This window comes from Chryseobacterium candidae (genome assembly GCF_004916905.1).
GTDB classification, from domain to species: domain Bacteria; phylum Bacteroidota; class Bacteroidia; order Flavobacteriales; family Weeksellaceae; genus Chryseobacterium; species Chryseobacterium candidae.
This window is the reverse complement of the sequence record NZ_SDLV01000011.1, coordinates 1-57671: the sequence shown is the minus strand read 5'-3', so window position 1 is coordinate 57671 and position 57671 is coordinate 1. Positions and strand designations below refer to the sequence as shown.

The window sequence follows — 57671 nt, the reverse complement described above, 5'->3', positions numbered from 1 at the left end:
TGATGATGTACGATTAGTTGGATGAATAGAGGAATTGTTACACATAACAAATTAATGATGAATTAAATCCATTGGAAAATCAGGTTTCAGGAAATGATAAAACAATCTTTTCAGCCTTTTAACCAAAATATTAACCTTATATTGGCAAAGAATTAAGCTAAATATATGGAAAATCTGAAAATCTGGCTAAAGAAAAATGGCTTCACTGCAATACTGACTGTATTGTTTATTGTTATCCTGATAAATAAAGATGCAAAAGCATGGCTGATGAGACAGGTAGCTTCCACAGGGTTTCTCAATTCAAGCATATCAGAACCAAAAGAAACGCAAAATAATTCAACCAAGATTTCCTATGCCGGATTTATGCTGAGAAATGAGGATGGAAAGATAACGGATACTTCTGCCTTTCAGAATAAAGTGGTTTTCATTAACTTTTGGGCATCATGGTGCCCTCCGTGCCGTGCCGAATTTCCGTCTGTCCAAAAAATGTATGACCATTACAAAAATAATCCGGATGTGGTATTTCTTACCGTAAACCTGGATGATAATACCGCTCTTGGAAAATCTTACTTAAAGGAGAAAGGCTTTACAGTTCCTTTTCTTACACCGGCAGGAAATATTCCTGATGTATTGTATAGTGGATCTTTGCCAACAACGGTTGTACTGGATAGAAAAGGAGAAATACGCCTGCATCATAAAGGACTTGCGGATTACAGTAAAGATTCATTTTATAAACAGATTGATGAGCTTCTGCAACAAAAACTTTAGTTGCTTAAAGCGTATTTTTATCTTGTAATAATATTAAATATATTACATTTAACAAATAATTCAAGATAATGGAAAAGAAGAACAGTTAATCCATGGAAATGGCAGGATGATAAAAGCTATTTACTGACTGTAGAAGTTAAAAATATGGAAAGTACTTTATAATGCTCGGGGTAGGCAGCTATTGACCCTGATAGAAAATCCTGTAAAAAGATATTTTTTGATATAAATAGGTTTATAATTGATATTTAAAATATTCAATAAAAACATATTATTTAAATACAATCCACTATTTAACTCATATTTATATTTATTTTTCATTTAAAGGGTTCACTTATTTGTGAGATTTGCTATATTTGATTTAGCGAAAAATAGATTATCATTATTGAATTTTAATGAAATAATCACTTTCATATTTCAGAAAGGCATTTAAATATTAACTAAACAAAATTTATTATGAAACGTAAGCTCGTCTATCTTTTACTTCTTTTGACAAGTAATTTTACTTTTTTTAATGCACAGGTAGGTATAAACACATCGAATCCACAAGGAGTATTTAATATTGATGGTGCAAAGGATAATCCAACTACAGGAGTACCATCTGTAGCACAACAAGCCAATGATGTAGCAGTTACTGTTGGAGGAAATATGGGGATAGGAACTACAGCTCCTACCAATAAACTTCATGTAAATGGTTCAAACCCATTGCGTCTTCAGGGAGTTGGAGCCGGAAATAGCAGCACAGATCCATTGTTGGTAGTTGATGCTAATGGAGTTGTAAAGAACATTGGTACGCTGGGAGCTTTATCTATTCCTAGCCCTGCAGTTTTCCGATTAGAAACTTTACAGTCCAACTTTTTGCAGTCACAGGGAGCAGGAGGATCACAGGTAGTACCTATGACTGTTATAAAGAATTCTATTCCGGGGCTTACCTATAATGCAGGCACAAGTACAATAACTTTTCCGGCAGGAACTTATCAGATCACATTTGTGTATGAAGCAATACATAATGCTACAGGATGTACCGTCAGTTCTTATTTTGTAGATTTTCCCCTGAATGCTACAACTTCAAGAATCCACAGTACAGGTTCCCATTCGGAGGGTGCCCTTTCCAATCATGGAGGAACAATCACTTATGCCACTACAGTTCCGGCCAACAGAAACTGGACGATCGCATTGGGAAGAGGGCAGTCAGGTAATTGTTCAGGTGCAGGAATGAGCCTTTCTGCAACCTCCACGCAGGTACTGGTATTCAGAATCGGAGATTAATCTTTTTAATATTCTCTAAAAATGATTATCCAAGAAAGATTCTAATAACACAAATACTAAAGCACTGGTTGATACCGGTGCTTTAGTATATTCAGAAAGCTATTGGTATATTCATTAATCAGTTTTTTTAAAACTAAAGCTTTTCATAACTTTATAGAGATCAATCCGTAATCATTATCAAGATGAATATTCAGCTTTTTTCAAAACATGCTTTAATAGGAGGGGCTACACAGGGAATAGGAGCCGGAATTGCCATTGAATTGGCTAAATGCGGAGCTAATGTGACCGTTATGGCCCGTAGTGAAGCAAAGCTTAAAGATTTCGTTTCTGCACTGCCGGTTATCAGTCCTGATCAGAAACATGGATACCTGGTAGCAGATTTTTCAGATTTTGAAAGTTATAGAAAAATTATAGCTGGATATTTTAATCATCATTCCATAGATATTCTGGTGAATAATACCAATGGTCCCGAACCTGGTTTAGCACTGGATAAAAATAGTGATGATTATCAGACCGCATTTGATCTTCTGTTCAAAACCGTTTGTGAAACAACATTACTGGCTTTGCCCCATATGATTCAACAGAAAAACGGGCGTATCATTAATGTTTCTTCTTTATCCGTAAAAGAACCGATTGGAAATCTGGCCTTGTCCAATTCTATCCGTTCTGCAGTGATTGCCTGGGCCAAAACACTTTCCAATGAAATTGCACAACATAATATCACGGTAAATAATGTGTTAACAGGGTATTTCGATACTGAAAGAATTCAAAAACTTGTGGCTCATGAAGCTCAGCAAAGTGGTGCAGGAGCAGAGGAAATAAAAAAGGCGAGGGAAAATAAAATTCCGATGAAAAGATTCGGACAGCCTGAGGAATATGGTCATCTGGTGGCGTTTCTGGCTTCAGAATATTCAAATTATCTTACCGGAACAAGTATTCCTCTGGATGGAGGATTGAATAATACCTATTAATCTCACTGAAGAGAATGTGATATGAAAGTGTTAATTAAATATGGAACTGTAATTTTACTTTTCTTACTTCTTATTCATTATACTCATACTTATTATGATTTTACGGTGTCAAATTCTAACATCATTATTCTTCCTTTAGTAGCAGGACTCATATTTGTCAATTTTATTCTGATTTATATTTATGAATCAAAAAATAAAGAGAAGCATAAAGTCACAAATTTATTATTGATTTTTTTAGTTGCTCTTTTTGGAATAAACCTTTATTTTAATAGTGTTCAATCCGAAAAGGAAGTAAAATATTCATGTTATATTTCTCCCGACCATCAATTGAAATCTAATGGATATGAAATTAAGTTATATAAAGATAAAACCTACAGGATCAATGAATACTGGTATGGTGAAAGCCGGCATTATTTTGGAAAATATGAGTTTGAAAATAACCTCCTGACTTTACATGATGAAAGGATTTCAGAAAAAACTGAAGAACTACTGACTTCAAAATACGAATATAATAGCATTAAAAAGTATTTTGAGCCTATAGAAAAAGGTTTTCCAAAGTTGAAATTGAAAATAAAGAATAAACTCCCCAATTAATGTAATAAACCCTTTTCCCCAGTTGTCATATACATATTGGAAAATTTGATATGAAAAACTGGTCTTTTAAAAAATGGAACACCGTACTGGGATGGTTCCTTTTCGCTGTTGCGCTTATTGCTTATCTTTCAACAATAGAACATTCCCTGAGTTTCTGGGACTGCGGAGAATATATTTCTTCAGCCGTGAAACTGGAGGTAACCCATGCTCCGGGGGCTGCTTTATTTCAGATTATGGGAGCTGTAGCAAGTATTTTCGCATTAGGGAATGCTGAAAATTATTCTATTGTAATCAATGCTATGTCAGCATTGTTCAGTGCATTTACGATCCTCTTTCTGTTCTGGACGATTACCCATTTTGTAAGAAGGCTTTTACATAAAGATGTTGCAGAAATTACAAAACATCAGGAAATCTCAATCCTGTTTGCCGGAGTGATTGGCGCTTTATGCTTTACATTTTCAGATACATTCTGGTTTTCAGCAGTAGAAGGAGAAGTGTATGCGATGGCTTCTATGTTTATTGCATTACTGGTCTGGCTCATCACCAAATGGGAAAATGAATATAAAGCAGCAGACAGCGAGAGATGGATCATTCTTATTTTCTTTATTATTGGGCTTTCCGTAGGAGTGCATATGATGTGCATGCTGGCTATTCCGGCCATATGTCTGGTTTATTATACCCGAAATTATACTTTTTCGTGGAAGAGTTTTATACTGGCCAATCTGATTACGCTGGGAATTCTTGCCTTCGTATTCAAGATCATTTTCCCTTTGATAATGACAATGTTCGGAAAGCTTGAAATTTTCTTTGTAAATGGTTTGGGACTTCCTTTTCATTCAGGAACAATTGCAGCTTTTGTTCTTATGTCAGCAATCAGTTATCTCCTGATTAAATATGCACGAAAAACCAAAAGAAACGCATACCAGACTATCGTTTTATCTATTGTCTATATGATCATTGGTTTTTCATGCTGGCTGGTAATTCCGATAAGAGCCAATGCCAATCCTCCGATGAATCTTAATGATCCGGATACAGCCATTGGGATGCGAGATTATTATAACAGAGTGCAATACGGTGACTGGCCTACTATTTACGGACAGAATTACACTGCATTTCTAGATAAAAACGGACTGGAAAAAGACGAAGACGGAAGTTATAAAAGAGACATCACCGGAGATATTTACGAAAAAGACGAAAAATCCGGAACTTACAGAAAAACCGGGGAAAGATTCAACTATGTGTTTAATAAATCTCATATAAGCTTCATGCCTAGGATGTTCAATGAAGATAAAGAGGTGACCGCCAATTACATTTCTTTATATGGAGCTCCTGATTTTACTTTTAATTATGATAATGAAGACATTGCGGACAATCCGGAAGCGAAAAGGATTTTTGAAGAACTGAGAGCAAAATATGAAGGAGATTCTATCACGGCAGAAGATTATCTGAAAGTGAAGCCGTATGATCTTATCAAGGTGCAGCGTCCATCCTTCGCTCAGAATATGGAGTATTTTATATCATTTCAGAACGGATATTATTTTGTAAGATATCTGATGTGGAATTTCGCAGGAAGGCAGAATGACTTTCAGGGGCATATGGAGAATACCAATGGAAACTGGATCTCGGGATTTTCTTTTATTGATAATGCTTTGCTTGGTAATCAGGATCATATGCCTGCCCAATTTAAAAATGAAAGTACCGTCAGGTTTTTCTTTTTGCCATTGATTCTTGGGCTGATTGGTTTCTTTTTCCAGCTCAACAGAGATTTCGGAAGATTTTATGCCATGCTTTCGCTGTTTGTTCTTACAAGTATGGGAATTGTTTTCTACACCGGAGTAAAACCATTTGAAGTAAGGGAAAGAGATTATGCCATGGTAGGTTCGTTCTATGCCTTTGCCGTCTGGATAGGTCTTGGAGCGGGAGCATTACTTTGGCTGATTCAGTCTAAGGTTAAATCTAATGCTGCTAATATTGTTCTGGGAGTCATTTTATTAGGAATTCCTTTGATGATGGGATTCCAGAATTATACTTCGCATGACAGAAGTAAGAAGACAGCAGCCCGTGATTACGCCTATTCATTTTTAAGATCGCTGCCGAAAGATGATATTATTTTCATTTATGGTGATAATGATACCTTTCCGGTATGGGCAATTCAGGAAACGGAAAGATTCAGGGATGATGTGAAAACGGTCAACTTTACCCTCCTGGCTACTTCATGGAGTATTGATCAGGTGAAAAGAAGAACTTACAATGCAAAAGGAATTCCGGGTGAGTTAACACATGAAGAATATAGAGATGGGGTAAATGATCAGGTGTATCTGATGAAAAAAGAAGACTGGGAAGGACTTTTCCAAATGCTGAAAGAACAGGGAGCGCCGGAAACTGCTTTTCAGGAATTCGGAAAGTATCTGAATCAGGATTCAATGACTCTTAAGGATGCGTTGAAATTCCTGAAATTACAATCATCCGCAAAAGATGAACTGCTGAAGATGTACTTTGGAGAAAAGCAATATGAAAAATACAATATCCTTCCGGTGAGTAAATTTATCCTTCCCGTCAACAAAGAAAATGCAGTAAAAGCAGGAATTATTAATCAGTCCGATCTTCCGTATACTGTGGATCAGATTATGATCAATTATGAAGCGAATACCCTTTACAAAAGCAATCTGATGATGCTGGATATGCTGGCCAATTTTGATTGGAAAAGGCCTGTCAATTTCTCTACAGGCGGGATGTACGACAGTGAAAATATCTTTTATCTGGATGAATATCTTCAGTTTGATGGTTTCAGTTACAGACTGGTTCCTATTCATACCCCTCAGAGTCCGGATGGAGACAAAGGAAGAGTAGATGCCAATTCTCTTTATCAGGTGGTGAAAAACTTCAGATGGGGAAATTTTAAAGATCTGAGTATTTATTATGATGAAACAGCTACGTCAAATATTTTGGGTTACAGAATGTCTGTAAGCAGAGCAGTATCCGCATTGGTTGCAGGCGGGCAGAAAGCTAAAGCATTGGAATTGCTGGATCTTGCCGCAAAAGAAATTCCTGTGGAAAAATACAATGATCCACGTTCACTAAGTGCGATGGTTACCGGGTATATTGTCGCCGGACAGGAGCAAAAAGGACTTCAGCTGGCAGAAGAGCTCAAAAAAACAATATTTGAAGAATATGATTATTATCAGAATCTTTCTCCCTCATTTAAAGCAGCAGCCAAAAGACAGATGAGGTCTAAACCGATGGAATATGCACTCGTTGTCGCAGCCGTTACAGAAGCTTACAAAACTTTAGGACAAAATGAAAAAGCCCATGCTTACGTATTAAAATCAATGGAGCCTGTTGATAAGAAATTCAGTATTTTTATAAAAGGACTTGAGCAGATGGGTAAAGAAAAAGCGGGTAAGGAAGCTGAAAATGTACGCCAGATTGCTCCTTTTTATCAGTACTTATTCAATGTCATGGAACCTTTTGATTCCACCTATTCCGGGAAAAAAGAAATTGAAATCACGAATGCGATGATGAAAGTGACACAGTAAAACTTAAATAAAAGAGGCAGTCTCAAAAGTGTCATTCTGAACGAAATGAAATGTAGTGAAGAATCTCATATATTTGTTTATCAAGGAGATTCTTCCTTCGTCAGAATGACAAAAGTCAGATTGTTTGACTTTTGAGACAGCCTCTTTTTAATGTAAATCAGAATTAATTAATAGAATCTCATTTTATCAACGCAAAGAATTAAATACTTGATTCTATATATTGAGGGAGCAAAAGGGTTTGATCAATTTCATTGATCATTTTTAAGCGAATGTATTACCAGAAAGCTTAATCTGCGAGAAGTTCGCTCATCTTTGATCTCTTAAAATTATAAGAATTGCAGATGAAACTTTACGTTTATTAAAATAAGTTTAATCAGATTTGAATCATTCATCCTAACGTTTTTCTTTCAGCGACCAGCCGAATTTCAATCCAATGATAAAAATAACCAAAAGCAATTCACCAACGGCCAGTAAAATATCTCCGGGCACACGCATCCATCTCAGAAAATGCATGATATCTGTTTGCATAAATTCTGCAGAGCGTGCATACCAGTAACCTTCTTTTATAGAGGCTACAGACTGCATAATTCCTATGGGAAGAAGACTTATGCTTACCATCACCAGCAATCCTAAGTTGATCATCCAGAACGCCCAGCCTATTAATTTATCATTCCACTGTCGGTCAGGATAAAGCCCACGCAAAACAAACATCATCAATCCGATTCCCAGAATTCCATAAACTCCGAATAAAGCTGCATGCCCGTGTACAGCTGTAGTATTCAGCCCCTGGATATAATACAATGCAATAGGAGGATTGATGGCAAATCCGAAGATTCCGGCACCAAGGAAATTCCAGAAACACATGGCAATAAAGCAGTAGATAGGCCATTTGTACGCCTGAATCCATAGGGTAGATTTACTCAGTTGGTAATTCTGATACGCTTCATAGCCTATTAAAACAAGCGGAACAATTTCTAATGCACTGAAAGTTGCTCCTAAAGCAAGTACAGCGGTAGGCGTAGCACTGAAATACAGATGGTGGAATGTCCCCAGAATGCCTCCGCCAAGAAAAATAATGGTAGAAAATAACACTGCATTCGTAGCAGATTTCAATCTTAACAATCCCAGCCTTGTAAATAAAAAGGCTGCCACTACCGTTGCAAAAACTTCAAAAAATCCTTCTACCCAAAGATGAACTACCCACCATCTCCAATATTCTGCAATGGCCATATGGGTTTGTCTTCCATACATTAGTCCAGCTCCGTAAAATAACGCAATAGCTACAGATGAAAGGGTAAACAGGATCAGCAAATGACGGTCTCCATCTTTACGTTTCAAAGCCGGAAGCAATGCTCTGACCATTAAAATCAACCAAAGAATAAGCCCGATGAGCAGTAAGATCTGCCACACTCTTCCCAGCTCCACATATTCATATCCCTGATGCCCCCAAAGAAAATTATCAACCAGACCAAGCTTCTGCATCACACCAAGCCATTGTCCGGTTAATGATCCCAGGACAACAATCAGTAAGGCTCCGAATAATATATTTACTCCCAGTTTCTGATATTTCGGTTCATGCCCTGAAACTGCGGGAGCTATATAAAGTCCTGTGGCCAGCCATGAGGTGGCAATCCAGAATATTGCAAGTTGTACGTGCCAGCTTCTGGAAACCGACTGTGGTAAAAACTGGTCCAGAGGGATTCCATAAAATCCGCTTCCTTCCACACCATAATGGGCAGTTACTACTCCGGCAAGCATTTGAACAAGGATCAGCAGTGCAACGACCCAAATATATTTCAAAGTGGCTTTCATAGAAGGAGTAGGCTTCATATTTCGTAAAGGATCTTCGTGTGGAAATGCCCCGCTGATCTCTTCCTCTTTGTTTCGGGCATGGTAAAATACCAGGAGACCTACACAACCCAGTAAAAGCAATATACTGAATCCCGACCATAAATGCAGAGAAGGAGGAGGAACGTTTCCCACCGATTCATCATGCGGCCAGTTATTGGTATAGGTCACATCATCTCCAGGTCTTTCCGTAATGCATACCCATGTACTCCATGCAAAGAAGGCATTCATTTTAGCCATTCTTCCGGTGTCTTTGATGGTATTCTCAGGAATGGCGTACTGATCCCGGAGTTTTGCCATGGATGCATCATTCATGAATAATTTTGAATAATACTGTGAAAGCTGTTTCTGCACTTCAGCCCGTTCCGGGGAGAAAACAATTTCATTTTTACTTTCGTTAAAAGTATTGGTACGAAGTTCTTTTTTCAGCAGTACCTGATATTTAGCCTGTTCATCATCAGGAAGGTCTTTGTAAACTTTACCTTCCTTTTTAGCCAGCTCATCAAGCAGCAGAAGAGATTCCCTGTGAAGATAATCAGCTGTCCAGTCCGGTGCAATATAGGCACCATGTCCCCATATACTTCCTACTGTTTGTCCGCCAATAGACTGCCAGACATTCTGTCCGTCTTTAATATCCTGTGCGGTTGCAATCACCGTTCCGTCTGTGCTGACTACTTTCTCCGGAATGGGTGGGATTTTCCTGTAAATTTCAGTCCCATAGAAGATAAGAACAGCAAACGAGGCAGCCATTACTACAGCAAGCCATATCCAAAGTTTTTTAGGTGTCATTTTGTATTCTTTTTAAGATTCTACGGCAGATTCTTTCTCCAGTCGGATCGCTTTTGGGAAAAGAATGTTATTCTCAAGATGAATGTGTTGATGCAAATCATTTTCAAAATCCTGAAGCATGGCAAAAGCTACTTTGTAAGTATTGCAGGCATCTGCAGGGGGAAGGTATTCATTTGTAATTTCTGCGATCCTTCTGAAACGGTCACCTTCTACGGTATGTTCATGTTCCATCATATGAACAGGATTTTCTACGGTTTCAAAATGAGGCTTTGGAAGAGGACTTCCGGATATTTTAGCCTTCACCATATTTTTTACAAACGGGAACAGAATAAGTTCTTCTTTTTTCATGTGAGCAGCCAGATCATATGCTGATTCATTAAATAAAGAATTGATTTCAAACAGTTCAGGATGTCTTCCTCCGTGCACTTTACACAGTTTATCAAGGAATGCCTGCAAAACAAGAGTTTTTTCTTCTACATAACGGTGATGGGTTTTCTCAATATAATCTGTCAGAAGATCCAGAGGCCAGCTGTTGAAGTCGATTGAAAAACTTTCATTTTTTGGAAGCGCATCCAGTTCTTCATAAATTTTTTCAGGAGCAAGTTTCTTATGGCTGCATGCTTCTTCAATGGTTCTTCCGCCTTTACAGCAGAAATCAATACCGTGTCTTTTAAAAATTGCGGCTGTTCTGAAATCTTCAGCAACCATATTGCCTATAAAGTCTGTTCTTGTATTCATAATATAATACTTTTTTGTCTTTTATTGTTTTAAATTTTTTTTTTACTTTTTAAGGGATAAAATATATTTTACCATCTGCCGGGCATTCTCCTTACTCAATCCTGTATGAGGAGTCATAGGGATTTCGCCCCAATTGCCTTTGCCACCGTCCATGATTTTCTGTGCCAGCATATCAAGATCAGCATCCGAATATTTTGCTGCAACTTCCTGGTAAGAGGGACCTATTAATTTTGAATTTATTGTATGACAGGTAAGACAATCTGTTCCTTCAATTAATTTCAATCCTTCATGTTTCGATGTATTTGAGGAGGAGGAAATTTCAGGAGGTGTTTCTACTGTCTGTGGTTGGATAACCTGTTGTTCAGAATAAGGTTCAGCCTGTGGAATGGGAGTCGTTTCCGGTTTGGAACAGGAAAATAATAATGTAGTTAAAGTCAATGCAATAATGGTATTTTGAACAAGTGTTTTCATAATGAATAATGTTATTATTGAACTGTATTTCTTTTGAATTGTAAAATGATGGCTGTTATGAACATTAGTGCTTTTGCTGTTTCGGAATAAATAAAATAGTCATGTAATGGAGTAGGAGTTAATGCTTTTCCTGATGAAAGTAAGTCCACACGAGAATCCAATACAGGCAGCATCCAGAACTGTTCTAAGGCAAGTAATAAAAATATAACAGCCAGAATGATAAAATCAGTTTTCGTATAGTTTTTCCAACTGACGGACATCAATATCAGTATTACAATAAGAAATCCCCATTGTATTTTTGAAGAAAGTCCAAACATGAGTTTTCCTAATCCTAATGCCGCCGGAAGGGTAATTCCAGGAACCTGAAACTTTAATGGTGTCTCCAGAAAGCTGATGGTGATAAACATTCCGGTCATGAGGCAGAATAACATCAGTACAAGAGGATTTTTAAGTTCTGATTTCATTATATATAATTTAATATTAAAAGATCTTTTTATCTTTTATTTGTTTAAATTTTTTTAAGTCTTCAAATGAGTAAGCTGTAAGTCCAGATTATCGACAAACATCTGAATTTTTGAGGTTTCAAGCATGATTCGAAGATCCTGTCGGATACTTTTGAACTGATCATGAAGCGGGCACGGATGCGTTTCTGAACACTGATCAAGTCCAAGTCCGCAACCCGTAAAAAGCTTATCTCCATCAATTTCTCTGACAATATCAGCAATGGAAGTGTTCAGGTTTTTATGATCCATATAGAAACCTCCGTTCGGACCTTTGGCAGATTGTACAAATCCTTTTCTGCTCAGATCCTGCAAAATTTTAGCAATAAAATGCTCCGGCGAATGGATACTTTTTGAAATGTCCTTAATACCAACTCTGCTGTCATTTTTAGACTGCTGGGCTATATAGATTAAGGCTCTTAAAGCATATTCGCACGTTTTTGAAAACATTTTACTGAGTTTTATGGGACAAATATAGAAAGATATTTTTAATAAAAGATAAAATAGTCTTTTATTTTTTTCCTAAATCTGATGAAGATCATCTGTAAGCCAATTATCCCATCATATTTTGGGTCGCTTTATTACTCTTTCTAAGATCTGAAGGTCTCGACTGGGTAAATTCATGAAAGGTATCGCTGAAGGCGCTGATAGAGCTGTAGCCCACATCATCGGCAATTTCATTGATGGGTTTGTCTGTATTTAAAAGCAGTTCAATGGCTTTGATGATTCTTAATGTTTTTAAATACTGGAGGAATGAAATATCCATATCCGCCTTGAAAAGGCGTGACAGGGAACGTTCACTCAAACCAAATCTGCTGCTGACATTGGACAGTGTCAGTTTTTCCCCGATATTCCGTTCCAGATAAGATACAATTTTCATCATCTGTTTGTTGTGGGTGGCAGGAAGAATAATAGGCAAGGGCTGTTGATGGGTTTTAGGAAGGATTTTTTTTAGAGCCACTAAAAATTCGAAGTTTTCATCTTTTACTGTTACGTGTTTTTCATCCCAGATTTCAGAATATTTGATCATCTGGATCAGAAGTTCTGATGCCGGATAAATCCCCAGTCTGCTGTAGAAAGGATCTGAGACATCATCATGAGCATAGAAATAAAGAGAACGCAGAACCGTTGCTGTATGTCCGATCTCTAAAATATGTTCCATACCCTGCGGAATCCAGAAGAAATGTCTTGCAGGCACTACATAGGTTCTGTTATCAATTGTAATATAGGCGATACCTCCTTCTACGTAACTCAGCTGTCCTTTGGTATGTTTGTGAAAAGGAATCAGTTTTTCTGATTTTTCATGCATGACAAATACACTTTTATCGTCTTTATCAATGTCCGGAAGTGCAGCGATTAATCCCATAAAAAAGTTTAAAATCCCAAAGAATATACAAATATAATCATTTGGCCGGAATCATGTAAAAGTTGACTATTTTAGATAAATAAAATTTCCGGATTGCCAATAAATTTGCAATGCAATAATTCAAAAATTCAAATGAAAATTTATGTCGCCGGATTGCTGATGTTGGGGATTTCCTCCACTATATCAGCTCAGACCGGCAGTCCAGCAAAGGACACCATACGAATCTCCTTAAAAGATGCATGGCAGAGAGCGGAAGAAAACAGCCGTCATATCAGAATCAATACCATCAACGCAGACATTGCCGAAGCCGAAGTAAAAGATGCCAAAAGAGAGCGCCTTCCGGAAATAGAAGTTAAAGGCTCTGCAGAAAAGGCTTCCAACATTCCCATCTATGAGAACGGAATTTTTTCCAAGCCAACACAGCATGAAGTAATTCATACGCTTTACAGAGCCGGAGCAGATTTTTACCTGAACATTTATAACGGAAATAAGCTGAATCTTAAGATTAAGGAAAATCAGACGCTTCAGAAAATTAAGGATATTCAGAAAGAAAAATCAGTTTCTGATATTCATTACAAAACTGCAGCGCTTTATCTTGAACTCCAGAAAACTTTGATTTTCAGAGATCTTATCAAACAGGATATCACTGATCAGAAGACACAGCTTAAAGAGATACAGGCTCTTTATAAAAACGGAGTGGTATTAAAAAGTGATGTTTTAAGGATTGAACTGGAACTTTCCAAAAGAAAAATGGCGCTGGTGACCATAGAAAATGATATTCTTATCGCGATGCAGAAACTGAATATTATTTTGGGTATTCCCGATGAGCAGATTGTTATTCCTGAAACCCCGTTTAATCAGTGGAATGAGAGTACAACTTATAATGAGTTTCTGAAACTGGCATTGGATCATTCTTTTGATTATCATGTTTCTGAACAGCAGACAGCGCTGAGTATGATCAGACTGAAACAGGTAAAAGCGAATATAAGACCTAAAATCGGGATGTATGGTGAATTTTATTACGCCAATCCACAGATTTTTCTGTATCCCTATAATCCTTATTGGTATTCATTGGGAATCGTTGGAATTAAAGCTTCATTTTCGATCTCTTCTCTTTACCATAATACTCATAAAGTAAAAGCTGCTCAGCTGGAGTTTGAAAAGGAAGAGGAAGTACACAAGGATACGGAAGATAAGGTAAGACAACAGGTGAAAGAAGCTTATCTGCGTTACCAGGAAGCTTTAGAACAGATAAAAGTTGCAGAAGCCAATGTCGCTCAGGCAAAGGAAAATGCACGTATTATCAAAAATACATACTTCAGTCAGACTTCTCTTATTACAGAACTGCTGGATGCAGATATACAGTTGCTTCAGACAAAATTTGAACTGGAAGCCGCCAAAATTATGGCACAAAACAATTATTATTTACTACAAAACATTACAGGCGTTTTATAATATCATGAAAAAAAAATATACTCCCACCGATAGAATGATCACGAAGATCACAGGATGGATTTCAGTTGTAATTGTTGCTGCACTTGCTGTCTGGGGCGGTTTTACCTTAAAAAATTATTATGCGTATGAGCAAACCAATGATGCACAGGTTCAGGAATATGTTAACCCCGTTATTTCAAGAGCCGGAGGATTTATTGTTGCTGTAAAGTTTGAGGAGAATCAGGAAGTTAAAAAAGGAGATACTCTTTTAATCATTGATAACCGTGAATATGTACTTCAGGAAAAACAGACTCAGGCAGCCATTCAGAAAGCCCGTGCTCAACTGAGAGTATTGGAAAGTACTACTGGCACTACAGAAAAGGAAGCAGCAGCAGCAATGGCTCAGGTAGATGCCAATAAAGCAAAGGTGTGGAAACAACAGCTTGATTATAAACGGTATAAAAAGCTGTATGATGAAGAATCTGCCACGAAACAGCGGCTTGAAGATGTGAAAGCAACACTGGATGTCAATGAAAGCGATTATAAATCTTCACAGGATAATTACGCGGCTTCAATATCTAAGATTAATGATATACGGGCAGAAAAAACAGTTGTTTTAGCAGAAATTGCAAGACTGGAAGCGTTGCTGGACCGTCACAAGCTGGATGTAAGTTATACAGCTGTCACCGCGTCTTATGACGGAAGAATGGGAAGAAGAACTGTAGAAGTTGGGCAGATGATTGATGCCGGAGAGACACTGGCATTTATAGTCAATAATGAAACTGATAAATGGGTAGTAGCTAATTATAAAGAAACGCAGATCAGGGATATGCATATCGGAGATCATGTGAAAATTGTTGCGGATTCTTATCCTGACAGGGAATTTAAAGGAACAATCATCTCGCTTTCCCCGGCAACAGGTTCAAGTTTTTCATTGCTTCCACCGGATAACTCCACTGGAAATTACGTAAAAATTGTACAGCGTATTCCTGTAAGAATCAGAGTGGATGGGCAAAGAAGTCAGATTGATGTTCTGAAAGTGGGAATGAATGTGAATGTATACGCCAATAAAAAGCATTCCAATGGTTAAAAGAAAAATGCCCTATTTCAAAAAATGGGCTCCGGAATGGCTGGTGAAGATTATTCTTTTTTCAATGACGCTTCCGGGAATCATTATCTTTTTTCTGCCATTGTCTAATGTAAATGCCGCCGCCGGATATTATGGATGTGAACCGGCAGATATCCAGTTTTCAGTAGCGTTGTTTTATGCTGGTTATGTAGGGTTTTACAGCCTGGAAAGAAGATTTTTCAGTTTTCTCGCCGCAAAAGAATATTTTCTTCTTTTTACTACCCTGCAGATTCTGGCCTGTCTCATTTGTTATTTCACGCGGGAGGTCTATATTTTATTTCCGGTTCGTTTCATACAGGGAATGTTATTCGCAGGAAATGTAAACCTTTCACTAACCCTTATTTTTACACGACTGAGCAGCGAAAGAGGCCGGGAAATCAGTTTTTCAGTATTTTTTGGAATCTTAATTTGTGCTTTGCCGTTTAATAATCTTATAACCGCAGATCTCATTGATTCCTATAATTTTAATATCGTTTATAAAACAGCCATCTTCTCCTATCTTCCGGGACTTATTTTTCTGACTTTAGCCATGAGCCATTACAGAACCCATGCAAGATTTCATCTGTATAAACTGGACTGGCAGAGTTTTGGGCTATTCAGTGCTTTATTGGTATTAATCGGGTATATAACTATTTTTGGACAGGAATATTATTGGCTGGAAGATAACCGGATTCTGGGAAGTGTGGTCGGAATTATGGTTTTGGCGGCGATATCAATAGTTCGCCAGCAGGCGATTAAAAGGCCTTATATTGATCTGCAGGTTTTCAGATACAGGAACTTCAAAGTAGGTCTGCTTATCCTTTTTGTGATGTATATCTGCCGGTTTGCTTCAGGAATTGTCAACACTTATTTTGCATCAGAACTGCATCTGGATCCGTTTCATATTTCTTATATTAATATTTTTAACCTTGCAGGATTGGTGGTTGGGGTCATTATCGCCTGCTGTATGGTTTTACAAAAGAAAAATATTCGGTATATCTGGGGACCTGGATTTTTAATGCTGTTGATCTTTCATGGCTTAATGTACTATTCTTTTGATGTTCAGGCTGATGAGTTTAATTACTACATTCCGTTATTTATTCAGGGATTGGGTGTGGGGTTGATTATGGTTCCGACGATTATTTATATTATTTCTTCCGTTCCTGCTGTTATTGGGCCTTCCGCTGCTGCAACAGCATTAGCAATACGATATCTCGGGTTTTGTATCAGCATTGCCCTGATCAATTTTTTTGAACTCTTTGAAAAAAGCCGTCATTACAATGCTTTTCAGGATCATTTAAGTGCTGCAGATCCGGAAGTTAAAAGTTTTCTCCGTCTGCAGACGGCTAAGCTTATTGCAGGAGGAATGCCTGAAGAAAAGGCTGTAAAAGCTGCCAATAAGTTATTGGTAACAAGAATGAATGTTCAGGATCATGTGCGTTTTGCGATGGATTATTATGAAATGATGGTGTGGCTTCTTGCTGCTTCACTGTTATTGATTTTTCTTTTTCCCTATCTCAACCGTACCGCTCTTTATCTGAAATCCCGCAGACTGTCACCTGCATAAGTGAGACAATCATAGTTTAAAAGTATAGCTTGTCAGCTAATTTTATAGTAGAGTGCTGAGACTGTCTGATAGGGCAGTCTCTTTTATTTTGTTCGAAAATGGATGTGCACTTCTGGCCGGAATTGTATGTTTTTTGTCATTGCAGACAAGATACTTTCTCTCTACATTTGTACTCATACAGAACGAGATATGAAGAAAGAAGGACAACACACAGGAATGAAAAATATAGTACTTCTGGCCTTGCCACAGGTACAGCTGCTTGATATCGCCGGGCCATGGGACGTTTTTACAGCAGCCAACCGTTTTCTGAATATTGATCAAAAAGATATAGGCTATCATGTGTATCTCGTTTCCGGAACTTCAGAGAAGGTTATCTATTCCGGTTCAGGAATGCCATTATCATGCAGCCATACTATTTATGATGTCGATTTCCCTGTAGACACTTTACTTGTAGCAGGGACAACGTTGAGTGTACTGGAGGAAATCAGCCACGATCTCTATTATTATCTTCAGAACATAAAATCAGACGTAAGACGGCTGGGATCTTTTTGCGTAGGCGCATTTGTTCTGGCCAAAGCAGGGCTGTTGGATGGTAAGCAGGTGACTACCCACTGGAAATTTGCAGATACACTGCAGAAATTTTATCCCAGGCTGGAAGTGAATGTCAATCCTTTTTTTATTCGGGATAAGCCTATCTATACTTCGGGAGGTGTTTCTTCCGGGATGGATCTTGCGTTGGCTCTTTTGGAAGGGGATTTTGGAAAGCCATTGGCCATAGAAGTTGCCCGTCATCTTGTTCTGCCTTTAAAAAGAGCCGGAATGCAGTCGCAGTTTGGAGGTGCGCTGCCGGAATATGAAATAATGTCTCCTTTTACAAAAGAAGTGCGTGACTTTTTGAAAGATAAGCTGAATGAAGCTGTAACAGTAGAATATATTGCTGAGTCACTGAACATGAGCCCCCGTAATTTTTCCAGAGTATTTCGAAAAGAATCAGGAATGACTCCCGGCCGGTTTCTGGAAAAAATGAGGCTGGATCAGGCTAAAAATATGCTGGAATATACTGACATGAGTGTTGATATGATTGCCGTTAAATGTGGATTTAGCAATGCCGTTTCGCTTCGCCGGGTATTCCTTAAAAATATTTCCCTTTCTCCGGCGCAATACCGGAAAGGATTTAAAACTACAGAATAATATTTTTCTCTTAAGGATTTAAAATGAAACCAATCATCTTCAAAGGTCGGTAGGGAAGGACAATGCCTTTATCCAAAAAATAATCATCTTAAAAATATAAGAATTATGAAACAAGACACTAAAACAATGAATGTAGCATTTTTAATTTATGATCAGGTAGAAGCTCTTGACTTAAATGCTCCTTTGGATGTTTTCGTTAAGGCGGATGCTATACATCCCAACTCTTATCATTGCTTTACAGTTGGAAAAATAAAAGAACCGATATATATGGAAGCCAATACGATGGCTGTTATTCCTACCTACGATATCCATACATGTCCTAAGCCGGATATGATTGTGGTTCCCGGAGCAAATCCTGAACACATTACGAAGTATCTTGAGGATAAGGATTTTCAGGAAACCGTTTTACAATGGATTAAAACGCATTATGATAGCGGAACTGTTGTGTTCACAATATGTACAGGAAGTATGCTGCTTTCCGGGACAGGAATCCTTGAAAACCACGATGTTACAACCCATAGAATGCTTTTAGATACTTTAGAACAGTATAATCCGGAAGCAAATGTGATCAGAAATGTTCGTTATGTGGATCAGGAACAGTTGATAACTACTGCTGGAATTACCGCTGGAATTGACGCTGCTCTTTACATGGTTGGAAAACATCATGGTCAGGAAATAATGGATAAGGTTATTCATATTTTTGAATATCAGAATAAGAAATCTGAAAGTTAAGTTTAAAAGAAAAATAGAGAGATTTTAAAATTTTCGTGAATTGTAAAAATCGGTTAAAATTTTATTTTTAATTAAAGAACTGCAGATTCTGAAATTGTCATTAAAAAAATAATAAACGTAATTAATTTATAAACAGGTGTTTGACTTTTTTGATGTGAATTTTATTGTAAAAAAGCTTAGAAAAATTTGGATTTAAGAAGTGTTTTCCTATCTTTGCAGTCCCTTAAACAAAGGGATTTACTTAAAAAAGTAAGTGGCCGACTCGGTAGCTCAGCTGGTAGAGCAATACACTTTTAATGTATGGGTCCTGGGTTCGAATCCCAGCCGGGTCACAATTCAAAAGATGTGAAAATGAAAATTTTCAAAAACATCAGAAAAGAATAAAAAACCTGCAAATTATTTTTGCAGGTTTTTTATTTATAGGATAACTATAATGTTTCAAAATGGCTGATAATTACAAATTTTCATTACAGACCAGTTTAATTGTACTTGTTCTATTGCAGTTGAAATTTAGCAATATCTTTACTCTTCATTTTTCGGTTTAAAGTTTCTTCCGACTCCCTGACGGAGAAATGTAATTTTTCCCTGTACTTTTTTCGCTTTTTCAAGGACCTCCAATGCTTTTGTTCGCTCGTTAATTTTGCCAGCATGTGTTATATTATCCTGACGCTCATTTTTTTTCATATGTTAATATAGTAAATTTATTTGAAAAAAACAAATTATTGATTTTAAGATTGTTTTAAATTTAAGAAAATAAGATTGTTGTAGTAATAGAGCAGGAGAAACAAGAGATTCGTGAACTGCTCATTTTTTCATTGGAAGCTTTTTTGTTCATTGTTGAAGTTTAATTAACAGACCTGCTCCGGAGCACGAAATTTTTGTCTCTGATTTTGTAAATGTTAGCAGAATTCAGTACGTAAAATGTTGCGGAAGTATTGTAAATAAAGAAAAAGTTTCTATCTTTGCAGTCCCTTAAACAAAGGGATTTACTTAAAAAAGTAAGTGGCCGACTCGGTAGCTCAGCTGGTAGAGCAATACACTTTTAATGTATGGGTCCTGGGTTCGAATCCCAGCCGGGTCACTAGTAGCAAATTATAATGCTGTCTGTACAAATTCATACAATTTAGCCACATCATATTTCCATATCTCTTGCACTGGAAGTTCGGATGGTGTTTTTAATCTTCCTTCAGTAATAGGTGGGATTAAAATAATACAAACTTTAACATTACCATAAATTCCACAGCTCCTGAAAATTTATACAAGAGGTTCTAAAAAATGATAGTAAATATCTTTATGATGGATACCTTATGAAAATATAAATAACGAAAACAACCTTAGCTGTATTCCAAATCTTTTATCTTCTTTTTCCATATAGTAAAAAGATTCATGCTCTTGATAATTTTGAAAGCTAATATAAATGTACAAAATGAAATAAGTGAAGAATAAATAGGATAACTTTTAAAAAAAATATATTGAATAACAAATGTTAGAATATTAATTAAAATAAAAGTGACACTTATTTTTTTATGGGAAAAGCCCAATAAAAGCAGATGGTGATGAATATGTGTCTTATCCGCTTTAAATGGTGATTTCCCTCTTGATACTCTATCAATGTATACTCGTATAGAATCAATTACAGGAATAGCAAATACAAAAAGTATAAAAAATACACCATAAGGAAATGTTGTTGTATTGTTATCAAACTTTGTGATATAAATTCCCAGACATATCAGCAGATATCCTAAAAATAAAGAACCTGAATTCCCTAAGAAAATTTTATTTTTCTGAGAAAGATTATATTTCAGGAAAGCTATAATACTTCCGACAAAAAGTATGGCTATTCTTGCCAGTCCTAAGTTGCCTTCTATTAACATGATAATAAAAAACAGAAAGAATCCTACTCCTGCTACACTGCCTGCCAGTCCATCCACACCGTCTATAAGATTAAAAGCATTAACTGCTGTTACAATAACCAGAATGGTAAGCAGATATTGGAAGTATGTGCTGATTTCGTAGATCCCAAAGAGTCCGTACAAAGATGAAATTCTTATTCCGGAAATTGCTATAATAATGCTTACACAAATTTGAATGATTAGTTTGTGAACTGCTTTAATATCAGTTTTGTCATCTAAGACTCCTACAATAAGTAATATATAAGATGTTACAATAATGGGAAGTATTGTTTTCCATCCATTGTCTCCGGAAATTTCAATTAATGGTAAAATAATCATTCCAATAGCCAAACCTCCAATTAATGGAATAGGAGTATAATGTACTTTTCTTGTATTGGGAACATCTACCAATCTGAATTTTTGCGCCATGATTCTCATTATGGGAATTATACAAATTGATAAAACGAATGCAAGAACTCCCGATATTAATAATTCAATAAAATTTTTCATAGTATTTTGTTTTAAGCTGTTTCACTGGAATTATTGAATAACTGGATGTTTTTCAGATGTTCTAAGTTGTACTTCTCAAGGATTTTTTTCTCCAGGTTACCAATTGCGGGATATACTTTTGTCTTGTTTTTTGCAGCAAATGCTTCTTCAATAAGATTGTGGTATTTCCTTGCGATCTTTTTCCAGGTATATCTCCGTTCTGCTATTCTTTTCATACTGATGGCACAGTTTTGAAGGTCTTCTTTCTTCAGTTGTGCTACAATTTTTTTCAGCTCTTCTGCATTTGAAAAATAGTAAGCCTGATTTTCTGTAGTGGTTCTGTTATAGGAAACACCGTTGCTGATAATAGGCAGTCCTAAAAACATGGCTTCTACTAAAGAAGGATTGGTACCACCAGCAGAATGGCCGTGAACATAAAGGGAAGCATTTCCTCGAATAAGATCTATGATTTCCTGTTCATAAATTGGGTCTAAGAGATAAATATTCTCAAAATCTGAATATTGCCGTTTCAATTCTATCCCATACTGACTGTTGTTCCAGTTACCCACCATTACCAGTTTACGTTCAGGAAATTCGCTGAACACCTCTAGAATAGTATGAACGTGATTCTCAGGCTCTATCCTGCATACTTTTACGGCATATTCATCCTGTAAAAAGGGATATTCTTCAATATTTTCGGGGGTAGGCATCAGGTTTATTTTTGTGTGGTCTGCACCGTATTCTATGACCCGGCTTATGGTATTGTATCTTAAAGAAGTGTAATCCTGAATAGACTCGTTATCAGAAATATCAATATCAGAAAATTTTACAGCAAGTTTTTCTGCCCACCATAAATATAATTTTGCAGGTAAGGACCACTTATCTCTTTTCCATTCAATTCCATCTATAGAAATAATGACTTTTTTATTGGTAAACAGCTTTACAAAGGGCAGCAGCCATGCTCCTGCTACTCCCAAAATCAATAAAACATCACTAAAAAATAAAGAATGAATAATAGACCATGTATCATAAAGAATACTTTGAATTCCATTGGCATCTAAAGGGATATATTTCAGATGTGCTCCTTTCCAGCTTTTATACCTTTCTTTTCCAGAATATTTTTTTGACGAACAGTATACTGTAAAATCATACGTATTCGAAAGTTCTTCAACAAGATGAGCCGCCAAAGTTTCAAAGCCTCCATACTTTGCGGGTAAACCCACAGTTCCGATTATTGCTACTTTTGTTTTCATAATTATTTATATTTAAAAATAGTATAACTATTCATGTTCCAAAAGTAAATCGGTATTTAATTGTCTGATAATTAAATTTTTATAATTTTAAATAGGTTATGCGTAATTCCAGAAAATGGAAAATTTATTATAAACTGGAAATAATATTGATTGACTCTTTCTCAAAATATTCCTCTGAGAACATTAGACTTTTAGCATAAGATGCATTACTGAAAGATTGATAGACCATTTTATTTTCCAATATATAGTTTATTTTTTCAGATAGTTCATCTATATTTTTAGAATTAATCCAAAAACCATTTTCACCATTGGTCACAAGCTCTGTAACTCCCCCAATGGGCGGAACAATAGCAGGAAGTCTATATCGCATTCCTTCCAGAATAGTCAGCCCAAAAGTTTCAACCCACAGATCAGTATGAGACAGATTAACAATGAGACTGGCTTCACGGTAAAAAGGGTGTGTATTGGTTTGGGTAGAGTAGATTTTTAAATTTTCCGGTATTTTTCTCATTCCGAAATAATCCTTAATTTCCTTGTCAGAAGCATTGACAACCAGTTTGAAAATATAATGGGCATTTTTCTGAGCCAGCTGCAAAAATTCATTTACTCCTTTATAAATTTTCAAAGAACATATCATTAAAACTATAGGAACTGTCTTCTCCTGGTTTTGAAATTGATTTGCTTTTTCAACAAAATCTTTTTCCAATACATTGTAAAGAAGAACCTGATTTTTGATAAGGGATTCCTGTTTCATAAGAAATTCTGAAACATAAACAACTTTATGAGCGGTAAATTTTGCTATTCCAAAAAGTAAATTCTTAAAGATAGCAGGCTTGATTGAAGTTTCGTGGATATGATAGATTACTTTGCAGCCTTTTATTTTTCCGGCAACAGCCGCTCCAAAAGGCAGAACAGTATTGATATAGAGAATATCCTTTCTATTCAGAAAAAACAATAGCTTTATCATTAATAGGAACTGACAGACAAAGAAATTATATATTCTTATGATAGGATTGGACGAAAAACGATACCAAAAAGAATGATTTTTCACTTGAGAAATATCAGAAAGAAAGCCTTTTCTTCCGCCTGAAGTAAACAGGTGGGTTTCAATACCGTGTTGGGTCCAGGTTTTTAATAACTGCATCAATACCTTTGGACTTCCGCTGTAGTCATTTAATAAATGGATGGCAACAATTCTCTTCATTTCAGATCTGATTATAAATTGTATTAAGATGTTCACCTCTTTTTTCCCAGGAAAATTTTTCCAGATAATGATTTCTGGCTCCAATACTCATTTCTTTCTGCAGCTTTTCGTCCAGAAACAATCTGAGTAATGCGTTACTTAATCCGTCTATAGTTTGGTTATATTCCTGCTGGGGAATGGTAAAACCACAGGTATGATGAATAAACTCTCCCGGACCTTCATTTTCGAGGCATATCACAGGTAACCCGAAAGAAAGTGCTTCCGGAACTACCATCCCTGCTCCTTCATGTGATGGAAATAAAAATACGGATGACTGTTCATAGATTTTCATAAGTTCTTTTCTGTCAATCCATTCCCTGATTTCAATGAATTTATTCATTTCAAGACTGCTGATAAGGGTCTGGTAAAATTTTTTCTGTTCACCTGTTCCAATAAGAGTAAGCTTGCATAATGCTTTATCCTTTTCGGAAATCTGATCAATGAATTGGGCAAAAGATCTTATTGTTAAGTCAAATCCTTTTAACGGAACAAACCTTCCTGCACTGATCACCTTAAATTCTGATTTTGGAAGTAGTTCTTTTTTTGGGAAAAAGTCTTCTGATGCAACTGAAGGATAGATTGAATATTTCTTTTTATTAATCTTTAGTTTTTCGGGAACTTTACTATTCATACACCATATATGATCTGAATGCTCAACTGTATTTTTCAACGATACTGAAAACTTCCAGAAACAATTTTTAATCAGCCAGATAAGACGGTCTTTACTAAAGTATTTTATTGAATAGTCTTTGAGATATTGTTTTGGAATCAGGGGATGATGTCCTACCGGTCCCCAAACCATAGGTTTATGAAGTTTCCATAAAAAGCTAGGAGTCCAGTCATTATGAAAATTGACATTATGAGCAATATCAAAATCCAGTTTTTGTTTTTTGATGAAAGAAACAACGTTCTTCTGCCACAGATAATAATAAAGCATAGCTCCGAAGTTTCCTTTTTTCCAGAAACGCATCCAGTAGGGAAGATCAAAATATAGGAATTGGATATTCATATATACAGGATCAGGATTTTCTGCCATATATTTTTCAATATGGATTTTATTATTTTCCCTTGTAATGGCGATCACTTTTCGGAATCTGGCAATCTGATATACAAAATTCCAGCCCATGGCATCTTCCGAACCTTTAAATGGATTTACGGCATAGCAGGTCGCCAGTATAGTCTGATTGATAGTCATCATAAGTTCTCATTTTTATTAGTTTTGCAGGTACACCTCCTATAATACTGTTGTCTGGAAATGATTTTGTAATAACACTTCCTGCGGCTAAAATACAGCCGGAGCCAATTTCTACGCTGTCCAAAATTGTAACTTTACTTCCAATCCAACAGTTTTTGCCTATTTTAATGCCTTTTCGGTTTACTCCCTGATGGCGTATGGAAATATCAGGATCTTGATAATTGTGATTTTCCGGATGGCAGCTGAGGTATTGTCCTATAATACAGTCATCACCAATTTCAAGACCTCCGGAACCGCCCAGATAAGCAAATTCTCCAATACCCACATTATTTCCTATCTTTATTTTTTCTCCGATATTATTCAATGAGGTAGAAACTATAATTCTGCTGAAAGCCCCTATAGAAACATTATTTCCGAATTCTATTCCTTGTTTGGCCAGTGCAGAAATGTAAACATCATTTCCCAGCCTCAGAAATTTTCCCCATTGTATTTTTGAAATATTGAAGAGTCCTACACGTTTTCCCAAAAGCATTCCTTTCGGATTTCTTAAAAAGAATATCATCTTTAGTCCTCTGAACAGGCTCCAGAACTGAACCCAAATCAGCTGGAATACAGCTCCGGAGTTTAATGCTTTATCTAAAGTAAAATCCGGATTTCTGAGTTTAATGATTTTTTCAACAATTGTTTTCATTTTGCAGCAGTTATAGTGTTCATTATAGTGCTTAAAGTGGTGTCCAAATCATTATTTTCAATGGAAAGATATTTGATCTTAGGATCTTTTTTTTCCAGTTTTGAAAATAATCTGCCATATGATGCCGTCAGATCACATATTGAGTGATAGGAGAGTTCTTTTTTTCTGTCAAGAATTTTTTCCGGGTCAGCATAAAGGAAAAAATTGAATTTGGGCTTTAACAGCAGGTGGTATCCGTTTTCTGTGATACCTTCCGGAAGTTTGATATTGCTTCTTTTGCTATCTGCAATAAAATCAAAATAATATCTATCATACAATACAATTTTTCCTCTTAATACATATTTCAGATAAATAATAAATTGCCCGATGATATAATCTGTATAGTAATATGTAAATCTTAGCAATGAGGAGAAAAAATGATCATTTTTGCCCTGTCTTGGCAGAGAATTTACAATGTCCTGATGCGCTTTTTCTTTTCCTTTCGTAAATACACTCAATATCGGAAGGAGAGAAGGTCTGTGTCTGAGAACTTTTACAGGTCTTCGGTAACGTTTTTCAATAAGCTCTGAAACTTCAGAAATAACTGTTGATTTTCCAACACCATCTACACCGCTGAAAGTAATAATGAATCCTTTTTCTGAAAAAAAATCTTTAAAGTAGCAGCAGAGATTCTTAAGGAATAAAAATCCTCTGTTAGATCTTTTCCTTTTCATCATTGTAATACATTCTGTTTTACTTTTTCTCATTTTTTCTGAGGTATTCTCATATACGAAATTTTTATATGCATCAGGAATTTCACTATTATTAAGAGTATAAAAATAATAGATGTATTTTGCAGTATCCTGGGGGGATGATATTTTAACTCCATACCTGTTCATTTCTGCATGGTTTATCATTCCATTTGTTTCCATATACTCAAGACTTTTCCATTTTAGCTGGTAAATAAGGTCCAGATTAAGAATCTGAAGATCATGAGTTATAAGTCTTATTTTGTACATGAATGATTTTTTTACTATTTTCATTCTGTTGACCAGGCTGTTCTGTTTTAGAAATAAAGCCATTTTTGAAGCATCATTGCAGGAGATAACGATATCAATATCAGAGTTCAGAGGGAGATTTTCAGGTTCTTTATCATGAAATTTGAGAGTTGCATATTTCTCATGATACAGATAATCAAAAATATCCATAATAAGAAGCTCTCTTTTAGTTTTGATTTCAGTAAGATACATATTCAAAGCTTCTGACCATACTTTTAAAAGCCAATGAACCTGAAGATGCCATTGCTCTTGTTCAGAATACAGTTTCAGGTAATAAAGTACATTGGTAAGCAGATAGAATTTAAGATACTTTTTAAGATCATTGTCATCAAAATTAAATGCAATTTTATTATGTTTCCTGATCTGGACCAAGATTTCTTTCCAGGGAATATGCTGTACCAGTATACCGTTCTGTATAATAAAGTGAAAGAAATCAAACCCTTTGGGCTTTTCAAATGAAGCTAGTTCCCAATCATATATTCCAAGTATATCGTCTTTTACAAAGCAGTTCCAGGGAGTAAAATCGCCATGAGAAAAGGATAAGTGTATCATTTCATCTTTATCAATATTTTCCAGAATTATTTTCAATTTTCGTGTCAGATTGGGAGGAATCCGGTTATCATCAATGGTGCTAAAGTTTTCTATCAATGTGTCAAAATGCTTCCAATTGGAAATTTTAATCATAGTCTGATGTTTTTCTTTGATTCCATGAAGAGCTTTAGCATGAACTTCACTGAATTTTTTTTGCCTCTTTCCATTATTTGAAATATCAGAAAGTTTTAGTACACAATCATTAATTAAATATGCAGAAGGTGCTGAATAAAATGTGTTGATTCCGGAGTAGGTAATGATTTTATATTCTTTGTTGATGAGATTTTTTGCATTTTTTGTTGAAGCAATTTTGAAGAAGCAATTGTCTGCAAATAAAACGGCTTTGTTGTTAGGCCCTTGAGTTCCGGTAAATATGGCCCAGTCATTCATGATGTCAAATAAAGGGTTTTCTTCTGAAGTATAATATAAAGTCTCTTTTTTGAATAATAGTCTCTGCAGACGCAGAAAGAATATCATACGTACAACGAAAGCAAATAATTTTCCTTTAATTGTTGTTATATTATAAAACTTTAGGAATAGAGGCTTTTTTGATCCGGAATTCCAAAACCATCGTACACTTCCATCCTGGTTGGGAATATAAGAAAACGAGATTCTTTTACTTCCTGACTGCTGTTTTAAATACAGCTTGTATCCTGTGTTTTTAAATAAGTTTCTCATGATGTACCATTTTATATTAACAAAGGATATAAACATCTTGCCATTTATACAAATGATTGATAATGAGTTGTTTGTGGTGTTTTAGATAAATTGGGCTTTCCAGAAAATGGAAAAAAAACTAGAGAATGGAATTTTCTTCTATGAGATCCGGCCTTTTTCTCTTAAGAACAATTTTTTGCAGCCGGGTAAGATAGCTACTGTTTTTGAGGGTCACTGAAAAGATAATAATTTGGTAAAATAAAATTCCGTAGTTGCTTTCTCCAAATATTCCAAACTCAGTAAAAGAGTTGATTATGATGGGAATTAGAATTCCAATGAGCATAAGCTTCGTTTCTTTTGGTTGCGACAGTATTGATTTCAGGGTAAAAAATACCTGAAAAAGAACAATGGTGAGCCCGATAAAACCAAGGTTCATAAGAACCTGCATAAATGTGTTATGGGTCATTTTTCCCGGATAGGTGTGGGCACTCTGAAAAAACTCTTTATAGTCTATTCTCATAAATCCAAAGCCTAAAAGGGGTTCTCTTGGCAATCCTTCATTAATCAGAGCTTTCCAGAAAGGAAGTCTCCCTGTAAGGCTCATCACTTCCTCCAGACGAGATTGGTCTCCGCCTTTTAAGATTATGCTGTAAACAGCAAAAGGTGTAATTGCAGCCACCACCCCAATGATAGCAAATTTTAATGTCTTTTTTTTAGTCTGATTAATATGAAAAAAGATAATGAGTAGGATTCCGATCAGAGAAGATCTTGAGCCGGTCATATAAAGGGCATACATAATGACCAGTATTTTTATAATTGTCCAGGCTTTATTTTTGAAGCGGTAAAGGTCAAAGATAAGACATGCACAGCCAACACCGGCGAGCATTCCTAGTTCATTGGGGTTCATTAATGTACCGCCAAGTCTGGCTTCTTCACCTCCGTCGGTGAGACGGAAAAAAACATCTGGTGCAATCCACATTCCGATAACAAAGACAAGCTGCAGCACAAAAACCGTGTTTCCTAAAAGATGATAAAGACGAATACTATGACCTTCAAAATACACATCCAGTATTTTTAAACTTTTTACAAAGAAGTAGGCAAAGACAAAACTCTGAAACGTCATAAACCACTGCAGGGCACTGAATCCCGGATTGGTACTCCATGAAAATGATATAAAGCCTAATGTAAGATAGGCCATGTATAGAATAGGAGAGAAGATATTTTTATAGGCTAAAGAATTGACACTTCCATAATTAATAATTTTCTGGTAGATGAGAATAGAAGAGATCATTACGCCCATTCTTCCCACTACTTTTATTCCCCGGGTGATGGCAACATTTTCACTCCAGGTAAAAAAACAAGCTACCATCAGCAGCAGGATAATAAAAAGCTGATTATTCGTTTTTTTGAGAAAGTGCTGATGTTTATGCGCTAAGGATTCCATATCATCTGTTGTAGAGTTGGGTATTCATGTCTTCAAGAATTCTGTTCCAGTCAAAAGCTTCTTCCACCATTTTTATGGCATTTTCAGACATCTTCTTATATTCATTCTGATTTTCCCATATTTCAGACATCATAATAAAAGAATTGGTAAGCAGAGCAGAATCCGGGGCAGCGATACTGATGCCGGCATTGTATTTTTCTACCAGATGTCCGATATTCGTATTTTTGGTGACAATACAGGGTTTTCCAAAATCAGCTGCTTCAATGACTGACACAGGAAGGCCTTCATTTCTGGAAGGATGTACGAAGACATGCATTTTTTTGATCAGATCATTTTTTTCTTCTCCAAACTTACTTCCTAGCAATTCTACTTTATCACTTATATGATATGATTTCAGTAGATGGATGAGCTCATTTTTCTCAGCTCCGTCTCCTACAATCCAGAGTTTGGAATGAGGTTTTTTGCTGGAAAAAGAAGCGAAACTCTCAATGAGAATATCCAGACCTTTTGTATGAATATCCAATCTGCCAACAAATCCGAAAATGATAGGTTCTTTGAGATTGCCGGAATAAAAGCCTGTATTTATTCTATCATAGCCATAGGTAATCAGAACGCTTTTTGAGGTTGGAAAAACAGAATGGAGACCTTCTATTTCACTTTCTCCTATACAATGGATTTTGGAAGCATTTTCAATGACTTTTTTCTCAAATATTTCAAAGTAGATCTTCTTTGTATATTTGCTTTTCTCCATGGCAATACTATTATATGCACCATGAGGAGTTATTACGTATCGGTAGTTATTTTTCTTCAATAATTTACTTAAAGAAGAAAATAAGGGAATCCATCCTCCATGAAAATGAAAAATTGTTGCCTGATCAGCGGCCAGAATTTCTTTTTTAAGATCATCAGGAATAGAAAAAGGATTTCTTTTTTTCTTAAAAATTCTGGTTACAAATATTCTTTCGGGATAATTGATTTCTGTATTTTCAGAAATACCCCATACTTCTACGTTCTCTTTGTTTTGTGCCTGTTTTGTAGCGATATTATACACGACTTTATTAACGCCGTTCATTTTTTCGGGATTCGCTTTTCCTAATATTAAATGTACTATGCCCATACCGAAATTTGTTTTTTGTTGAGAATTATTTTCCAATACACAATCATGATAATCTGGTTCATAGCTAAGCCAGTTACAGCACCATATAGCTGCCCGTATTTTAACAAAAAATGGAAACTCAGAACCGAAAAAATAAAGGATATACTATATCCGATAAAGAATGCCTTATTTTGTTCTAAAACTCTGATGGAAATCCGGGTTGGATAACTGTATAGAATTACAATATATAATGCTGAAACCAGCTTAATGACAAATCCATATTGATGATATTTTTCTCCTCCGAGCATAATAATCAACGATTCTGAAAAAGTGAAAAAACCAATGATTATAATGGCTAATACTGCTATTGCTTTCATCATCTTGAGAAGAAGCTCCTTTTTCTCCTGGTTTTTATTTTGATAATAAAGCTGAGCTGTTTTAGGAAGGTAATAGTTTTCAATGGTTTGTAAGATAACATTGATAATTCCGAAGAAGGACTGAACAAGCCTTAATGCTCCCAAGGCATTGATCCCTAGGTATACCCCTGCAGCAAGAGTAAAAAAATTACCCGAAAGCCATTGAAGAACAGATGCACTTAAAAGCCATTTGCCTTCGGCAAAATAATAGTGTAAAAGTGAAGTGTTTTTAAGACCGAAGTCTGCATTTTTTATAAGGTATCCTATGCCGGGAATAGATGCTGCAATGTTTACAATACCGATAATATATAAACTTTTCCATAAGGTAAGGGATGTCTCAAATCCAAGTAAAGGAAAAATAATAATAAAGACAGTATCGATAAAAAGGACAATTTTAATATGATCTATGGTCAGTAATATTTTTCTGAGAAAGTCCTGTAAAATATAGGCTGAAATAAAAACTATTAGTGCAGAAAGATTGTTTTTTAAAAATGCTATGGCAGGAATAGGGAGAAGGGTAATAAAGAAAATAATGAGGCTGAATATGGAGATCAAAACCAATGAAGCCAGAAATGCAAAGCCCAGCGATTTTTTACTGAAATTCTTTGCTGATAAAATCTGAAAAGGCTGAACAATAAAAGAGTTAGAAATACCTACCAGAAAATAGGTTATTAAAAGGATAGATGAAAATATTCCAAATTCAGAAATACTTAATTTTCTCACCAGTAAAAAGGTCAGAAGAAAATTGCTCCCGCTGAATATAAGCTGATCTGTAAAAACCAAAACAGAGGCGCTTTTAAATATTTCATGGAATCTTTTCACGATTTGTATTTGTTTATAATTCCTTTAATGGTAGTTATCAGACTAGGGTTGTATCCTTCTTTATTCAGAACAAACCAAAGATTGGACAGTTTATATTCATCTTTTAAGAGTTCAATGTTTATTATATTTTTAACGGCAGTTTTCCGGCTGTCAAGTATGAACAGGTTCTGGTCTGAAATATTCATGAAAAGTAAAGGAAGCTTGCCCTGCTTTATTGCTTGATTATTGATGACACAGATATCACATTCTTTCATTTTTTCATCGATAAGATCTCTCACTTCCCTAGCTGTCAGCCGTAGATTTTCTTCGGCAGATAAATTGATATAATGATCACCCTCTGAATTGCTTAATACACCGGCGGCATCTACCAACAAAACCTTTCTGGATTGCAGTTGTAGTGCTCTGATGATATTTTTTGCATGAAATGCATGCTGTTGTGCCTTATCATATGAAGTAATACAAATCTGCTTTTTATCCTTTATTATCTCTTTAAGCTCCATCTCCAAGACATTTTCCAGAAAATGGTGCATTATTTTTTCTTTCTTTTTGATAAATGGGGTAGTGAATGCTATCGGTATGGAACTGTTTTTTTCTATGATGGAAATATCATTTACTTTGGCTTTGGCAAAATGTACTGCGTAAATCAGAAAAATAGAAGCAACCATACTCATAATGGCAGTAACAATAATAATGATAGAACGCATTGGTGATACAGGTTCCTGTGGCAGTTCCCCTCGGGAAATAATTTTATGGAATGAGATCTTGGCAGCTTTTGCAATCTCGGCATCTATTCTTTTTTCATTCAGAAAATTATAGTTTTTTTCATAGAGATTAAATTCCCTATTCATAATGTTCAATAGCTTTTCTTTTTCAGGAAGACCAATGAAAGCACTTTCTGCAGTCTGAATATCGCGCTCTATATCATTGTATTTTATCTGTAAATTTTTCTGAGTGTTTTTTATGCTTTCGGTTTGATAATCGGTAAGGTCTTTAATTTTTGTGTCAATGATTTTTACTTTTTCATGCTCAGGAGTGTAGGTAAGTAATAATTCTTTTTTTTCTGCCTGTAGCTGTTTCATGTTTTTTACAATTTCGGTAGAAAGAAGATCGTTGAATGCTTCAAAGTTTGTAGCCAGATCAAGATAATTATCTTTTCCTTCTGTAATATAGCTGTTAAGATTTTTGATGGCATCAAGATTCATTTTGAGATTACTTTGCTGGATTTTAAGCTGGGCTATCTTTCTCAGATCCGTTTCTGTCTCTTGTGGAATATTGATAATATTTTCTTTGTTTCTGTAATTTTCAATACGGTTTTCTGTTTCGGATAATTTATTGTTAGCCTGTCCTATTTCTCCTTTTAGAAAATCAACAGTAGTATTGGCTGCCCGGTATTTATTTTCAATATAATCTTCAATATATGTTTCAGCCAGAGTATTGACCAGGAGACTTGCCTTGGCAGGTACATTGCTTTTAAAATTGATTCTGATAACCGGTACATCTTTGTCTACGGCTACAATATCAAGATTTTTATTAACTTTTTCGAGAAGCTTTTCTCTGCTTAAAAATACCAGTTCGTAATGATCAATGATTTTTGCATTAGGTTTGGAAAGCAGATATTCTTCATTTTTTGTAATCAGGATTTTTCCTCCTTCAATATTGGTGGGAATACCAAATACCCCTTTTAATTCTTTTGGGGAGTCTGAAGTAGTGAGGATATAGTTTGCAGAGGATAGGATATTTAAGGAGAATTTTTTATCAAAGTTTTTTTTGTCAGCAATTGTTGCTTCAGCTTTTATTGGAGAGTCGTTAAAAAGCTCTACTGACTGCATTTTTCCTTTGCGGTATATTTCTGTGGAAAAGGATAATTTTTTTAAAGTTTTTTCGATGAGAGAAGAGGATTTGAGAACTTCAATTTCTGTACTGATTTTGTTGGCTGATGCAAATACATCAAAGTCTTTGAAAAGATTTGCACTGGGAACTCCTTCTTGTGTATCCGCAAGTTTTAGTTTGGCCGTACTTTCATACATTGGTGTAACGTAATTAAGATATTTTTTTATGGCCAAAACAGAAATTATCATTGCAAGAACTATTATAGGCAGTCCTCTTAAAAGAGGTTTCAGGAATCGTACATTTTCGTTGTTCATGGTATAAGTTTTATAACAGACCTATTAAAATGGCAGCTGCAGAGGTAACGGTTGCAAAAGGAATAATGGTTGATATTCTTTTATCAAAATCTTTACTTTTCTTAGAGGGCACAATCACGTAATCTCCAGGATGAAGAACAATATTCTGATTGGGAACATCTTTCATTTTACTAAGGTCAATATTAGTAACCCTCACATTTTCTCCCTCCTGTCTTAAAATTTTTATTAACCTGAGGTTGGCGTACATTTCAAAACCTCCTGCTTTTGAAACCAGCTCAAGTAATGTATTCTGATCTTTATCTACCTGTATAACAGCCGGGTTTCTTACTTCACCCATTACCGTTATTTCTTTATTAAGGACTTTGACATCGATGACTGGATTTACAAGCCACTTTTTTAATCTGGTTTTAATTTCCTCTTTCAGTTCAGGAACCGATTTTCCAACGACAAAAGTGGTTCCCAGCCTGGGAATTTCAATATTGCCATTTTTATCAACCAGAAGCCATTTGCCATATACTTCGTTAGAATTATAAATTCCGTAGACTGAGCCTACGCTTAAATCATCCTGGCCCCACACAGACAGAGTAATTTTATCATCTTTCCGTATTTTGTATTCGTACTCCGGATTAAATTTGAAATCCTGCATATCTCTGGATGCCTGCTCTTCTTCCAGTACATTATATGTCTTACAAGAACTAAGCAGTAAGAGAAAGATAAATGATATGATGAGTTTTTTTGTCATAGATTATTAAAATATCATTGAGAAAAATTTGCGAAAGCCTTTTAATTTGCTTTGAGAGATTTCTTCTTTTATTTTTAAAATTTTTTCTATGGTTTTTACCATTTTTTCGCAGACATTTGTATTTTTAGTTAAATAATCAAATGCCCCGTATTTAAGTGCATTTACTGCTGTATCTATATTTTCCTGCCCGGAAACCATGATAACGTAAATATTGGGATCAAAACGTTTTATTTTTTTTAAAACTTCAAACCCGTTCAGATCTTCCATATTATAGTCTAGAAAAATAATGTCCGGCTTCTGATAAAGTTCATCAAGACAATCTTCTCCACAGCTAAAGGAGGTAATGTCTTCATAATGATGGTTTTTCAGATACTGCTGATAAACATTTGAACAAAACCTGTCATCATCTACAATAAAAAGTTTTAAATTTTGATTATTTACTTCCATTTTATTTATTTTGAAAACAATATCTCTATTTCTATACCTTTTTTGTAATTTATTGTTTGTCAGTTGTTTATGTTTATGGTTTTTTCCAGAATATGGAATAGCTTCTTGATTTTGGATTAAATAGATTGGCTTATTTCATCTTTCAATTGAGTGACCACTGTTTCAAGGGTTTCCTTTATTTTTTCAAACAAGTAAGATAATTCCGGGAATTCTTTATTTTCCTCTATGGTAAGTAATTCAAGTTGCTTTACTTCATTTTCAATAGAATTTATTCCCATGGCTTGTATACTAGGTCTTATTTTATGCATCAGTCTTCCAATTTCAACATAGTTTTTTTCATCAAATGCCTTTTTCATTATTGGAAGTGTTGTTTCAGTCTGTCCAATAAATATTAATAGCATTTTCCGCATAAAATCTTTATCACCTCTGCTGAGAACCTGTATATTTTTGAGGCTGTAGAAAGTTTCACCTGCGTCCGACATTGTCTCTATTGTTTTTTCAGGGATTTTAACGTACTTGTAAATTATTTTGAGTAAATTTTCTTCATTAAAGGGTTTGGTGATATAATCATTCATTCCCGCATTAATACAGTTATCTATTTCTGTTTTAAAAGCGTTAGCGGTAAGTGCGATCACAGGGGCTTTAATTCCAAGTTCATTCCGTAATATTTTAGTTGCTTCAATACCATCCATTTCTGGCATTTGCAAATCCATCAGAATAATGTCAAATTGTTCTCTACTTAATATTTCCAGGGCTATTTTACCATTTTCAGCTTTAACGACATTACATTCAAAATGTTTAAGAGATCTTTCTGCCACCAGCTGATTAAGTGCATTATCTTCTACCAGCAGAACTTTTGTACCTGCAATGGAAATATGTTGATTTTTCCAGGTGCTTTCTTTTAAGGCTTTTTCATCACCCCTGTCTAAAATCAGAATTATTGTAATACATGTTCCTGAGTTTTTTTCACTTTTTACATTAATTTCTCCTTTCATAAGGTGAACAAGTTCTTTGGTAATAGACATTCCAAGACCTGTACCTCCATACTTTCTTGAAATTGAACTGTCTTCCTGATTAAATTTATTGAATATATTACGTACATATTCTTCGCTCATTCCAATACCGGTATCAGTAATGGTGATCGAAATGGTTTGCTGGTTTGAAAAACTTTTCAGCACATTAGATTCAACTTTGATATGCCCTTCGTTGGTGAATTTCAAAGAATTACCAATGATATTGTATAACACCTGTTCAAGTCTTAGAGAATCTCCTTTTAAAACCGGGAAAATATCCGCAGAGAAATCTGTAATAATTTTAAGGTTTTTTTCTTCTGCTTTTGGCTTAAGAACGGAAATGACTTTTTGAATGCTGTCTTTTAAAGAAAAACTCTTGTGCTCTAAAGACATTTCTCCAGATTCAATTTTAGAAATATCGAGTATGTTATTAATAATTGATAATAAGTGCTGTGAAGCGTTATAGCTGTTTTCTACAAATTGTTTCTGTTCATCAGGGATGTCACTTCTTTTGAGCTCTCGCAGAAAACCAATGATACCGTTAAGAGGGGTTCGTATTTCATGGCTCATATTGGCAAGAAAAACCTCTTTAGCCTTGGACGCTTCCAATGCTTTTGCTTTTTCAAGTTTTAATTCTTCTTCCAATTTTTTTTGATCAGTGATATCAAGATGGATTCCTATGGAACCTAACAAATTTCCCAGATCATCATAATTGGGAGCTCCGCTTACTGCCCACCATCTTATTTCTCCTCTCTTGTTTCTTACAGGGAGCTGATATACACTGGAAATTCCTTTTTTTCTCAGTTCTATCTGTTCTTGCAAAAACCGGACGTGGTTTTCTCCGTACAAAAAGAGTGTACTTGGGTTTTTACCAATTACTTCATCCAGTTCAAACCCTGATACATTACAAAAGCTTTGGTTTGCATAGCGAATAATTTCATCATTATCTACTTCAATGAGTCCCAGGTTCATGTTAGCAATAATATTCCGATATTTTTCCTCTTGCTGCTTTATATAATCTTCTGCTCTTTTTCTTTTCCTTAGCTGTTCAGAAAGATACAGTGACAGTTCTTTAAGATCTTCCGATTTTTTTATTTCAATATCAGAATCAATAATTTTTAATGATTCATAGAGGTTGCTGATAGATTCATGTTTAAGTGTATTTTCATTTTTAAGATTTTGATACAGCTCCTGATATTCTTCTTCACTTTGTTTGAAAGCGTAGTCCATAAGTTCTTTATCCCTTTCAAATGATTTGTAAGATTCATTAACTGCATGAATAAAACGTTTAAATTGCGGATGATTTTTGCAGTCTTCCGTAAGATATTTATTGATCTGTCTCTCGAGTAAATTGTGAAATTTGATTTCCATAGTTATTCAATTTCATTAACTGTGGTGATGGTAATAGTCTGATTGTGCAGAGCACAGTCGCCAAACGGGCTTAAAGGAGATAGCTCTCCGTATGAGTAAAATCCCGTTAGCGCTGTATTTGATTTGAAAACATCCCGCACTATATCCACTTCTTCATAAACTCTGTCTCCCAATACCATTTTTCTTCCTACACAGCTTATAATGATTCCCAGTTTAGGGCTATGTGTATTCATTTTAAGACATTGATGGGCTGCATCATTAGCTGCATCAATTAGTCTGTCCATGTTGGCTTTCATAAACCTTACTTTACTTCCTTCCGGCAGGTCTCCTGCAAAAATCATCGTGTTATCTTTAATGGAGAGAATTGTTCTCACTACTGATAAAGAGTCCTGGTATAAGGTGAGAGATAATGGAAAAAGAAGGGCAGAGCCGGGAAGTTCTTCAGCGTATCTTCCCAAATATTTTTTATAAAGATCCAATGCATTTTTATTATCAATTTCATAAAGAATATTATCATGTGACTTGGTGACCACTCTTTCAAGCCCAAAGCTTTCCCAGCCGCCAATTGAAGAATGAGATAATTCCAGGTTCGCTCCATAAAATCCAATGGCCAGAATCTTATTAGGTTTCGGAACCTGGTTGAGTCCTACTACAGTTTTTTCAAATTTATCCCCATCCCCGGCCAGACCGCCTGAAATTAAAACTTCTTGGGGCCTACTGGCATTAAGTCCGCGAACTAATTGACTGCCGTTAACCTTACTGCCGTCAGATAAAATAAAAACCCATTTAAGATCTTCAGAAGGAAGGTTTTCAATTAATTTTTTTCCTGCATCATAGCTGCAGGAAAAATCTTCAATATCAATCTGTGAAGTCTTTATGTAAGATGTTGAAAAACTGATTATAGTTAAAGCTACCGTATCATCATACACTTCATTACAGAAAATTTCTCCCGAAGAAGAAGACAGGGCTATCTCTGCATTAGGAAACGTTTCCTTTAAAAGAAGATAAAAGCTATCCTCTTCAATAATACTTCTGGCTCCATATCCTATAATGATTTGAGCTTCCTCGTAGTTAAGCTTTTCATCATTTCTTTCTGATTTGAATGCTCCGTCTGTAAAAAGTAATTTAGCAACTTTCATCTAACTATTTTCAATTTCAAGGTTATTAATAAGATTATATATAGTTGATTTGCCTATATCTAATAGTTTTGCGGTTTTAATGACATCATTATTATTATTTTTCAGAAAATGTAAAATGATATCGGTAGTATATTGTTTTAGTGTTTTTTGTTCATTGAGAAAAGATTCTGAGTTTTTTTCCAGATTAAAGAAATTAATATCTTCTGCTGTTATTTCGTGATTATCAGACATAACACAAGCCAGATCAACAACAGACTTTAATTCTCTTACATTTCCCGGAAAATGATAAGCTAAAAGTTTTTTCCTTGCATCCGAAGATAAAGACAAAGGTTTAACCTTGTTTTCTTTTGCGAAAAGCTCTATAAAATGTTTGGCCAAAATCAAAATATCCTGATCCCTTTCCCGTAAAGGAGGAAGTTCAATAGGAAGACCAATAATCCGGTAATAGAGATCTTCCCGGAAGTTGCCTTTTTTGACTTCCTGTACAAGATTTTTGTGCGTAGCTGTAATAATCCTGACATTGAGTTCAATTTTTTGCTTTCCGCCTACTCTTGTGATTTCTCTTTCCTGTAGGGCACGTAGTAATTTACTTTGAATATTAAGATCCAGTTCTGCAATTTCATCTAAAAAAATAGTTCCTCCATTAGCCTGCTCAAACTTTCCGATGGCTCTTTCTGTAGCCCCTGTAAAAGCACCTTTTTCATGGCCAAAAAACTCACTTTCCACTAATTCTTTAGGAATAGCAGCCATGTTTACCGCAATAAAAGGTTTGTTTTTTCTTGATGAATTATAATGGATTGCCTTAGCAACAACTTCTTTACCAGTACCTGTTTCACCGGTAATGGAAACATTGATGTTGGACGTAAGTGCTTTATTAATTTTAGAAAATATTTTTTTTATGGAATCGCTTTGCCCAATAATTGTTTTTTCAAACGTATATTTTTTTTCGAGCTCATCTTTAAGGTCTTCAACCTCCTGCTTTAGGTTGATGTTTTCTTTCAATCTCATGATAGAATTCCACAAAAGTTCTTTGGTATGCTCGTTTTTTACAATATAATCTTTTGCTCCCTGCTTTAGAAAATTGATGGCAACTTCAATATTTTCCTGTCCGCTTATAACAATAATCGGAAGTTCAGGATATAGGTTTTTAATCTGTTTAAAAAGTTCATCCCCCTGAATGTCTGGTAATCCAAAATCAATACATATGATATCAGGATTATGGTAAAGATTGGAAAGACAGTCTTTTGCATTGCTGAATAGCAGAACTTCATAATCAGGATTTAGTTGGAGATGATACTTTAACATTTCTCCTATGAAAATATCATCGTCAACTATAAATATTTTACACATTTGCGCAGGTTTTAGTTTTTATGTTTACTACTAAAATAATGAATTTTAATCATGTGATGAACTATTTTGTCATAAAGATTAATAATTTGAAATAATAATTTATTATTGTTGAATATTTTGTGTGGAGTTATTTAATCAAAATCTTCCTGATGAAACTCTTCCCGCACTGCAGTTGCTACCTTTGTAGGACACGGTTCTTATACTCTTTAACTTTAATGCTATGAAAGGAGTTAGAAAAAATTACCGTTTAGAATTTAAGATCCAAGCAGTTTCATTAAGTGAGCAAAGAGGTAATGTTTCTTCAGTAGCCAAGGAGCTTGGAATCTGTAAAGAAAGTTCGGTCACTTGGAGAAAACTTCACAGAGAGGCTAAACTTACAAAAGAAAAGCAAATTTTCTCTGACCCGATAAGGGAAAAGTTATTGAGGCTTCGCAATGAATTGGAAGAAACAAAGCTAGAACGGGAAATTGCTTATTTAAAATCATTCTTAATGAAAAAAGTTGTAATTTTGATAGAGTGAAAAAGCTGATTTCTATATTGTTATTAACATTGTATTTGGTTTCTACAACCGAATTGTATCAGCTTTTGAAAATGCCTCTGCTCATTGAGCATTATATTCAGCATAAAGACCTGAATCCTGAAATGTCACTTACCACATTTCTGAAAACCCATTATGATCATCCTGTGAAAGACAGTGACCATGATCAGGATCAGAAGCTGCCTTTTGTATCACATGCAAGCCTGCTGTCTGTGGTTTTTACTATTAATCCTTCCTTAGATTTTCATTGTATAGAGAAGGTATTTACTCCTATTGAAATCAAGAAGACCTTCTACAAAAGTGCGCTTTACAATAAGGAAATTCTTAATTCTATCTGGCAGCCGCCAAGATTTCGTCAATCTTAATCTATTTTTCTCAGTCATTTTTTGATTGGGAGGGTATTCTGTTTTTTTTAATAAGTATCTGTATGTAATACGGATGCATGGATCTATGCATCAGAATACCGGAAATTTTATCACGATAATTAAGATTAATTAATCATAATATGCTTACAAAAATCATTGAGTTTTCTGTAAAGAATAAACTCATAATTGCATTGTTGGTATTGGGACTCATTGGTGTGGGATCTTATCAGGTAACCCAGCTGCCAATAGATGCAGTACCCGATATTACCAACAATCAGGTACAGGTTATTACCACTGCACCATCTTTTGGTGCAACAGATATAGAACGGCTTGTTACTTTTCCTATAGAGCAGGCCAACAATAATATTTCAGGATTAAAAGAGATCAGAAGTTTCTCCAGGTTTGGGCTTTCCCTGGTTACCATTGTCTTTGAAGATGATGTAGACATCTATTGGGCAAGACAGCAGGTTGCCGAAAGACTTCAGCAGATACAGGCGGTTATTCCGCAGGGAATTGGAAATCCACAGCTTGGACCTATCTCCACGGGGCTCGGCGAAATTTTCCAGTATGTAGTGAGGCCTGAAAAAGGATATGAAAAAAAATACAATATCACAGAACTCCGCACCATTCAGGACTGGATTGTAAGAAGACAGCTTTTGGGAGTAAAGGGGGTGGCAGAGGTGAGCAGCTTCGGAGGCAAGCTGAAACAATATGAAATTGCTGTAAATCCGGACAGGCTTAATGCCTATGGAATAACAATCAATGACGTATTTGATGCATTGCAGGCCAACAATCAGAATACCGGAGGTGCTTATATTGAGAAAGGGCCTACTGTTCTATACATCAGGAGTGAAGGGTTAGTAGGAAGTATTGAAGAAATCAATAATATTTCTATTGCGACAAAAACAAACGATGTACCGCTGTTTATACGGGATATTGCTGAGGTAAAGCCGGGGTTTGCAACCCGTTATGGAGCGATGACCTTTAATGACCAGGGAGAAGTATCAGGAGCTGTAGTAATGATGCTCAAAGGCGAGAACAGTAATCAGGTCATAAAAAATGTAAAGGAAAAAATTGCCCAGGTTCAGAAATCGTTGCCGAAAGGAGTGGTGATAGAGCCTTTTCTGGACAGAACCAAAATGGTGAACAACGCCATCGGAACAGTAGAAAAAAACCTTACGGAAGGAGCTTTGATTGTAGTCTTTGTACTGGTTTTATTTCTGGGGAATATAAGAGCAGGTTTGCTGGTTGCCTCTGTTATTCCTTTGGCGATGCTTTTTGCAATATGTATGATGAACCTCTTTGGAGTCAGTGGAAATCTGATGAGTCTTGGAGCCCTGGATTTCGGACTGATTATCGATGGAGCTGTGATTATTGTGGAATCTGTCTTACATCAGTTCAGTCATAATCCGAAGTTTAAAAAGATTTTCTCTGTCGGGAAATCAGAAATGGATACTGTGGTTATAGAATCTGCAGGAAAAATGATGAACAGTGCCGTTTTCGGACAGATTATCATTCTGATTGTCTATCTCCCGATCCTTACCCTGCAGGGAATCGAAGGGAAAATGTTCAAGCCTATGGCTCAGACTGTAGCTTTTGCACTGCTGGGAGCCTTTTTGCTTTCATTAACCTATATTCCGATGATGAGTGCCGTATTGCTGAGAAAAAGAAGTGATCAGCCTACTTTATCAGACAGAATGATGAAAAAGGTAGAGAAGATCTATCTTATAGTTTTGCTCAAACTACTCAGAATCCCCAAAATAGTTTTTGGGATAGTGGCAGTCTTATTTATAACTGCTGTTTTCATTTTGTCCAAAATGGGTGGTGAATTTATTCCTTCCCTTGAAGAAGGTGATTTTGCCGTAGACACAAGGGTTTTACCTGGAAGTAACCTGACAACAACTATCGAAAGTACCCAGAAAGCAGCACACATTCTCAAATCCAGATTTCCCGAAGTGGAAAAAGTGGTCACAAAAATTGGTAGTGGGGAAGTTCCTACAGACCCGATGCCGATGGATGCTTCTGATATGATGGTTATTTTAAAGGATAAAAAAGAATGGACCTCTGCATCCACTTTCCCGGAGCTTGCTGATAAGATGGGTAAACAGCTGCAGGATGTACCGGGTATTACTGCCAGTTTTCAATATCCTGTACAGATGCGTTTTAATGAGTTAATGACCGGAGCAAGACAGGATGTCGTGATCAAAATTTTTGGAGAAGACCTTGATGTACTTTCCCAAAATGCCCAGAAGCTCGGGAAAATTATAGAAACAGTAGAAGGAACCCAGAACCTTTACATAGAACCTGTTTCTGGAATGCCACAGGTTATTATAGAATACAACCGTCCTCTGATTGCTCAGTATCATTTATCCGTTTCAGATATCAACCGGGTGGTGAATACTGCATTTGCGGGGCAAAGTACCGGACTGGTTTTTGAAGGTGAAAAACGCTTCGATATGGTCGTACGTCTGGACACCAAAGACCGGAAAAATGTGACCGATATTAAAAACCTTTTGGTTCCTACACCGTTTGGAAATCAGATTCCGCTGTCTCAGCTTGCCAGAGTGGAAGTGAAGAATGGTCCCAATCAGATTCAGAGGGAAAATGCCCAGCGAAGAATTGTTGTAGGTTTTAATATCAAAGGAAGGGATGTTCAGAGTATTGTAGAAGAACTTCAGCATAAGGTAGATCAGAAGATGAAACTTCCTACGGGATATTACATGACGTATGGAGGCTCGTTTGAAAATCTCAATAATGCCAAACAGCGCCTCATGATAGCAGTTCCCATTGCTCTGGCTCTTATTTTCGTCATGCTTTTCCTGGCCTTTAATTCTGTTAAAGAAAGTTTGCTTATTTACACTGCGATTCCTCTTTCTATTATTGGCGGTGTATTTCTGATGGCGCTTAGAGGAATGCCTTTCAGCATCAGTGCGGGAGTGGGGTTTATTGCGCTCTTCGGAGTAGCAGTACTGAACGGCATTGTATTAATCTCAGAGTTTAACCGTCTTCACAAGAAAGGAATTAAAAATATTGTAAGAATCATTATTGATGGTGGAGAATCGAGGCTTCGGCCAGTGCTGATGACGGCCTTTGTCGCTTCGTTAGGCTTTATTCCGATGGCTGTCAGCAACGGAGCGGGAGCAGAAGTACAGCGGCCTCTTGCAACGGTGGTTATTGGAGGGCTGATGGTGGCAACTTTTCTTACCTTATTTGTTTTACCATTATTGTATGTAACTATTGAAAAAGGATTTAAAAATGAAAAAAATAAAAAATAAAAAACAGATTTCCGCTCTGGCTCTTTTTGTATGCTTCGGTTTTGCGGGGCTGGTCAACTCCCAGACTCCCGTTACATTGCAGGATGCTGTTGATATTGCTTTGAAAAATAACAGAAATCTTAAAAATGAAAAATTAAAATCAGAATATACAAAAGCGCTTATCAGATCATCATCTGATATTCCTCAGACGGGAGTAACGGTAGATTATGGGCAGATCAACAGTGCTCTGACGGATATGAAATTCGGAATATCCCAGAATATAGCATTTCCGACCGTATATAAAAAGCAGAAGAACGTATACACCGAAGAATGGAAAAAATCTCTGCTGAATGTTTCTCTTAAGGAATATGAACTGAAGAAAGCCGTGAGCCTTACCTTTTATAATATTCTGTATGGGAAACAAAAAGAAAAGCTTCTTCTGGAAACATTAAAGCTGTACACTGATTTTCTGGATAAGGCAAACATTCGTCTGAAAGCAGGAGAAAGTAATATTCTGGAAAAAACTACAGCTTCCAATCAGAAATCTTCCATTGAAATTCAGCTAAAGCAATTACGCCAGGAGCTTTCAGTGCTGGGATATCAGCTTCAGTGGCTTTTAAATGCAGAAACAGATTTTCTTCCTGAAGATCAGAAAATTTATCATGGAGGTCTTAAAGAGGAGCTTAGCTTACATCCGGCTATTAAAGTATTACAGCAACAGAAAAACATTTCAGAACAGCAGATCGCTCTTGAAAAGGCAAAAATGCTTCCCGGACTTCAGCTGGCCTACAACCTCAACAGTTTCAGGGGGATGGGTGCTGATGATAAAATGTACAACGGTACACCACAGTTTCATTCTGTACAGCTTGGGGTTTCGGTTCCTGTTTTTTCAGGCGGGCAGAAAGCCAGAATTCAGGCCGCAAAAATTGCTGAATCTGTTGTGGAAAGTGATATTGCCAACATGGAATTCAATCTGCAGAATCAGTACAGAAAGGCATCCGGGATTTATCAGGCTAACCTTGACATTGTTTCCCAATATGAGAGTTCGGAATTGAAAAACGCCGATATCATCACTGAAACAGCCAAAAAACAGTTTCTTGCCGGCGAGATCAATTATCTGGAATTTGTCATCCTGATCAATCAGGCAGTTACTTTAAAAAGCAGCTACACCGATGCAGTCTGTAAACTTAATCAGAGTGCTATAGAGCTGGAATACCTTACTTTAAATCCATAACAATGAAACGTACATTTAAAATTATATCATATTCCCTGTCAATAATAGGATTGCTCATGTTTTATGAGTGTAAAGATCATGTAAAACAGGAACCGCCAGCTGCCAGTCCGAAAGATGAAAACGTTGTAACGCTTACCGATGCTCAACTGAAAAATGCACCTGTAGTAACAACAGTACTTTCTCTACAGAAGATTTCCTCTGTTTTAAAACTTAACGGAATGATAGATGTACCGCCACAAAATCTGGTTTCTGTCAGTATTCCTTTAGGCGGATACCTGAAATCGAGCAGCCTGCTTCCGGGAAAACCGGTGTCAAAAGGGCAGGTGATTGCTGTGATAGAAAATCCGCAGTTTATCCAGCTGCAGCAGGATTATTTAATGGCAAAGTCTAAAAATCATTTTGCCCAGTTGGATTATAACCGCCAGAAAACCCTGAACCAAAGTCAGGCCACCAGTGATAAGGTGATGCAGCAGGCTCAGTCTGAAATGAACAGCCAGAAGATCCTGATGAACTCCCTGGCTCAGCAGCTCCGTCTTATCAATATCAATCCTGGATCTCTGAATTCGGGAAATATTCAGAAAAGTGTACCGGTTTACAGCAGTATCAATGGCTTTGTAAGCAAGGTCAACGTGAATATCGGTAAATATGTGAATCCTTCCGATGTTCTTTTTGAACTCATTAATCCGGATGATATTCATCTAAATCTTAAAGTATATGAAAAAGATCTGGCGAATCTGAAGAAGGGGCAGAGGTTTGCTGCCTATACCAATGCCGAACCTGATAAAAAATATTATGGAGAAATACTGCTGATCAGCAAAGATGTAAACCCGGGCGGATGGGCTGAGGTACACTGTCATTTTGAAAAATATGACCAGAGCCTTGTACCGGGAATGTATATGAATGCCGAGATCGAGACCAGTACTTCTTTTTCCAATGCTGTTCCTGAAGAGAGTATTGTCAATTTTGAAGGAAAAGACTTTGTTTTTGTTGAAGAAAAAAAGCAGACCTACCGGTTAACACCTGTAATAGTAGGTGAAACAGAAAACCGATTTGTACAGATCATGAATGCTGATGATTTTAAGAATAAAAAGATTGTCATCAGGAATGCATATACACTTCTTATGAAACTTAAGAACACAGCAGATGAATAAAAATTATAGTAAAATAAAAGAACTTATAAATAAATACAAATTATGAAAACATCATCTTTAATAAAAACAGGAGCAGGTTTTATAGTCCTGCTTCTGATTGTGATTCAGTTTTTTGATACTGATAAAAATATTGCAACAGTTCCTTCGGATAATGCCATTGAAAAACATTACCAGGTTCCGGATCATGTACTGGGATTATTAAAAACAAGCTGTTATGACTGTCATTCTAACACTACAGCTTATCCGTGGTACAATAACATACAGCCTGTAAAATGGTGGCTGGCTGATCATGTGAACTCAGGAAAAAGGCATCTCAATTTTGATGAATTTAACAGCTATTCAAAAGAAAAAAAATTAAAGAAACTTGATGAAGTTGCAGAAACCATAAGAGAAGGTGAAATGCCTCTTACCTCTTATACCGTTGTTCATCAGAATGCAAAGTTATCTGATACCCAAAAGTCCGAAATAGAACAATGGGTGAAAGAGGTGAAAAAGCAGATTGAATAGCAGGCTGTTAAAAAAACAGGAATAGTACCCTGATATAACAAAACAATCAGTAAATTTAATATTATATCCATTTCGTATGAATTACAATATACCGGAAGATTTGAAAGGGCTTACAGAAACTGAAGTAGCCACTTCCAGAAAAAAATACGGATATAACCGCCTTGACGCGGTGAAGAAAGAATCATGGGTGGACCTTCTTGTCAACATCCTTAAAGAACCGATGCTGATTCTTCTTATCTGTGTTTCCTTTATTTATGTGCTTACAGCAGATTATGGTGAGGCCTTATTTATGTTTGCTGCTATTGTTGGAGTTACCGCCATTTCTTTTTACCAGGATAACCGAAGCAAAAAGGCGCTGGAAGAACTTGAAAAACTGAATGAACCTTTGAGTAAAGTGATCAGGGACTCAAAGATTATAGAGATTCCTACTTTTGAAATAGCAGTTGGAGATTTGTGCATTACCGAAGAAGGAAAACTCATCAATGCAGACGGAAGAATTGTTCACAGCAACGATTTTTCTGTCAACGAATCTTCCCTTACCGGAGAGAGCTTTTCTGTTTTCAAGGACAGCAAATCTGAAGATAATAAAGTCTATGGCGGAACAATTACGGTTTCCGGACTTGCGGTTTTTGAGGTTGAAAATATTGGAAAGGAAACTAAAGTAGGAAGAATAGGACAGTCTATTCTGGGTATAAAAACAGAAGCATCTCCGTTACAGATTCAGATCAGAAACTTTGTAAAGGGGATGGCTGTTGTTGGGGTCATTATCTTTCTTGCGGTGTGCATTTTCAGTTTTGTTAAAACAGGAGATTTTGTGACCAGTTTACTCAGCGGACTTACATTGGCAATGTCTGTACTTCCCGAAGAAATTCCTGTAGCTTTTACCACTTTTATGGCTTTGGGGGCATGGAAGCTGATGAGGGAAGGAATCATCATTAAAAGAAGCAGTATTGTAGAAACCCTGGGAAGCGTTTCTGTGATCTGTACAGATAAAACCGGTACGATTACAGAAAACTCAATGCAGTTGAAGCATCTTTATGATTACCGTTCCGACAGGATTTATGAAGAAGCAGAGTTTGGAACAACAGCATTACATGAGCTTATTGATTATTCGATGTGGAGCAGTGAGCCTGTACCTTTTGATCCCATGGAAATAACGCTCCATAAGATCTATGAACAGACCCGGAAGCCAGATCAGAGAAAAGATTATCAGCTGTTTCATGAATATCCGCTGGAAGGCAAACCACCGATGATGACTCATCTTTTTGAAAACGAACAGAAAAACCGGATTATTGCAGCTAAAGGAGCTCCGGAAGCTATCATCAGTGTTTCCAGTCTTTCAGAAGAAGAGAAAAACAAAATAAGAAAGTTAATTAAAGACTTTGGAGAGCAGGGATACAGGGTTCTTGGTGTTGCCAGATCTCAATTTGAAGGAAATGATTTTCCTGATAAGCAGCAGGATTTTAAATTTGACTTTTTAGGATTGACCGTATTTTATGACCCTCCTAAAAAAGGAATAAAAGAAGTATTTAAACATATCTACGATGCCGGTATTCAGGTAAAAGTCATTACAGGAGATAATGCAGATACTACAAAGGCTATTGCATTGCAGGCGGGAATTGAAAACAATGCTCCGGCTATTAACGGAAGTGAAATTACTACAAGTTCTGAAGAAGATTTATTAAAGCTTTCTGAAAAAGCAACCCTGTTTACAAGAATGTTTCCGGAAGCGAAGCTTGAAGTTGTTAAAGCATTAAAAAAACAAGGTCATGTAGTGGCGATGCTTGGGGATGGCGTAAATGACGGACCTGCATTGAAAGCTGCTCATATCGGAGTGGCAATGGGAAATAAAGGAACTGAAATTGCCAAATCAGCCGCAGCTCTGGTCATTACCAATGATGATCTGGATAAACTTGTTGCCGGTATAGCTGCCGGACGCAGAATATATGCTAATATAAAGAAGGCCGTTCAGTATATCATTTCCATTCACATCCCAATTATACTTACTGTTTCCTTACCATTATTTCTGGGTTGGGTATTTCCTCATATATTTACTCCGGTGCATGTAATCTTTCTTGAGCTGGTTATGGGACCTACATGTTCTATTGTATATGAGAATGAGCCTATGGAAAAAAATGCGATGCAAAGACCTCCGAGGGCATTAACAGATACATTTCTGAGCTGGAGGGAGCTTATGGTAAGTATTATCCAGGGATTAGTGATCACCGCAGGAATACTTTGGATATATCAATATTCTGCTGATCTCGGCAATGATGAGTTTAAAACAAGATCTTTGGTGTTCAGTACTTTGATATTTGCTAATATATTACTGAGTTTGGTAAACCGGTCTTTCTATTACAGTATTTTTGACAGTTTTAAAAATCGTAATTTTTTATTGGCAGGAATTTCTGTGCTGGTACTTGTATTATTGTTTGTTATTCTTTATGTAAAGCCGGTATCTGGATTCTTTAGTGTGAAAGCTCTTAGTATAAAAGAATTAGGAATGACATTGATTGTTGCTGTTATTTCGGTCTTGTGGTTCGAGGTTTATAAGTTGGTGAAGAGACATTTGGGAAGAAAATAAAAAAATCATTTGTAATAAAATATTTCATAATTTTGATTAGTGAAAAAGTTGATTTCCATATTGTTGTTATTTTTATATTTGGTTTCTACAACCGAATTGTATCAGCTTTTGAAAATCCCAGAACTGATTGAGCATTACATCGAGCATAAAGAATTGAACCCGGATATGACGCTTACAGCATTTCTGAGAACACACTATGATCATCCCGTTAAAGATGGTGATTATGGTAAAGATCAGAAATTACCCTTTATTATTCATACAACACCACTTGCATTGGTCTTTATCATTGGGAACATATTTCATTTTGAACTTAAGAATGATCAATTTAAACAAGTAAAGTCGAGGAAAATACCATCAAAAAATAACAACTTCTGTTATAAGGGGTTTCTAAGGACAGCCTGGGAACCACCAAGGTATTTATTTTCCTGATATTTTTTCAAAACCGGCTTTCATCTGTTGTCAGCCGTTATGTACTGTATGCCATGTTAGGTGTACATTATTCAACTTACTATAACAATCGTTATCCATTTTAAATAATGAAAACAATATTTTTAGCCATATTCATGGTTATAACTGCCGTTAGCATTAAGGCTCAGAACCGTTTAGATAATGCAAAAAAACAGGCCTTGGAAAATAAAGAACTTATTTTACTTAATTTTTCCGGTTCCGACTGGTGTATACCTTGTATAAAGCTCCATAAGAATATCATCGAAACCGATGAATTTAAAAAGCTGGAAACGGAAAATATTATCGTCTATGTCAATGCCGACTTTCCTAGAAATAAAAAAAATCAGCTTTCTGCCGATATGAAAAAGGAAAATGCAGGGCTTGCCGATCAATATAACCCAAAAGGACTTTTTCCTTATACTCTTCTGCTGGATCAGGATGGGAAAGTGCTGAAAAGCTGGGAAGGGCTGCCTGCTGAAAGCGCATTGGCTTTTAGTAAAGAAATAAGGGATATACAACAGCAAAGAAAATAAGAAAAAGATGCTTAGAGAATTCAGAAAGCCTCAAAGGCTGATGGGAAATGCTTTTGAAATTACTGTAGTAGACGAAAGTGAAAAAAATGCTTATTTGCATATAGATGCGGCGGTAGCAGAAATTCAAAGAATTGAAAACCTGCTGACTACTTTCAGTGAGAACAGCCAGACCAGCCTGATCAACAATAATGCAGGATTAGAACCTGTAAAGGTTGACAGGGAGGTTTTTGATCTGATTGAAAGAAGTGTTCGCATCAGCCGCATTACTGACGGATATTTTGATATTTCATACGGAGGAATAGATAAAGGTTTCTGGAATTTTGACCGTAATATGAAGCAGCTTCCTGATCCGAAGACTATTAAGGAGCATTTGAAACTGGTAAATTATGAGAATATTATTCTCAACTCCAGGGATCAGAGTGTTTTTCTTAAGGAGCAGGGGATGAGGATAGGTTTTGGTGGCATTGGAAAAGGGTATGCCGCTGAGATGGCGAAAAGAATGCTTCAAAAAAGAGGTGTGGAATCAGGAATTGTCAATGCTTCCGGTGATCTTACCGCATGGGGAGTGCAGAGTAACGGAAAGCCATGGACGATAGGAATTGCAGACCCGGATTATTCCGGACAACCTTTTTCTTACATGAATATTACAGATATGGCTGTGGCAACATCCGGTAATTATGAAAAATTTGTCATGATTGACGGCAAAAAGTATTCTCATACCATCAATCCCAAAACCGGAATGCCCGTTTCAGGAATTAAAAGCGTCACTATTTTCTGTCCTAATGCAGAAATAGCAGATGCCATGGCAACTCCTGTCGGTATTATGGGAATTAAAGCAGCATTGGATCTGGTGAATCAGATCCACCAGCTGGAATGTATCATTATAGATGATGACAATACTGTCTATTCATCTCAAAACATTAATTTACAATGAAAAACAATATAAAAAAAATAAAAAGAGGTCTGGTAGCTGTTGCTATCATAAGCCTGATTAATTCCTGTACTGCTTTGAAAGAATATGAAAAAGGAAAGCTGAATGATGCTGAAATGGCATTGGGCAACAGGACTATAGAGAAAACAGAACTTAGTTTACAATCTTACCGGGAAGGTTCTTCAGGAGCTAATTCCGGAAAAGTGGGAGGTGGATGTGGATGTAATTAATGAGTTGTTACAGTTTATAAAATTTAGAAGAATCTCACATGAAAAAAATTGTAATGAGTGTTTGGGTCCTTTTGGGATTCATAACCTCTAAAGCTCAGGAAAATACCAATACAGCACTTTCAAAAAAATTAAGTTTTGATGAAGCCAATCTGGTATCCAGCTACTACCATCAGGACGGCAACAACTCTGCTGTGACAGGAGGTATAGGATCGGAAAAGCTTAGTGATTTTTCCAATACAATTGACGTTACTATGGTAAAATATGACAATAAGCAGAGAAAAAATAAATTCAATCTTAGTGTTGGAGTAGATCATTATACGTCAGCTTCTTCCGATATGATTGATCTTAAAGCCAATTCTTCTGCTTCCCATGCGGATACAAGAATATATCCTTCGTTTCAGTGGAGCCGGGAGAATGAAAGTAAAGGAAGTACCATCTTCGGAGGACTCTCATTTTCTACAGAATTTGATTATCAGTCTTACGGGGCCAATATTGGTTTTGCCCAGAAAACAGCCAACAGAATGGGGGAGTTTACCGCCAAGTTTCAGACCTATCTTGATCAGGTAAAGCTGGTAACTCCTATAGAACTTCGTACAGGAAATTCAACAGGCAGAGAGCATGAAAACTATGGAACGAGCGGAAGAAATACTTTTGCATTGTCTTTAGCCTATTCTCAGATCATCAACCAGAATTTTCAGGTTGAATTTCTGACGGATGCTGTACAGCAGACCGGTTTTTTAAGTCTGCCTTTTCACAGGGTCTATTTCACAGATGGCTCTGTACATCAGGAAACACTTCCGGATAAAAGATTTAAACTTCCACTGGGAGTGCGTGCCAATTATTTTCTGGGAGACCGCTTTATCCTCAGAACCTATTACCGGTATTATGCAGACAGCTGGGGCATCAGGTCAAATACATTCAATATTGAGACTCCGGTAAAAATATCTCCTTTTATTTCAGTAAGTCCGTTCTATAGGTATTATTCACAGAAAGGGACAAAATATTTTGCGCCTTATGAACAGCATACAGCTTTTGATGATTATTATACGAGCAATTATGACCTTTCTACTTTTAAAAGTAATTTTTACGGAGCAGGAATACGGTTTAATCCTAAAAATGGATTGTTTGGAATAGAGCGTCTGAATATGTTGGAGATCAGGTATGGGCATTATACAAAATCTGTAGGAATGAGTTCAGATATTATTTCTCTGAATCTCAGATTCAAGTAGTAATAAAAATGTCTAAACTTTTTTAGAAAACTCTGGATCTTTGGATTAAAACGTGTAATCCTACCTATGTACATCGGATAAATATTTGATTATAAGTAAGTTGAGCGATTTTCATCAGATCTGCTATAAACGTGTTTGAAAACTGTATTTCTACGATTACATAAACGGACAAATCATTTTTTAATGGTCTGTCCGTTTTTATTTGCTTTAAATTTATTTTTTAGCGGATTAATTAGATCAGAATATCTGAAATATAAATTGTCAATTCTAAAAAATATTCATAATTGAGTACTTAAAGAAAAACTGTTTAATTTGTCCACCACATTCTCCCAAAGACTGTCTTTTATATTTTTTTGAAAAAGCCGAAATGCTCAGTTTTTTTAATCCTAATTCTGAAGGGATCAGTTTGGTGAAAGTAATCTCTTCTTAACTGCTGATGTGCTGCCAATAAGTTTCAGTTTTTTCTGGCCTGAAATGGTATCGTCTGTAGTCCAGAATAAATGAATGGGAAATGTATAATTCTTGAAATGCCCTGTAGTCTCAAACTTACTACAGATGCTTAGATCTCCTGAAATCCTGTCTTTCTGTATAAATTACTAAGATTTATCATTTCCGGATGCGACTTAAAAAAAAATCAATATCATTAAATTGTCTGCCTCCACGGAAGTTTAAATAATTCATTAAAATTTTAAATCGATTTAATCCATTTGTAACAAATTTCAATTCAGATAGTCTTATTGTAAACACAACATATATTTTTTGATCAGAAAGCCTATAAAAGCAGTCTGCCGGATTTATAAATCTTTGTGTAAAGGGGGAAATATTACATTATTTATTTGAATGTTACATTTTTGCGAAATAATTTGTTTATTTCACAATGAACATGATAATTTATGTATATTTATAACACTAATTGGGGAATAATATTTAAATAACGGTAGAAAATTATCAACTTATTTTTTGAATAAGTGAATAGGTAGATATGTAGATACATAGGGAAAAGTGGGGCTGATGGGAAAAATTAATTTAATCATTATTAAAAATAAAACGATACACTCAAAGGCTATAAAAAATATAAGAGCCTTTACAACCTGCATGCTTCTGCTTCTGGTTATGTTTTCATGCCATAATGAATCTCATCATACGGACCAGGAAAATTTTGATCTATCTCTGCTGACTCAAAGTTCTGAGCTTCAGCTTTCCGGTGAATATGAGGCTTTTGTTAAGCTTAATAAGGAATATCTGAAGAAAGCAGCAAAAATAAAATATAAAGAGGGAAAAGGACTCTGCTATCTGAATATGGCAGGGGTAAATGTTTCTGCCGGAAATTATGAAAAAGCCCGTGTTTTTTTCAATAAAGCAGAAAAAGATCTGATCAATTCTGAAAATGCTTATCATAAAGCAGTCTTCTATGATGATTACAGTCTGTATTATTCTCATCTTGAAATAAATGATAAGGCTATAGAATGCAATAAAAAAGCGTTTTACTATTTAAAGCAGGCAAAAAAAACGGAACTCACCCAAAAACTTCTGCCAAGACTGTATGTCAACAAAGGAATTTACTATGCATGGAAAGGATGGTTCGGAACTTCTTTAAAATGCTTTACAAAAGCAAATGTGCTGGAAAATTCGGCATATACCAATTGTATGGTAGCCCAATACTATTTATTTACCCATAAACCTGATTCTGCCGGAATATATATTGCCAGAGCAGATGAAAAAATGATCAACCAGAAAACAACAGATGTGGAATCTCTTTGGGTATATTATACAATGGGATATTACTATAATGAAATTGACAATAGTCAACAAGCTGAAATAGCACTTAAAAAAGCGCTGGAAATCAATATTAAAACAAGACGAACCTATTCTTCACATATAAAAGAAGTTTACAAAGCACTTGCGGAATTATACAAGAAAAAAAATGACGGAGGCAAGGCCTATTTTTATCTGAAGAAATATATGGAAGAGGAAGGAAGGTTTGATGCAGAACGATTTGCCGTTATGAATAAAGCTACCGAAGATTTTATTTCGGAAATGAAACAGGAATCGGACTGGCATAAAAATGATCTTCCGTTATTTATTGCATTGTCTATCACTGTACTTACGGTTTCAGGAGTATATGTCCGGAAGATAATAAATAGGTTACAAAAAAAGAAAAATACTTTAAAAGAGCAAACCGATACATTGAAGAACCATGTTCGGACAAAGCAGCGGAATGAAGTGATTGAGCTTGCTAAAAAGAATGACTCTTCTTTTTTGTTGAAATTCAAAGAATTCTATCCTGAATTTATTAAGTCGCTTCTGGAGATCAATCCGGATCTTGAGAATTCAGAGCTGGCTTTCTGTGCAATGCTGAAATTACGCTTTTCATCCAAAGAGATTGCGGATTATACTTTTGTACAACACAAATCTGTGCAACAGAAAAAATACAGGATCAGAAAAAGGCTGAATATTCCCGGAGAAACAGATATTTATGACTTTTTTGAAAACCTGGAAGAATAATTAAACAGATCACAATAAAAACAGCAGGATCTTGTTTTATGAAGAGATTTTATTGTTGATCTTATCAGAAATAACCAGTGAGAATTTTTAAATGATACAAAATTGTTATAGTAAGAAGATCATTGTGTAACCATAGATGTATATAGGAATTTAGCTTAATTAGAGAAACATATGATACGTATTTTTCTTTCTGTTGTACTTTTTCTTTTAGTTTCGTGCCATTCTCAAACACAGAAAGAGGATGAAAAAAAATTTGATACTGCTTTACTGAAACAGAATGAAAAGTTCAGACTTGGCGGAGAGTATGACTCGTTGATTAATCTTAATAAAAGATATTATAAACAAGCCGATAAGATGAATTATGAAGATGGAAAGGCATTGTGTTATATTAATCTGGCAGAACTCAATATATCACTGGAAAATTTTCAGAAGTCGCAGATTCTTTTTGATAACGCAAAAGAGATTCTGGATAATTCGGAAGACAATCTGCATAAAGCAAGGTTTTATAACGTTTACGGCCGCTTTAATGCGGATCTTCGAAGGCTTGACAAAGCTTTTCAATATAATAATGAAGCAATGAATTATATAAAGAAAAGCAACAATTCAGGACTTAAAAACGATATCCTTTTCAGTATTTATCTGAGACAGGGTATTTATCTCAGTCAAAAAAAAGAATATGAAAAAGCACTCGACTATTTCCATAAAGCAAAAAAATTAAATAATACCGGACTTGCAGATTGTGCGATAAGCGATTATGTCTATATGTATAAAAACAAAGATTCTGCATATAAGTACATAACGATGGCTTACAACAAAGCTAATATCAGTGGCAAAGAAGATGGAATAGCACTCTATGCCAATACTATTATGGGAGAATATTTCCTTAATTATAAACAGTATGATAAGGCAGAAATAGCTCTTAATAAAGCTTTGAAAATCAATGAGAAAACGAAGCGTATTTATGCGTATTATGCCAAGTATATTTATAATGATCTCAGATTTTTATATGAACGTACCGGAGATAAAGAGAAGGCTTATTTTTATTTGAAAGCATATTCAGATGCTTTTTATAGAACAAATACATCCTTACTGGCTACCATCAATCAGGATATGGAGTCTTTTATTACAGTAACTCAGCAGGATGCCCATCATCATAAAAATAAAATATACTGGATTGTTTCCCTTTCATTTATGGGTCTTTGCCTGCTGGGATTATATGCCTGGAGAATTATTCTTGGCTTGAAAAAACGGAAAAAAATTCTTGCTGTAGAAGCTGAAAATCTGAAAATAAGTATGAATGACAACAAGCAGGAAGAAATCATAGAACTCGGCAAAAAGAATGATCCTGAATTTTTGAATCGTTTTAAAGAAACCTATCCTGACTTTATAGCCCAGCTTTTGACGATTAATCCAGGTCTTGAAAATTCTGAACTGATTTTTTGTGCGATGCTTAAACTCCATTTTACTTCTAAAGAAATAGCAAGCTACACTATGGTTCAGCACAGGAGTATTCAGCAGAAAAAATACAGGATCAGAAAAAAATTGAATATTCCCGGAGAAACAGATATTTATCATTTTTTTGATACCTTAAAATAATCAAAAAAAAACTGTCTGATTTATCAGGTCAGACAGTACTCGAAAATATTCTCTTTTCACCACTCGGTTTTTTTTGTGGTCTCAGTATTCAAATATGAAAATTTTTAACGTAAACAGAAAAAAATACTCTACTACATGGGTACTACACCATGTGTTTGCTTTTTTAAGTTATTGATATGTAGTCAGTTGTTTCTATTTGGCGTTTTGGAAGTTTATTTATGAAAAAAAAGACATAACGATTCGAAATTGCTTTATTTTGTAAGTCCATATATTTATAATTTATCTTTTTTCATGTACTTAAGTAACATATAAGTATTACTTTCTTTCTGATTTTCAATTTGTTTTTCCGGGGATATATTGATCAGAATATCTAAAGTATTTTATCATTAAAATTTTTGCTGATTAATGAATACAAAAGAAGCGAAATGTAAATTGTTGATATTTAGTTATTTAGAGTGAAAGTGTATCTGTGTAGTATATTCTTTTTTTGTTTTTTATTAAAAATATATAAGTTTTGTACTGCGTTTTATTGTGAATGTTTTATAATATTTTTTGTTTTGTTGAATTTATGATAATAATGTATTTGTCATTAAGATCTCTAAAAAACAAAAGTTAAAACAGATTTTTGTATAATATTTTAAATTATATTCTCAAAA

44 protein-coding genes, 2 tRNA genes and 1 pseudogene are annotated in these 57671 nt (G+C 35.7%); 25 read left to right on the top strand and 22 right to left on the bottom strand.

What is annotated here, in order from left to right:
• Window positions 1–165 precede the first annotated feature (165 nt).
• From EK417_RS06370 to EK417_RS06345, 5 genes are all read left to right on the top strand, one after another.
• Window positions 166–768, top strand: a complete 603-nt coding sequence (locus EK417_RS06370; RefSeq protein ID WP_136521659.1) for a TlpA family protein disulfide reductase — start codon at window positions 166–168, stop codon at window positions 766–768.
• Window positions 769–1221: 453 nt separating this feature from the next.
• Window positions 1222–2034: a hypothetical protein gene (locus EK417_RS06360; RefSeq protein WP_136521658.1), complete on the top strand. Its 813-nt coding sequence runs from the start codon at window positions 1222–1224 to the stop codon at window positions 2032–2034.
• A gap of 182 nt (window positions 2035–2216) precedes the next feature.
• On the top strand, window positions 2217–3005 hold the full coding sequence (locus EK417_RS06355; RefSeq protein ID WP_136521657.1) for an SDR family oxidoreductase: 789 nt from the start codon (window positions 2217–2219) through the stop codon (window positions 3003–3005).
• A gap of 21 nt (window positions 3006–3026) precedes the next feature.
• On the top strand, window positions 3027–3599 hold the full coding sequence (locus tag EK417_RS06350) for a hypothetical protein (RefSeq protein WP_136521656.1): 573 nt from the start codon (window positions 3027–3029) through the stop codon (window positions 3597–3599).
• A 50-nt stretch (window positions 3600–3649) separates the two neighbouring features.
• Complete coding sequence (locus tag EK417_RS06345; RefSeq protein ID WP_136521654.1) at window positions 3650–7135, top strand: glycosyltransferase family 117 protein; 3486 nt, start codon at window positions 3650–3652, stop codon at window positions 7133–7135.
• A gap of 393 nt (window positions 7136–7528) precedes the next feature.
• Here EK417_RS06345 and EK417_RS06340 read toward each other — a convergent pair whose 3' ends face one another.
• From EK417_RS06340 to EK417_RS06315, 6 genes are all read right to left on the bottom strand, one after another.
• A complete protein-coding gene (locus tag EK417_RS06340) occupies window positions 7529–9772 on the bottom strand; it encodes a nitric-oxide reductase large subunit (RefSeq protein ID WP_136521653.1) in 2244 nt (747 codons plus the stop codon).
• A 12-nt stretch (window positions 9773–9784) separates the two neighbouring features.
• Window positions 9785–10510, bottom strand: coding sequence for an iron-sulfur cluster repair di-iron protein (gene ric / locus EK417_RS06335; RefSeq protein WP_136521652.1), 726 nt, complete (start codon window positions 10508–10510; stop codon window positions 9785–9787).
• A 42-nt stretch (window positions 10511–10552) separates the two neighbouring features.
• Window positions 10553–10981: a c-type cytochrome gene (locus EK417_RS06330; RefSeq protein WP_136521651.1), complete on the bottom strand. Its 429-nt coding sequence runs from the start codon at window positions 10979–10981 to the stop codon at window positions 10553–10555.
• 14 nt (window positions 10982–10995) lie between these two features.
• Window positions 10996–11445, bottom strand: a complete 450-nt coding sequence (locus tag EK417_RS06325; RefSeq protein WP_136521650.1) for a hypothetical protein — start codon at window positions 11443–11445, stop codon at window positions 10996–10998.
• A gap of 54 nt (window positions 11446–11499) precedes the next feature.
• On the bottom strand, window positions 11500–11931 hold the full coding sequence (locus EK417_RS06320) for an RrF2 family transcriptional regulator (protein WP_136521649.1): 432 nt from the start codon (window positions 11929–11931) through the stop codon (window positions 11500–11502).
• 103 nt (window positions 11932–12034) lie between these two features.
• Complete coding sequence (locus EK417_RS06315; RefSeq protein WP_136521648.1) at window positions 12035–12847, bottom strand: AraC family transcriptional regulator; 813 nt, start codon at window positions 12845–12847, stop codon at window positions 12035–12037.
• 132 nt (window positions 12848–12979) lie between these two features.
• Between EK417_RS06315 and EK417_RS06310 the strand changes: the two genes are divergently transcribed.
• The 6 genes from EK417_RS06310 to EK417_RS06285 all read left to right on the top strand — a co-directional run bounded on the left by EK417_RS06310 (window position 12980) and on the right by EK417_RS06285 (window position 19211).
• Window positions 12980–14302: a TolC family protein gene (locus EK417_RS06310; RefSeq protein ID WP_136521647.1), complete on the top strand. Its 1323-nt coding sequence runs from the start codon at window positions 12980–12982 to the stop codon at window positions 14300–14302.
• Window positions 14303–14306: 4 nt separating this feature from the next.
• On the top strand, window positions 14307–15371 hold the full coding sequence (locus EK417_RS06305) for an HlyD family secretion protein (protein ID WP_136521646.1): 1065 nt from the start codon (window positions 14307–14309) through the stop codon (window positions 15369–15371).
• A complete protein-coding gene (locus EK417_RS06300; protein WP_076594534.1) occupies window positions 15364–16956 on the top strand; it encodes an MFS transporter in 1593 nt (530 codons plus the stop codon). Before EK417_RS06305 ends, EK417_RS06300 begins: the two co-directional genes overlap by 8 nt.
• Before the next feature lie 189 nt (window positions 16957–17145).
• The gene (locus tag EK417_RS06295) at window positions 17146–18147 is read left to right on the top strand and encodes a GlxA family transcriptional regulator (RefSeq protein WP_168801939.1); all 1002 of its coding nucleotides are present in this window, start codon (window positions 17146–17148) and stop codon (window positions 18145–18147) included.
• A gap of 105 nt (window positions 18148–18252) precedes the next feature.
• The gene (locus EK417_RS06290; protein WP_136521644.1) at window positions 18253–18879 is read left to right on the top strand and encodes a DJ-1/PfpI family protein; all 627 of its coding nucleotides are present in this window, start codon (window positions 18253–18255) and stop codon (window positions 18877–18879) included.
• Between the two features lie 259 nt (window positions 18880–19138).
• Window positions 19139–19211, top strand: a tRNA-Lys gene (locus tag EK417_RS06285).
• A gap of 190 nt (window positions 19212–19401) precedes the next feature.
• Here the strand turns inward: EK417_RS06285 and EK417_RS20995 are convergent.
• Window positions 19402–19563 carry a hypothetical protein gene (locus EK417_RS20995; RefSeq protein WP_156106559.1) on the bottom strand — a complete coding sequence of 54 codons (162 nt, stop codon included), beginning with the start codon at window positions 19561–19563 and terminating at the stop codon, window positions 19402–19404.
• A gap of 324 nt (window positions 19564–19887) precedes the next feature.
• Between EK417_RS20995 and EK417_RS06280 the strand changes: the two genes are divergently transcribed.
• Window positions 19888–19960 (top strand) — tRNA-Lys (locus tag EK417_RS06280).
• Between the two features lie 253 nt (window positions 19961–20213).
• Here the strand turns inward: EK417_RS06280 and EK417_RS06275 are convergent.
• From EK417_RS06275 to EK417_RS06205, 15 genes are all read right to left on the bottom strand, one after another.
• A complete protein-coding gene (locus EK417_RS06275) occupies window positions 20214–21281 on the bottom strand; it encodes a glycosyltransferase family 4 protein (protein ID WP_110368210.1) in 1068 nt (355 codons plus the stop codon).
• Between the two features lie 11 nt (window positions 21282–21292).
• Window positions 21293–22513, bottom strand: coding sequence for a DUF1972 domain-containing protein (locus tag EK417_RS06270; RefSeq protein ID WP_228457895.1), 1221 nt, complete (start codon window positions 22511–22513; stop codon window positions 21293–21295).
• Between the two features lie 127 nt (window positions 22514–22640).
• A complete protein-coding gene (locus EK417_RS06265; RefSeq protein WP_110368208.1) occupies window positions 22641–23717 on the bottom strand; it encodes a glycosyltransferase family 4 protein in 1077 nt (358 codons plus the stop codon).
• Between the two features lies 1 nt (window position 23718).
• Window positions 23719–24954: a glycosyltransferase family 4 protein gene (locus tag EK417_RS06260; protein ID WP_110368207.1), complete on the bottom strand. Its 1236-nt coding sequence runs from the start codon at window positions 24952–24954 to the stop codon at window positions 23719–23721.
• Entirely contained in the window at window positions 24899–25642 is a 744-nt protein-coding gene (locus tag EK417_RS06255; RefSeq protein WP_110368206.1) for an acyltransferase, read from the bottom strand. The genes EK417_RS06260 and EK417_RS06255 overlap by 56 nt, the downstream gene beginning before the upstream one ends.
• Window positions 25639–27948, bottom strand: a complete 2310-nt coding sequence (locus EK417_RS06250; RefSeq protein ID WP_136521642.1) for a hypothetical protein — start codon at window positions 27946–27948, stop codon at window positions 25639–25641. The genes EK417_RS06255 and EK417_RS06250 overlap by 4 nt, the downstream gene beginning before the upstream one ends.
• A gap of 118 nt (window positions 27949–28066) precedes the next feature.
• Window positions 28067–29371 (bottom strand): O-antigen ligase family protein, encoded by a 1305-nt coding sequence (locus EK417_RS06245; RefSeq protein ID WP_136521641.1) that lies wholly within the window; start codon window positions 29369–29371, stop codon window positions 28067–28069.
• A gap of 1 nt (window position 29372) precedes the next feature.
• Entirely contained in the window at window positions 29373–30488 is a 1116-nt protein-coding gene (locus tag EK417_RS06240; protein WP_136521640.1) for a glycosyltransferase family 4 protein, read from the bottom strand.
• The gene (locus tag EK417_RS06235; protein WP_136521639.1) at window positions 30479–31705 is read right to left on the bottom strand and encodes a lipopolysaccharide biosynthesis protein; all 1227 of its coding nucleotides are present in this window, start codon (window positions 31703–31705) and stop codon (window positions 30479–30481) included. Before EK417_RS06235 ends, EK417_RS06240 begins: the two co-directional genes overlap by 10 nt.
• On the bottom strand, window positions 31702–33849 hold the full coding sequence (locus EK417_RS06230; RefSeq protein ID WP_076594399.1) for a GumC family protein: 2148 nt from the start codon (window positions 33847–33849) through the stop codon (window positions 31702–31704). Before EK417_RS06230 ends, EK417_RS06235 begins: the two co-directional genes overlap by 4 nt.
• Before the next feature lie 10 nt (window positions 33850–33859).
• Window positions 33860–34591, bottom strand: a complete 732-nt coding sequence (locus EK417_RS06225) for a polysaccharide biosynthesis/export family protein (RefSeq protein WP_076594400.1) — start codon at window positions 34589–34591, stop codon at window positions 33860–33862.
• A gap of 6 nt (window positions 34592–34597) precedes the next feature.
• Window positions 34598–35038, bottom strand: a complete 441-nt coding sequence (locus tag EK417_RS06220; RefSeq protein WP_076594401.1) for a response regulator — start codon at window positions 35036–35038, stop codon at window positions 34598–34600.
• Between the two features lie 116 nt (window positions 35039–35154).
• Window positions 35155–37422, bottom strand: a complete 2268-nt coding sequence (locus EK417_RS06215; RefSeq protein ID WP_136521638.1) for a PAS domain-containing hybrid sensor histidine kinase/response regulator — start codon at window positions 37420–37422, stop codon at window positions 35155–35157.
• Window positions 37423–37424: 2 nt separating this feature from the next.
• On the bottom strand, window positions 37425–38561 hold the full coding sequence (locus EK417_RS06210; RefSeq protein WP_076594403.1) for an FIST signal transduction protein: 1137 nt from the start codon (window positions 38559–38561) through the stop codon (window positions 37425–37427).
• The gene (locus EK417_RS06205) at window positions 38562–39911 is read right to left on the bottom strand and encodes a sigma-54-dependent transcriptional regulator (protein WP_136521637.1); all 1350 of its coding nucleotides are present in this window, start codon (window positions 39909–39911) and stop codon (window positions 38562–38564) included.
• 220 nt (window positions 39912–40131) lie between these two features.
• On the opposite strand from EK417_RS06205, the gene EK417_RS06200 reads away from it, so the two are divergent.
• The 13 genes and pseudogenes from EK417_RS06200 (at window position 40132) to EK417_RS06140 (ending at window position 57015) form a co-directional block, all read left to right on the top strand.
• The gene (locus tag EK417_RS06200; protein ID WP_136521636.1) at window positions 40132–40431 is read left to right on the top strand and encodes a transposase; all 300 of its coding nucleotides are present in this window, start codon (window positions 40132–40134) and stop codon (window positions 40429–40431) included.
• Window positions 40428–40814, top strand: coding sequence for a hypothetical protein (locus EK417_RS06195; protein ID WP_168801938.1), 387 nt, complete (start codon window positions 40428–40430; stop codon window positions 40812–40814). The genes EK417_RS06200 and EK417_RS06195 overlap by 4 nt, the downstream gene beginning before the upstream one ends.
• A gap of 140 nt (window positions 40815–40954) precedes the next feature.
• Window positions 40955–45302: pseudogene (locus EK417_RS06190) on the top strand (CusA/CzcA family heavy metal efflux RND transporter).
• Between the two features lie 2 nt (window positions 45303–45304).
• Entirely contained in the window at window positions 45305–46453 is a 1149-nt protein-coding gene (locus tag EK417_RS06185; RefSeq protein ID WP_136521634.1) for an efflux RND transporter periplasmic adaptor subunit, read from the top strand.
• Between the two features lie 42 nt (window positions 46454–46495).
• On the top strand, window positions 46496–46960 hold the full coding sequence (locus tag EK417_RS06180; RefSeq protein ID WP_136521633.1) for a heme-binding domain-containing protein: 465 nt from the start codon (window positions 46496–46498) through the stop codon (window positions 46958–46960).
• Window positions 46961–47036: 76 nt separating this feature from the next.
• The gene (locus EK417_RS06175; RefSeq protein ID WP_136521632.1) at window positions 47037–49544 is read left to right on the top strand and encodes a cation-translocating P-type ATPase; all 2508 of its coding nucleotides are present in this window, start codon (window positions 47037–47039) and stop codon (window positions 49542–49544) included.
• Window positions 49545–49583: 39 nt separating this feature from the next.
• Window positions 49584–49973, top strand: a complete 390-nt coding sequence (locus tag EK417_RS06170; RefSeq protein WP_110368195.1) for a hypothetical protein — start codon at window positions 49584–49586, stop codon at window positions 49971–49973.
• 107 nt (window positions 49974–50080) lie between these two features.
• Window positions 50081–50524 (top strand): thioredoxin family protein, encoded by a 444-nt coding sequence (locus EK417_RS06165; RefSeq protein WP_076594410.1) that lies wholly within the window; start codon window positions 50081–50083, stop codon window positions 50522–50524.
• 7 nt (window positions 50525–50531) lie between these two features.
• Window positions 50532–51458: an FAD:protein FMN transferase gene (locus tag EK417_RS06160; RefSeq protein WP_136521631.1), complete on the top strand. Its 927-nt coding sequence runs from the start codon at window positions 50532–50534 to the stop codon at window positions 51456–51458.
• Entirely contained in the window at window positions 51455–51685 is a 231-nt protein-coding gene (locus EK417_RS06155) for a DUF4266 domain-containing protein (protein WP_136521630.1), read from the top strand. Before EK417_RS06160 ends, EK417_RS06155 begins: the two co-directional genes overlap by 4 nt.
• A gap of 38 nt (window positions 51686–51723) precedes the next feature.
• Window positions 51724–52914, top strand: coding sequence for a DUF3570 domain-containing protein (locus EK417_RS06150; protein WP_136521629.1), 1191 nt, complete (start codon window positions 51724–51726; stop codon window positions 52912–52914).
• Window positions 52915–53925: 1011 nt separating this feature from the next.
• On the top strand, window positions 53926–55419 hold the full coding sequence (locus EK417_RS06145; RefSeq protein WP_136521628.1) for a tetratricopeptide repeat protein: 1494 nt from the start codon (window positions 53926–53928) through the stop codon (window positions 55417–55419).
• 171 nt (window positions 55420–55590) lie between these two features.
• Window positions 55591–57015, top strand: coding sequence for a tetratricopeptide repeat protein (locus tag EK417_RS06140; protein ID WP_076594415.1), 1425 nt, complete (start codon window positions 55591–55593; stop codon window positions 57013–57015).
• The last annotated feature ends 656 nt before the right edge of the window (window positions 57016–57671 follow it).

Bases quoted from the DNA above. Each gene is read 5' to 3' on its own strand.
- EK417_RS06370 (WP_136521659.1), top strand. From the start codon at position 166: ATGGAAAATCTGAAAATCTGGCTAAAGAAAAATGGCTTCACTGCAATA.
- EK417_RS06360 (WP_136521658.1), top strand. From the start codon at position 1,222: ATGAAACGTAAGCTCGTCTATCTTTTACTTCTTTTGACAAGTAATTTT.
- EK417_RS06355 (WP_136521657.1), top strand. From the start codon at position 2,217: ATGAATATTCAGCTTTTTTCAAAACATGCTTTAATAGGAGGGGCTACA.
- EK417_RS06350 (WP_136521656.1), top strand. From the start codon at position 3,027: ATGAAAGTGTTAATTAAATATGGAACTGTAATTTTACTTTTCTTACTT.
- EK417_RS06345 (WP_136521654.1), top strand. From the start codon at position 3,650: ATGAAAAACTGGTCTTTTAAAAAATGGAACACCGTACTGGGATGGTTC.
- EK417_RS06340 (WP_136521653.1), bottom strand. From the start codon at position 9,772: ATGACACCTAAAAAACTTTGGATATGGCTTGCTGTAGTAATGGCTGCC.
- ric (WP_136521652.1), bottom strand. From the start codon at position 10,510: ATGAATACAAGAACAGACTTTATAGGCAATATGGTTGCTGAAGATTTC.
- EK417_RS06330 (WP_136521651.1), bottom strand. From the start codon at position 10,981: ATGAAAACACTTGTTCAAAATACCATTATTGCATTGACTTTAACTACA.
- EK417_RS06325 (WP_136521650.1), bottom strand. From the start codon at position 11,445: ATGAAATCAGAACTTAAAAATCCTCTTGTACTGATGTTATTCTGCCTC.
- EK417_RS06320 (WP_136521649.1), bottom strand. From the start codon at position 11,931: ATGTTTTCAAAAACGTGCGAATATGCTTTAAGAGCCTTAATCTATATA.
- EK417_RS06315 (WP_136521648.1), bottom strand. From the start codon at position 12,847: ATGGGATTAATCGCTGCACTTCCGGACATTGATAAAGACGATAAAAGT.
- EK417_RS06310 (WP_136521647.1), top strand. From the start codon at position 12,980: ATGAAAATTTATGTCGCCGGATTGCTGATGTTGGGGATTTCCTCCACT.
- EK417_RS06305 (WP_136521646.1), top strand. From the start codon at position 14,307: ATGAAAAAAAAATATACTCCCACCGATAGAATGATCACGAAGATCACA.
- EK417_RS06300 (WP_076594534.1), top strand. From the start codon at position 15,364: ATGGTTAAAAGAAAAATGCCCTATTTCAAAAAATGGGCTCCGGAATGG.
- EK417_RS06295 (WP_168801939.1), top strand. From the start codon at position 17,146: ATGAAGAAAGAAGGACAACACACAGGAATGAAAAATATAGTACTTCTG.
- EK417_RS06290 (WP_136521644.1), top strand. From the start codon at position 18,253: ATGAAACAAGACACTAAAACAATGAATGTAGCATTTTTAATTTATGAT.
- EK417_RS20995 (WP_156106559.1), bottom strand. From the start codon at position 19,563: ATGAAAAAAAATGAGCGTCAGGATAATATAACACATGCTGGCAAAATT.
- EK417_RS06275 (WP_110368210.1), bottom strand. From the start codon at position 21,281: ATGAAAAATTTTATTGAATTATTAATATCGGGAGTTCTTGCATTCGTT.
- EK417_RS06270 (WP_228457895.1), bottom strand. From the start codon at position 22,513: ATGAAAACAAAAGTAGCAATAATCGGAACTGTGGGTTTACCCGCAAAG.
- EK417_RS06265 (WP_110368208.1), bottom strand. From the start codon at position 23,717: ATGAAGAGAATTGTTGCCATCCATTTATTAAATGACTACAGCGGAAGT.
- EK417_RS06260 (WP_110368207.1), bottom strand. From the start codon at position 24,954: ATGATGACTATCAATCAGACTATACTGGCGACCTGCTATGCCGTAAAT.
- EK417_RS06255 (WP_110368206.1), bottom strand. From the start codon at position 25,642: ATGAAAACAATTGTTGAAAAAATCATTAAACTCAGAAATCCGGATTTT.
- EK417_RS06250 (WP_136521642.1), bottom strand. From the start codon at position 27,948: ATGAGAAACTTATTTAAAAACACAGGATACAAGCTGTATTTAAAACAG.
- EK417_RS06245 (WP_136521641.1), bottom strand. From the start codon at position 29,371: ATGGAATCCTTAGCGCATAAACATCAGCACTTTCTCAAAAAAACGAAT.
- EK417_RS06240 (WP_136521640.1), bottom strand. From the start codon at position 30,488: ATGGGCATAGTACATTTAATATTAGGAAAAGCGAATCCCGAAAAAATG.
- EK417_RS06230 (WP_076594399.1), bottom strand. From the start codon at position 33,849: ATGAACAACGAAAATGTACGATTCCTGAAACCTCTTTTAAGAGGACTG.
- EK417_RS06225 (WP_076594400.1), bottom strand. From the start codon at position 34,591: ATGACAAAAAAACTCATCATATCATTTATCTTTCTCTTACTGCTTAGT.
- EK417_RS06220 (WP_076594401.1), bottom strand. From the start codon at position 35,038: ATGGAAGTAAATAATCAAAATTTAAAACTTTTTATTGTAGATGATGAC.
- EK417_RS06215 (WP_136521638.1), bottom strand. From the start codon at position 37,422: ATGGAAATCAAATTTCACAATTTACTCGAGAGACAGATCAATAAATAT.
- EK417_RS06210 (WP_076594403.1), bottom strand. From the start codon at position 38,561: ATGAAAGTTGCTAAATTACTTTTTACAGACGGAGCATTCAAATCAGAA.
- EK417_RS06205 (WP_136521637.1), bottom strand. From the start codon at position 39,911: ATGTGTAAAATATTTATAGTTGACGATGATATTTTCATAGGAGAAATG.
- EK417_RS06200 (WP_136521636.1), top strand. From the start codon at position 40,132: ATGAAAGGAGTTAGAAAAAATTACCGTTTAGAATTTAAGATCCAAGCA.
- EK417_RS06185 (WP_136521634.1), top strand. From the start codon at position 45,305: ATGAAACGTACATTTAAAATTATATCATATTCCCTGTCAATAATAGGA.
- EK417_RS06180 (WP_136521633.1), top strand. From the start codon at position 46,496: ATGAAAACATCATCTTTAATAAAAACAGGAGCAGGTTTTATAGTCCTG.
- EK417_RS06175 (WP_136521632.1), top strand. From the start codon at position 47,037: ATGAATTACAATATACCGGAAGATTTGAAAGGGCTTACAGAAACTGAA.
- EK417_RS06165 (WP_076594410.1), top strand. From the start codon at position 50,081: ATGAAAACAATATTTTTAGCCATATTCATGGTTATAACTGCCGTTAGC.
- EK417_RS06160 (WP_136521631.1), top strand. From the start codon at position 50,532: ATGCTTAGAGAATTCAGAAAGCCTCAAAGGCTGATGGGAAATGCTTTT.
- EK417_RS06155 (WP_136521630.1), top strand. From the start codon at position 51,455: ATGAAAAACAATATAAAAAAAATAAAAAGAGGTCTGGTAGCTGTTGCT.
- EK417_RS06150 (WP_136521629.1), top strand. From the start codon at position 51,724: ATGAAAAAAATTGTAATGAGTGTTTGGGTCCTTTTGGGATTCATAACC.
- EK417_RS06145 (WP_136521628.1), top strand. From the start codon at position 53,926: ATGGGAAAAATTAATTTAATCATTATTAAAAATAAAACGATACACTCA.
- EK417_RS06140 (WP_076594415.1), top strand. From the start codon at position 55,591: ATGATACGTATTTTTCTTTCTGTTGTACTTTTTCTTTTAGTTTCGTGC.